General features: G+C 71.2%; 56 protein-coding genes (1 of these 56 running past the window's edge). 30 read left to right on the forward strand and 26 right to left on the reverse strand.

Annotation, left to right across the window (positions count from 1 at the left end; all coding sequences use genetic code 11):
* Nucleotides 1–370 precede the first annotated feature (370 nt).
* Genes ABFX51_RS01000 through ABFX51_RS01015 form a run of 4 tightly spaced genes read right to left on the reverse strand, consistent with a single transcriptional unit; the run spans nt 371 to nt 4,594 of the window.
* Complete coding sequence (locus ABFX51_RS01000) at nt 371–1,306, reverse strand: o-succinylbenzoate synthase (RefSeq protein ID WP_346051470.1); 936 nt, start codon at nt 1,304–1,306, stop codon at nt 371–373.
* Nucleotides 1,307–1,334: 28 nt separating this feature from the next.
* The gene (locus ABFX51_RS01005) at nt 1,335–2,483 is read right to left on the reverse strand and encodes a M20 family metallopeptidase (RefSeq protein WP_346051472.1); all 1,149 of its coding nucleotides are present in this window, start codon (nt 2,481–2,483) and stop codon (nt 1,335–1,337) included.
* Nucleotides 2,480–3,772: an MFS transporter gene (locus ABFX51_RS01010; protein WP_091514771.1), complete on the reverse strand. Its 1,293-nt coding sequence runs from the start codon at nt 3,770–3,772 to the stop codon at nt 2,480–2,482. Before ABFX51_RS01010 ends, ABFX51_RS01005 begins: the two co-directional genes overlap by 4 nt.
* A 9-nt stretch (nt 3,773–3,781) precedes the next feature.
* On the reverse strand, nt 3,782–4,594 hold the full coding sequence (locus ABFX51_RS01015) for a MurR/RpiR family transcriptional regulator (RefSeq protein WP_091514768.1): 813 nt from the start codon (nt 4,592–4,594) through the stop codon (nt 3,782–3,784).
* A 178-nt stretch (nt 4,595–4,772) separates the two neighbouring features.
* Here ABFX51_RS01015 and ABFX51_RS01020 point away from each other — a divergent pair, with 178 nt between their 5' ends.
* The gene (locus ABFX51_RS01020; RefSeq protein WP_091514767.1) at nt 4,773–5,345 is read left to right on the forward strand and encodes a type 1 glutamine amidotransferase domain-containing protein; all 573 of its coding nucleotides are present in this window, start codon (nt 4,773–4,775) and stop codon (nt 5,343–5,345) included.
* A 419-nt stretch (nt 5,346–5,764) separates the two neighbouring features.
* Here ABFX51_RS01020 and ABFX51_RS01025 read toward each other — a convergent pair whose 3' ends face one another.
* From ABFX51_RS01025 to ABFX51_RS01035, 3 genes are read right to left on the reverse strand one after another with little or no spacing between them, the layout of a single operon-like run.
* Nucleotides 5,765–6,586 carry a DUF72 domain-containing protein gene (locus tag ABFX51_RS01025; RefSeq protein ID WP_346051566.1) on the reverse strand — a complete coding sequence of 274 codons (822 nt, stop codon included), beginning with the start codon at nt 6,584–6,586 and terminating at the stop codon, nt 5,765–5,767.
* A 22-nt stretch (nt 6,587–6,608) separates the two neighbouring features.
* Nucleotides 6,609–7,364: a DUF4253 domain-containing protein gene (locus ABFX51_RS01030; protein ID WP_346051474.1), complete on the reverse strand. Its 756-nt coding sequence runs from the start codon at nt 7,362–7,364 to the stop codon at nt 6,609–6,611.
* 40 nt (nt 7,365–7,404) lie between these two features.
* Nucleotides 7,405–8,022 (reverse strand): hypothetical protein, encoded by a 618-nt coding sequence (locus ABFX51_RS01035; RefSeq protein WP_346051476.1) that lies wholly within the window; start codon nt 8,020–8,022, stop codon nt 7,405–7,407.
* A gap of 25 nt (nt 8,023–8,047) precedes the next feature.
* Here ABFX51_RS01035 and ABFX51_RS01040 point away from each other — a divergent pair, with 25 nt between their 5' ends.
* Complete coding sequence (locus tag ABFX51_RS01040; protein ID WP_346051478.1) at nt 8,048–8,764, forward strand: arginase family protein; 717 nt, start codon at nt 8,048–8,050, stop codon at nt 8,762–8,764.
* On the opposite strand, the gene ABFX51_RS01045 is transcribed toward ABFX51_RS01040, so the two are convergent.
* Nucleotides 8,747–9,325 carry a TetR/AcrR family transcriptional regulator gene (locus ABFX51_RS01045; protein WP_346051480.1) on the reverse strand — a complete coding sequence of 193 codons (579 nt, stop codon included), beginning with the start codon at nt 9,323–9,325 and terminating at the stop codon, nt 8,747–8,749. The two genes, ABFX51_RS01040 and ABFX51_RS01045, sit on opposite strands and share 18 nt — an antisense overlap.
* Nucleotides 9,326–9,423: 98 nt before the next feature.
* Here ABFX51_RS01045 and ABFX51_RS01050 point away from each other — a divergent pair, with 98 nt between their 5' ends.
* Together ABFX51_RS01050 and ABFX51_RS01055 are read left to right on the forward strand one after the other, a co-directional pair.
* Nucleotides 9,424–10,443, forward strand: a complete 1,020-nt coding sequence (locus ABFX51_RS01050) for an aldo/keto reductase (protein ID WP_091514754.1) — start codon at nt 9,424–9,426, stop codon at nt 10,441–10,443.
* Nucleotides 10,443–11,291, forward strand: a complete 849-nt coding sequence (locus tag ABFX51_RS01055; protein ID WP_346051482.1) for an LLM class flavin-dependent oxidoreductase — start codon at nt 10,443–10,445, stop codon at nt 11,289–11,291. The genes ABFX51_RS01050 and ABFX51_RS01055 overlap by 1 nt, the downstream gene beginning before the upstream one ends.
* A 7-nt stretch (nt 11,292–11,298) precedes the next feature.
* Here the strand turns inward: ABFX51_RS01055 and ABFX51_RS01060 are convergent, their stop codons facing one another.
* Together ABFX51_RS01060 and ABFX51_RS01065 are read right to left on the reverse strand one after the other, a co-directional pair.
* Entirely contained in the window at nt 11,299–12,951 is a 1,653-nt protein-coding gene (locus ABFX51_RS01060) for a DNA repair helicase XPB (RefSeq protein WP_091514749.1), read from the reverse strand.
* Between the two features lie 8 nt (nt 12,952–12,959).
* Nucleotides 12,960–14,339, reverse strand: a complete 1,380-nt coding sequence (locus tag ABFX51_RS01065; protein ID WP_346051484.1) for an FAD-dependent monooxygenase — start codon at nt 14,337–14,339, stop codon at nt 12,960–12,962.
* Between the two features lie 64 nt (nt 14,340–14,403).
* Here ABFX51_RS01065 and ABFX51_RS01070 point away from each other — a divergent pair, with 64 nt between their 5' ends.
* Nucleotides 14,404–15,024, forward strand: a complete 621-nt coding sequence (locus tag ABFX51_RS01070) for a TetR/AcrR family transcriptional regulator (protein WP_346051486.1) — start codon at nt 14,404–14,406, stop codon at nt 15,022–15,024.
* On the opposite strand, the gene ABFX51_RS01075 is transcribed toward ABFX51_RS01070, so the two are convergent.
* Nucleotides 15,021–15,953, reverse strand: a complete 933-nt coding sequence (locus tag ABFX51_RS01075; protein ID WP_346051488.1) for an alpha/beta hydrolase — start codon at nt 15,951–15,953, stop codon at nt 15,021–15,023. The genes ABFX51_RS01070 and ABFX51_RS01075 overlap by 4 nt on opposite strands.
* Nucleotides 15,954–16,047: 94 nt before the next feature.
* Between ABFX51_RS01075 and ABFX51_RS01080 the strand changes: the two genes are divergently transcribed.
* Nucleotides 16,048–16,695 (forward strand): TetR/AcrR family transcriptional regulator, encoded by a 648-nt coding sequence (locus ABFX51_RS01080; RefSeq protein WP_091514740.1) that lies wholly within the window; start codon nt 16,048–16,050, stop codon nt 16,693–16,695.
* On the opposite strand, the gene ABFX51_RS01085 is transcribed toward ABFX51_RS01080, so the two are convergent.
* Complete coding sequence (locus ABFX51_RS01085; protein ID WP_346051490.1) at nt 16,692–17,648, reverse strand: ABC transporter substrate-binding protein; 957 nt, start codon at nt 17,646–17,648, stop codon at nt 16,692–16,694. The genes ABFX51_RS01080 and ABFX51_RS01085 overlap by 4 nt on opposite strands.
* 196 nt (nt 17,649–17,844) lie before the next feature.
* Between ABFX51_RS01085 and ABFX51_RS01090 the strand changes: the two genes are divergently transcribed.
* From ABFX51_RS01090 to ABFX51_RS01105, 4 genes are all read left to right on the forward strand, one after another.
* The gene (locus ABFX51_RS01090) at nt 17,845–20,292 is read left to right on the forward strand and encodes a sensor histidine kinase (protein WP_091514735.1); all 2,448 of its coding nucleotides are present in this window, start codon (nt 17,845–17,847) and stop codon (nt 20,290–20,292) included.
* A gap of 426 nt (nt 20,293–20,718) precedes the next feature.
* Nucleotides 20,719–21,729, forward strand: a complete 1,011-nt coding sequence (locus tag ABFX51_RS01095) for an ABC transporter substrate-binding protein (RefSeq protein WP_177228941.1) — start codon at nt 20,719–20,721, stop codon at nt 21,727–21,729.
* A gap of 4 nt (nt 21,730–21,733) precedes the next feature.
* Nucleotides 21,734–22,498, forward strand: a complete 765-nt coding sequence (locus ABFX51_RS01100; protein WP_091514729.1) for an ABC transporter permease — start codon at nt 21,734–21,736, stop codon at nt 22,496–22,498.
* The gene (locus ABFX51_RS01105; protein WP_091514727.1) at nt 22,495–23,295 is read left to right on the forward strand and encodes an ABC transporter permease; all 801 of its coding nucleotides are present in this window, start codon (nt 22,495–22,497) and stop codon (nt 23,293–23,295) included. The genes ABFX51_RS01100 and ABFX51_RS01105 overlap by 4 nt, the downstream gene beginning before the upstream one ends.
* Nucleotides 23,296–23,336: 41 nt before the next feature.
* On the opposite strand, the gene mdlC is transcribed toward ABFX51_RS01105, so the two are convergent.
* Both mdlC and ABFX51_RS01115 read right to left on the reverse strand, forming a co-directional pair.
* A complete protein-coding gene (gene mdlC / locus ABFX51_RS01110; protein ID WP_091514725.1) occupies nt 23,337–24,905 on the reverse strand; it encodes a benzoylformate decarboxylase in 1,569 nt (522 codons plus the stop codon).
* Nucleotides 24,906–24,907: 2 nt separating this feature from the next.
* Complete coding sequence (locus ABFX51_RS01115; RefSeq protein WP_091514787.1) at nt 24,908–25,672, reverse strand: ABC transporter ATP-binding protein; 765 nt, start codon at nt 25,670–25,672, stop codon at nt 24,908–24,910.
* A gap of 387 nt (nt 25,673–26,059) precedes the next feature.
* Here ABFX51_RS01115 and ABFX51_RS01120 point away from each other — a divergent pair, with 387 nt between their 5' ends.
* The 6 genes from ABFX51_RS01120 to ABFX51_RS01145 all read left to right on the forward strand — a co-directional run bounded on the left by ABFX51_RS01120 (nt 26,060) and on the right by ABFX51_RS01145 (nt 32,044).
* The gene (locus ABFX51_RS01120; protein ID WP_428832427.1) at nt 26,060–28,801 is read left to right on the forward strand and encodes a sensor histidine kinase; all 2,742 of its coding nucleotides are present in this window, start codon (nt 26,060–26,062) and stop codon (nt 28,799–28,801) included.
* Between the two features lie 2 nt (nt 28,802–28,803).
* Nucleotides 28,804–29,256, forward strand: a complete 453-nt coding sequence (locus ABFX51_RS01125) for a roadblock/LC7 domain-containing protein (protein WP_091514719.1) — start codon at nt 28,804–28,806, stop codon at nt 29,254–29,256.
* Between the two features lie 63 nt (nt 29,257–29,319).
* Nucleotides 29,320–30,045, forward strand: coding sequence for a DUF742 domain-containing protein (locus ABFX51_RS01130; RefSeq protein ID WP_091514717.1), 726 nt, complete (start codon nt 29,320–29,322; stop codon nt 30,043–30,045).
* Entirely contained in the window at nt 30,026–30,634 is a 609-nt protein-coding gene (locus ABFX51_RS01135) for a GTP-binding protein (RefSeq protein ID WP_091514715.1), read from the forward strand. The genes ABFX51_RS01130 and ABFX51_RS01135 overlap by 20 nt, the downstream gene beginning before the upstream one ends.
* A 139-nt stretch (nt 30,635–30,773) precedes the next feature.
* Entirely contained in the window at nt 30,774–31,196 is a 423-nt protein-coding gene (locus tag ABFX51_RS01140) for a roadblock/LC7 domain-containing protein (protein WP_245783349.1), read from the forward strand.
* An 8-nt stretch (nt 31,197–31,204) separates the two neighbouring features.
* Nucleotides 31,205–32,044, forward strand: a complete 840-nt coding sequence (locus ABFX51_RS01145) for a DUF742 domain-containing protein (RefSeq protein ID WP_245783348.1) — start codon at nt 31,205–31,207, stop codon at nt 32,042–32,044.
* A 264-nt stretch (nt 32,045–32,308) separates the two neighbouring features.
* Here the strand turns inward: ABFX51_RS01145 and ABFX51_RS01150 are convergent, their stop codons facing one another.
* Nucleotides 32,309–34,540, reverse strand: a complete 2,232-nt coding sequence (locus tag ABFX51_RS01150) for a helicase-associated domain-containing protein (protein ID WP_091514711.1) — start codon at nt 34,538–34,540, stop codon at nt 32,309–32,311.
* Nucleotides 34,541–34,629: 89 nt separating this feature from the next.
* Here ABFX51_RS01150 and ABFX51_RS01155 point away from each other — a divergent pair, with 89 nt between their 5' ends.
* Genes ABFX51_RS01155 through ABFX51_RS01170 form a run of 4 tightly spaced genes read left to right on the forward strand, consistent with a single transcriptional unit; the run spans nt 34,630 to nt 37,836 of the window.
* Nucleotides 34,630–34,818 (forward strand): hypothetical protein, encoded by a 189-nt coding sequence (locus ABFX51_RS01155; protein WP_091514709.1) that lies wholly within the window; start codon nt 34,630–34,632, stop codon nt 34,816–34,818.
* A gap of 12 nt (nt 34,819–34,830) precedes the next feature.
* On the forward strand, nt 34,831–36,222 hold the full coding sequence (locus ABFX51_RS01160; protein WP_091514707.1) for an NAD-dependent malic enzyme: 1,392 nt from the start codon (nt 34,831–34,833) through the stop codon (nt 36,220–36,222).
* A 22-nt stretch (nt 36,223–36,244) separates the two neighbouring features.
* Entirely contained in the window at nt 36,245–36,715 is a 471-nt protein-coding gene (gene moaC, locus ABFX51_RS01165) for a cyclic pyranopterin monophosphate synthase MoaC (protein ID WP_091514704.1), read from the forward strand.
* Complete coding sequence (locus ABFX51_RS01170) at nt 36,712–37,836, forward strand: molybdenum cofactor biosynthesis protein MoaE (RefSeq protein ID WP_346051498.1); 1,125 nt, start codon at nt 36,712–36,714, stop codon at nt 37,834–37,836. Before moaC ends, ABFX51_RS01170 begins: the two co-directional genes overlap by 4 nt.
* A 990-nt stretch (nt 37,837–38,826) precedes the next feature.
* Here the strand turns inward: ABFX51_RS01170 and ABFX51_RS01175 are convergent.
* From ABFX51_RS01175 to moaA, 3 genes are all read right to left on the reverse strand, one after another.
* The gene (locus ABFX51_RS01175; RefSeq protein WP_091514700.1) at nt 38,827–39,477 is read right to left on the reverse strand and encodes a LysM peptidoglycan-binding domain-containing protein; all 651 of its coding nucleotides are present in this window, start codon (nt 39,475–39,477) and stop codon (nt 38,827–38,829) included.
* A gap of 480 nt (nt 39,478–39,957) precedes the next feature.
* Entirely contained in the window at nt 39,958–40,212 is a 255-nt protein-coding gene (locus ABFX51_RS01180) for a MoaD/ThiS family protein (protein ID WP_177228940.1), read from the reverse strand.
* A gap of 7 nt (nt 40,213–40,219) precedes the next feature.
* Complete coding sequence (gene moaA, locus ABFX51_RS01185; protein ID WP_346051500.1) at nt 40,220–41,281, reverse strand: GTP 3',8-cyclase MoaA; 1,062 nt, start codon at nt 41,279–41,281, stop codon at nt 40,220–40,222.
* Between the two features lie 160 nt (nt 41,282–41,441).
* Between moaA and ABFX51_RS01190 the strand changes: the two genes are divergently transcribed.
* Genes ABFX51_RS01190 through ABFX51_RS01215 form a run of 6 tightly spaced genes read left to right on the forward strand, consistent with a single transcriptional unit; the run spans nt 41,442 to nt 46,085 of the window.
* Nucleotides 41,442–41,846 carry a TOBE domain-containing protein gene (locus ABFX51_RS01190; protein WP_091514696.1) on the forward strand — a complete coding sequence of 135 codons (405 nt, stop codon included), beginning with the start codon at nt 41,442–41,444 and terminating at the stop codon, nt 41,844–41,846.
* Nucleotides 41,843–42,616, forward strand: coding sequence for a molybdate ABC transporter substrate-binding protein (gene modA, locus ABFX51_RS01195; RefSeq protein WP_346051503.1), 774 nt, complete (start codon nt 41,843–41,845; stop codon nt 42,614–42,616). Before ABFX51_RS01190 ends, modA begins: the two co-directional genes overlap by 4 nt.
* The gene (locus ABFX51_RS01200; RefSeq protein ID WP_245783347.1) at nt 42,597–43,403 is read left to right on the forward strand and encodes an ABC transporter permease; all 807 of its coding nucleotides are present in this window, start codon (nt 42,597–42,599) and stop codon (nt 43,401–43,403) included. Before modA ends, ABFX51_RS01200 begins: the two co-directional genes overlap by 20 nt.
* A complete protein-coding gene (locus ABFX51_RS01205; protein WP_346051505.1) occupies nt 43,403–44,461 on the forward strand; it encodes a sulfate/molybdate ABC transporter ATP-binding protein in 1,059 nt (352 codons plus the stop codon). The genes ABFX51_RS01200 and ABFX51_RS01205 overlap by 1 nt, the downstream gene beginning before the upstream one ends.
* Entirely contained in the window at nt 44,458–45,255 is a 798-nt protein-coding gene (locus ABFX51_RS01210; protein WP_091514685.1) for an HAD-IIA family hydrolase, read from the forward strand. The genes ABFX51_RS01205 and ABFX51_RS01210 overlap by 4 nt, the downstream gene beginning before the upstream one ends.
* A 29-nt stretch (nt 45,256–45,284) precedes the next feature.
* The gene (locus tag ABFX51_RS01215) at nt 45,285–46,085 is read left to right on the forward strand and encodes a metallophosphoesterase (protein ID WP_346051507.1); all 801 of its coding nucleotides are present in this window, start codon (nt 45,285–45,287) and stop codon (nt 46,083–46,085) included.
* A gap of 358 nt (nt 46,086–46,443) precedes the next feature.
* On the opposite strand, the gene ABFX51_RS01220 is transcribed toward ABFX51_RS01215, so the two are convergent.
* Together ABFX51_RS01220 and ABFX51_RS01225 are read right to left on the reverse strand one after the other, a co-directional pair.
* Nucleotides 46,444–46,812, reverse strand: a complete 369-nt coding sequence (locus ABFX51_RS01220) for a YccF domain-containing protein (protein WP_091514680.1) — start codon at nt 46,810–46,812, stop codon at nt 46,444–46,446.
* Nucleotides 46,812–47,573 carry a PhzF family phenazine biosynthesis protein gene (locus tag ABFX51_RS01225; protein WP_346051509.1) on the reverse strand — a complete coding sequence of 254 codons (762 nt, stop codon included), beginning with the start codon at nt 47,571–47,573 and terminating at the stop codon, nt 46,812–46,814. The genes ABFX51_RS01220 and ABFX51_RS01225 overlap by 1 nt, the downstream gene beginning before the upstream one ends.
* A gap of 110 nt (nt 47,574–47,683) precedes the next feature.
* Here ABFX51_RS01225 and ABFX51_RS01230 point away from each other — a divergent pair, with 110 nt between their 5' ends.
* Nucleotides 47,684–49,327, forward strand: a complete 1,644-nt coding sequence (locus ABFX51_RS01230; protein WP_346051511.1) for an AMP-binding protein — start codon at nt 47,684–47,686, stop codon at nt 49,325–49,327.
* Between the two features lie 26 nt (nt 49,328–49,353).
* Nucleotides 49,354–49,764, forward strand: coding sequence for a VOC family protein (locus ABFX51_RS01235; protein ID WP_091514673.1), 411 nt, complete (start codon nt 49,354–49,356; stop codon nt 49,762–49,764).
* A 48-nt stretch (nt 49,765–49,812) separates the two neighbouring features.
* Here the strand turns inward: ABFX51_RS01235 and ABFX51_RS01240 are convergent, their stop codons facing one another.
* Genes ABFX51_RS01240 through ABFX51_RS01250 form a run of 3 tightly spaced genes read right to left on the reverse strand, consistent with a single transcriptional unit; the run spans nt 49,813 to nt 51,726 of the window.
* On the reverse strand, nt 49,813–50,130 hold the full coding sequence (locus ABFX51_RS01240; protein ID WP_346051513.1) for a DUF4190 domain-containing protein: 318 nt from the start codon (nt 50,128–50,130) through the stop codon (nt 49,813–49,815).
* Nucleotides 50,131–50,155: 25 nt separating this feature from the next.
* Entirely contained in the window at nt 50,156–51,115 is a 960-nt protein-coding gene (locus ABFX51_RS01245; RefSeq protein WP_346051515.1) for a R2-like ligand-binding oxidase, read from the reverse strand.
* The gene (locus ABFX51_RS01250; RefSeq protein WP_091514669.1) at nt 51,112–51,726 is read right to left on the reverse strand and encodes a TetR/AcrR family transcriptional regulator; all 615 of its coding nucleotides are present in this window, start codon (nt 51,724–51,726) and stop codon (nt 51,112–51,114) included. Before ABFX51_RS01250 ends, ABFX51_RS01245 begins: the two co-directional genes overlap by 4 nt.
* Nucleotides 51,727–51,808: 82 nt before the next feature.
* Here ABFX51_RS01250 and ABFX51_RS01255 point away from each other — a divergent pair, with 82 nt between their 5' ends.
* Entirely contained in the window at nt 51,809–52,432 is a 624-nt protein-coding gene (locus ABFX51_RS01255) for an HAD family hydrolase (RefSeq protein ID WP_346051517.1), read from the forward strand.
* Here the strand turns inward: ABFX51_RS01255 and ABFX51_RS01260 are convergent.
* Nucleotides 52,398–52,619 (reverse strand): hypothetical protein, encoded by a 222-nt coding sequence (locus tag ABFX51_RS01260; RefSeq protein ID WP_091514664.1) that lies wholly within the window; start codon nt 52,617–52,619, stop codon nt 52,398–52,400. The genes ABFX51_RS01255 and ABFX51_RS01260 overlap by 35 nt on opposite strands.
* 148 nt (nt 52,620–52,767) lie before the next feature.
* On the opposite strand from ABFX51_RS01260, the gene ABFX51_RS01265 reads away from it, so the two are divergent.
* Nucleotides 52,768–53,154, forward strand: coding sequence for a cold-shock protein (locus tag ABFX51_RS01265; protein WP_346051568.1), 387 nt, complete (start codon nt 52,768–52,770; stop codon nt 53,152–53,154).
* Between the two features lie 294 nt (nt 53,155–53,448).
* Here ABFX51_RS01265 and ABFX51_RS01270 read toward each other — a convergent pair whose 3' ends face one another.
* Nucleotides 53,449–53,946, reverse strand: a complete 498-nt coding sequence (locus ABFX51_RS01270; protein ID WP_346051519.1) for a DUF2771 family protein — start codon at nt 53,944–53,946, stop codon at nt 53,449–53,451.
* A 14-nt stretch (nt 53,947–53,960) separates the two neighbouring features.
* Nucleotides 53,961–55,487: the 3' portion of an MFS transporter gene (locus ABFX51_RS01275; protein ID WP_425425878.1), read on the reverse strand. It continues 66 nt past the right edge of the window; the window shows 1,527 of its 1,593 coding nt (coding positions 67–1,593); the start codon falls outside the window, past its right edge — the gene reads right to left on this strand; it ends in the stop codon at nt 53,961–53,963.

Raw genomic sequence — 55,487 nt, forward strand, 5'->3', positions numbered from 1 at the left:
CCTCGGAGCCGCCATCACCTGCTACAAGAAACTCACCAAGTGAGACAAGCTCTTAGCGGTATTGCCCGCCGGCGAGGCATTCTTTTGATCTTTTGTTTTTCCCTGCCGCACCCAACAGCCCGGGCACCGGGGTTCACCGGGCGCTGCGCGCCCTGCTCGAGCGGCCCCTCCCCCGCCCCATCCCCTTGAGTGTTTAACGGTTGGCTCACCGCGTCAAGGGCGCCTGACGGCGTCGCTTCGCGATGGGCTCCGCCCACCCTTGACCCGGTGAGCCAACCGCTAAGGCAGCTGGGGATCGACGCGGGGGAGGAGCGGGGCGTGGGGCCGCTTCCGTTCCGTTGCTGGGTGCGGTGTGTGGGCGGTGTGGGTGTCAGAGTGTGCGGACTCTGGTTAGCCTTGCTTGCCAGTGATTCCGGGTTTCTTCTGGGGCGGCGAATTCGTCGAAGCGGTCTGGGGTTGGTGCGGTTCGCAGGACCGGTAGGTAACCGTCCACAGGGGACAGTTCCTCGCTGGTCACGTCGCCTGTGAGTAGGGATCTTGTGCCCAGGCCGCAGGCGAAGTCCAGTGTGGGCAGGGCGCCTGCCAGTGCCAGGCCTGCCGCGAGTCCGACGCTCGTCTCCACCGCCGACGAAACCACGCACGGCAGGCCGCACGCTTCCGCGACCTCCAGTGCTCGCCGCACACCGCCGAGTGGGGCTACCTTGATCACGGCCACGTCTGCGGCGTCGGCGACCGCTACCTTCAGTGGGTCCTCTGCTCGGCGGATCGACTCGTCCGCGGCGATTCGGACGTCTACGCGGCGGCGGACCGCCGCCAAGTCCTCAATGGACGGACAGGGCTGCTCGGCGTACTCCAGACCGCCCGCAGCCCGGTCAAGCTCCCTGATCGACTTTACCGCTGTGTCCACATCCCACGCCGTGTTCGCATCGATGCGGATCGCGCCGGGCGGGCCCAGTGCGTCACGCACCGCGGCGACCCGATCACAGTCGTCCGCCAGTGACGAGCGGGGATCGGCGACCTTCACCTTCGCCGTGCGGCAGCCCGACGCCGCGACCAGCTCGTACGCCCGCTCCGACGACACGACCGGCACCGTCGTGTTCACTTCGACGCGGTCCCGCACCGGCTCCGGCCAGCCCACCTCACTGGCCTCCACCGCCGCCGCGAGCCACGGGGCGCTTTCCGCGTCCGAGTAGTCGGCGAACGGGCAGAACTCGCCCCAGCCCGCCGGGCCGTGCAACAGTACGCCCTCCCGGACGGTGATGCCGCGGAACCGGTCGTGCAGGGGGATGGCGTAGACGGACTCCATCCCCCCATTGTCCCAGCCGGACCGCCGCCTAGCCCGCCAGTGCGGTGAGCGTCGCCGCCGCGAGGGCAGTGCGTTCGAGCATGCCCTGGACACTGATGTGCTCGTGCCGCGCGTGCGCACCGTCACCGACCGCGCCGAACCCGTCGAGCACCGGGACGCCCAGCGCGGACACGAAGTTCCCGTCGCTGGCACCGCCCACCGTGACCTCCTCCAGCTGGATCCCGAGCTCCCACGCGATGTCCCGCGCCCGCTCGTACAGCGCGACCGTGCTCGGCGTGCGCTCCATCACCGGGCGGTTCCACTCGCCCGACACCTCCAGCGTCGCGCGCGGGTCGTGCGGGCGCAGGTCGGCCAGCGCCCGGTCGATCCGCTCCGCCTCGTCCTGGCTCGCGACCCGCACGTCCAGCCGTGCGCTCGCCCGGCCCGCCGCGACGTTCGTGCCGGTCCCGCCCTCGATGATCCCGACGTTGACGCTCGTCCCGCGCGACAGGTCCGTCAGCCCGTGCAGGTACAGCACGGCGCGCGCGATCTCGTCGATCGCGCTGCAGCCCTTCTCCGGGTCCAGGCCCGCGTGCGCCTCGACGCCCGTCGCGTCGACGCGGAAGATGCCCACGCCCTTGCGGCCGGTCTTGATCGCACCCGCGGCACTCGCCTCGAACACCAGCGCGGCAGCGACCCCGCGCGCCTCCGACTCGATGACCGGACGTGACGCGAGGCTGCCGATCTCCTCGTCACCGTTGAGCAGCAACCGGATCGGGGGTCGCGGCAGGCCGAACGCGTCCAGCGCCCGCAGCGCCCACACGGCGTGGACGAGACCCGACTTCATGTCGAAGATGCCCGGCCCGGTGCCGCGATCACCGTCGATCCGGAACGGGATCTCGGCGAGAGTGCCCAGCGGCCACACCGTGTCGTAGTGGCACAGCAACAGGATCGGCTTCTCACCCGTGCCCGGGTAGTCACGCACCTCGATGTCGCCGTACGCACCGCCGTCGACCCGGTGGAGCCGCTCCGGCTCGCCGAGGCGTTCGTCGAGCCAGAAACCCAGCCACGCCAGTGTGGTGTTCAGGGACTCCTTGTCGCCACTGGGGGATTCCAGTTCCACGTACGTCCGCAGGTCGGCCAGCAGGTCGTCGCGGTGTCCGGAAACCCAGTCCAGCAACGCTTTCGGGTCGGTCACTTCAGTTCTCTCCCTTTCGTTTCCGGCATCGTGGCGTACACGAGCACGCCGATCAGCGCGGCGACCACGACGTAGACCCACACCAGGTCACGGTGGCCGGAGGTACTCATCCAGGTGGTGATGTAGGGCGCGGTGCCGCCGAAGATCGCGACGGCGAGCGCGTACGGCAGGGCAATGCCGGTGGTGCGGACCTCCGGCGGGAACTGCTCGGCCATCACCACGGCGCAGTTCGCGGAGTATCCGACGATGAGCACCAGCCCGACCAGCTCGACGACGAACACGTTCCAGAAACTGTTGTCCAGCAAGGACAACAGCGGCCACGCGAGCACGGCGAACCCGGCGGCGAACAGCAGCAGCGTCGGTTTGCGGCCCCACCGGTCCGACAGGAGCCCGCCGAACGGCAGCAGCACGAGGAAGAGGGCGAGCCCGATCGTGTTCGCCAGCAACGCGGTCTTGAGCGGGATACCGGTCGTCACGTGCGCGTAGGAGGGCAGGTAGCTCACCCACAGGTAGTAGGTGAGGGTGCCGGCGATGGTGATACCGGCGACCCGCAGCGCGGCACCCGGGTGCTCGAGCAGCATCGTCTTGAGCGGGTTGCGCCTGCGTTCCGGTGCGACCTGCTTGAACGACTCCGTCTCGGGCACGGAGACCCGCAACCACAACCCGACGAGACCCAGCAGACCGCCGACGGCGAAGGCCAAGCGCCAGCCCCAGCTCTGCAGCGCGGCACTGTCCAGTGTGGACGTAAGCACCGTGCCGAGCAACGACGCGATCAGCGTGCCCGCTCCGACCGAAACCTGCTGCCACGAACCGGCGAACGCCCGGCGTCCCGGCGCGGCCGACTCGACCAGGAACGCCGAGGACGTGCCGAATTCACCACCGGCCGAGAAACCCTGCACGAGCCGGGCGAGCAACAGCACCACCGGCGCGGCGAGGCCGATCTTCGAGTACCCCGGGCACACGGCGATGACCAGCGCGGCGCCCGCCATCAGCCCGATGGTGAGCGTCATCGCCTTCTTCCGGCCGTGGCGGTCGCCGTAACTGCCCAGCACGGCGGCACCGATCGGGCGCATGAAGAAGCCGACGGCGAACACCACCAGCGTCGACAACAGGGCGGCGGTTTCGTTGCCAGCGGGGAAGAACTGGCCGCTGAACACCGAGGCGAACGTCGAGTAGACGGCCCAGTCGACCCACTCCACGGCGTTGCCGATCGCCCCGGCGAACACCGCGCGCCGCTGTGCCGGGGTCATGCGGCGCGTGCTCGCGGGCGCCGCCTGGATCTCGGTCATGGTTCCCTTTCAGTCTTCGAAGGCGTGCAGCTCGCGGCTGAGCTGTTCACCGGCTTCGAGGCGGTCGCCGCCGCAGTAGCCGAGGACGCCGAGCGTGAGCGCGAGGGACAGGCTGGTCGCGGCCGTCATCGAGGGCAGGGCGCCGGGCGCCTTGCTCGACACGCGCAGCACGAGCTTCGCGAGGCCGGCCAGTGAGGGGTTGCCGTCGTCGGTGATCAGCAGGATCGGGACGTCCCGCTCGGCGAACAGGCGGCCGATGCGGGCGGTGCTGGAGCTGTAGCGGCGGAACGACAGCGCGACGAGGAGGTCGCCTGGTCCCAGGTCGAGGAGGGCTTCCGCCTCGTGCAGCGCCGAGGCGTGCAGCGGGCGAACGCGGTCGCGCACGCGGCCGAGGGAGTAGGCGAGCATCTCGGCAGGCGCCTGCGAGGCGCGCCCGCCGATGACCCAGACGTTGGCGGCGTCGGCGATCATGCGCGCGGCGCCGTCGAGGAGGTCCTCGGGCAGGCGGCGCAGGGCTTCGAGGTTCTGCAGCTCGCGCTCCCACAGGTGGGCGAAGCGGCCTTCGCCCTGCGTCGGCGGTGTCGGCGGGGCGAGGGCGGCGCGTAGTTCCAGGCGCACTTCGTCCTGCAGGCGGGGGTAGCCGTCGAGGCCGAGGCGCTGCGCGAAGCGGGTGATGCTGGCGGCGCTGACCCCGAGCCGTTCGGCGATCTCGGCGGCGCGCAGGAAGGGCAGCTCCTCCCGGTGTTCGAGGAGGTGCTCGGCGATGAGCCGGTCGGTCTTCGACAGGCTTCCCGCGTGGTCGCGGATCCGCTCGGCCAGCATGCCAGCTCCGTAAGATCGGTTGCAGTCACCTCGATGCTTGCAATCTAGATTCCAGTTGGCAAGGGGTCGGCGCGTTTCGGACTGGTAAACGCCGCGATGTTTCGTGCTTCGCGGCGGCGGGGTATGCGGTGCGGGAACGGATTTTTCAGAGGTCTTCGAGGACGGAAGGAGTGCGACCGTGGCGAACGAACTCGCCGGCAAGCGCGTCGCGTTCGTGGTGGCGCCGGAGGGCACCGAGCAGGTCGAGCTGACCGAGCCGTGGAAGGCGGTGCAGCAGGCAGGCGGGCAGCCGGAGCTGGTGTCCACCAAGAGCGGCGAGATCCAGGCCTTCAACCACCTCGACAAGGCGGACACCTTCCCGGTGGACAAGGTCGTGACCGACGTTTCGCCGGACGACTACGACGGGCTGGTGCTGCCCGGTGGGGTGGCGAACCCCGATTTCCTGCGCACGGACAAGAACGTGGTGCAGTTCGTGCACGGGTTCTTCGACCAGCAGAAGCCGGTGGCCGCGATCTGTCACGCGCCGTGGACGCTCATCGAGGCGGATGTGGTGCGCGGGCGGCGGATGACGTCGTGGCCGAGCCTGCAGACGGACCTGCGCAACGCCGGTGCTGAGTGGGTCGACGAGGAGGTCGTGGTCGACGGCGGTTTCGTGACCAGCCGGAAGCCCGACGACCTGCCGGCCTTCTGCGCGAAGATGGTCGAGGAGATCGCCGAGGGCAAGCACCGCGCCCAGGCGAAGAGCGCGTGATCGTTTCGAGGCCCGCGGCGATGGTTCCGCGATGACCAGTTGTGCGGTGATCGGTTGCGCGGTGACCGTTGTGCGGTCCGCTGGTTGACAGGGCGCCTCGGCGCAGTTTCGTTCGGGGTCTGTTCTCGGGTGCCCTGCCCCGGCGGTGGAGTGGCTGTCTCGCAGCCCGGCCCGCCTTGCGACTACGGGAGGTCGCGGGGGAGCCGGGCTGTCGGCTGTTCGGGGTCGGTTGCGCGGGGCGGCGCGGCGGTGGTTGGCGCGGCGCGGGAGGCCGCGGGTGGCGGGCGGCGGCGCGGACTGTGCGGTGCGCGAGCCTGGGGTGGCGGCGCGGCTGGTGCGGGATGCCTGGGTGCGGCGCGATAAGGCTTGGCTCGGGCCCGGTGCGGATGCCGTACACACCCCCGGTGTTCGGCCGCCAGCTACCGGCGCCGCTTCCCCGCGCTGCCGGTCATGAGCTCCGCCAGGGCGATCGCGTCCGTGGGGGCCTTCACCTTGGCGTCGTTGTCGAAATAGACGTATGCGTCGCGGGTGTCGCCTTGCCAGCGTCGGATCTTCTCCGCCCAGCGCTTGAGCGCCGCCTCGCTGTAGCCGCTCGTGTACAGCTCCTCGTCACCGTGGAGGCGGACGTAGACGAAGTCCGCCGTGACCTCCTCCAGCGTGATCCACGTGCCCGCGGAATCCGCCACCACGGACGCGATTCCGTTGGCGCGCAACAACTCCGGGAACTCCGGCGTCTGGAAGCTCGGATGCCGCACCTCCAGCGCGTACCGCAACGGACGATCCTCGCCCGGATCCGTGTGCGCTTCCCCCTTCAGCTTGTCGTCGTGCTTCTTCGCCAGCTCCGCCGCCTCGTGCGTGGTACGGGGCAGGAGCGCGAAGAACGCCGACAGCCTTTCCGCGTCGAACGCCAGCTGCGGCGGCAGCTGCCACAGGATCGGCCCCAGCTTGTGCCCCAGCGCCAGCACACCCGACGCGTAGAAGTTCGCCAACGGGACCTCGACGTCCAGCAGCCGCTTCATGTGCGTGAGGTACCGGCCGCCCTTCACGGCGAACACGAAGTCCTCCGGGGTCTGCTCGTACCACAGCCGGTGCCGCTCCGGCCGCTGCAACGAGTAGAACGACCCGTTGATCTCGGCCGAGTTCATCCGCCGCGAGAGGTACTCCAGCTCGCGTCGCTGCACGAGGCCCTTCGGGTAGAAGGTGCCGCGCCAGGGCGGGTACCGCCAGCCCGACGTGCCGATCCTCAGCTCGATCGCATCCTCCTCAGTCCCACGAGAACCGCCAGTGCCGCCGGTGCACCAGGCTCGCCGCGTACTCCCGCAGGTTCCCCGGCTGACCGGAAAAACTCCGCACCGAGAACGCCCTGTGCTCGGCCGCCACCACGACCGCGGGGCTCTGCAACCGGGGCGGCGCCGCCACCGCCAGCTCCAGCTCGTCGAACCCCAGCACGACCAGCGTCGCGCCGAAGCGGTCCTCCCAGCTGCGCAGCACCGCGGAGACCGCCGCCACCTGGTCGGTCGACTTGATCATGCCCGTCCAGCCCAGCGCCGCGGGGACGTCCGCGGGCCGCTCGACCGCCACCAGGCCCAGCCGGTACGTGCCGCGGCGCACGAGGATCGAGCCCGTGTTGCCCGCCTCGGCGTACGGATCCACCCGCAGCTGCGATTTCCGCGCCAGGCCGGGGAAACTCGCCCCGAACGGGCGCAGGCAGCCCGTGCCGCCCGCGCAGCAGAACGGATCCCACCAGCGCGACAACGTCTCCGCCACGTCCACCGCGTCGATCCGGTGCGTGGCCGGGGCGAGCCTGCCCCGATCGTCCACCCAGTCCTCCCCGTTCGCAGCGAACCGCTCGTCGTGCGGCACCAGCACCGGCCACAGGCCCGTGCGCTCGAACGCCGCGATGCAGTCGCGGAAGCGGCCGGGCTCGGTCAGCGGCTCGTCGGTCAGCCACAGCGGGCCGTGCCAGCGGCCGGCGGGCAGGTCCAGACCCGGCAGCGTGCCGGAGAAAGCGGTGGTCATCGGTACCCCTCGCGATAGGTTTCGCCAACGCGTCCGAACACTAGTTCGAGGGTACGACAGTTTTGGGCACCCGCCGACGGGCGTAGCCGAGCAACGCGAGCACCAGCAGCCAGCCCCCGGTGACGGCCGCCGAGATCGGCAGCAGGAGGAACAGCCGGTGCCACGACAGCAGCGCCGCGAGGCCGACGAGGAGGCAGAAACCCGTGGTCAGAGGCATGATCGACGGCTTGCGGGAGGCGGCTAGCAGCGGCAGCCCGCCGACCACGACGGCCGCCAGTCCGTACCACGCCTGCGCGTCCCCGCCGGAAAGCCACAGCGCGAACCACGCCAGCCCGGGCAGGGCGGCGAGCACGAACGTCACCCATAAGAGGTGTTTCGCCATCCGCTCGATCGTCTCGCGGTCCGAGTGCCGCGCGACGAGCCCCGCGCCGACCGCGAGCACCACGAGCCCGACGACGACCGCCACCAGCAACGCGGGCACGGCGCGCTGCAGGCCGTCCGAGCCGAAGAAGTGCGCACTGCCGAGCCCGCTGATCACCCCCGCCACGCACGCGGTGATCAACGCGGTCACGTACCGCGGCAGCAGTGCCGGCGTGGGGACGCGGTGCCGCAGTTGCTCGGTCACCTCGCCGGAGTTCCACGCGGGCCGGGAAATCATGCCTGTGCGCCGCTAGGTTGGACCCGTGCTCGTGCCCTACCACCAGGACCAGCGGCTGCCCGACGACGCGCTCCCGCTCGACGCGCCCCGGTTCGCGCCCGCGCTGCCCGACGGCGACCTGTGGGACCGCCTCGCCGCGCTGCACGACGGCGTGGCCGAGCAGGTGGCGGCCGCCATCCGGCGAGGCGAGCGGCCCACCATCGTTTCCGGCGACTGCCTCATCGCTCTGGGCGTGCTTGAAGGCGTGCGGCGGGCGGGGCTGGAGCCGTCCGTCGTGTGGTTCGACGCCCACGGTGACCTGCACACCCCCGCCAGCTCGACCTCCGGTTACGTGGGCGGGATGGCGCTCCGGTTCGCCATCGAGCCGCTGGCCGACGACCTCACGCCGCTCGTGGAGGAGCGGGTGACGCTCGTGGACGCGCGGGACCTCGACCCGGCCGAGGCCGAGTACCTCGCGACGTCGGCGGTCCGCCGGGTGCCGGTGGCCGACGTCGAAATCCCGGAGGGGCCCGTCCTCCTGCACGTGGACCTGGACGTCATCGACAGCGCAGAACTGCCGGGCCTGCTGTTCCCGGCGCCGGGCGGGCCGACTCGCAGCGCGGTGCTGACCGCGGTCCGGCGCCTGCTCGACAGCGGCCGGGTGGCCGCGCTGCACGTCGCCTGCCCGTGGGAACCCGGCCGTGACCAGGAGAACCGGCGGCGGTTGCTCTCGGAGCTGACGGGTCTACCGGGGCAGCCGTAGCCCCGCGATCAGCAGGTCCACCATGCGGCGGGCGTCGTAGCGCGGGTCTTCCCCGGCTCCGACGCACAGGTTGCCGACCGCTCGCAGCAGCCCGTAACCCTCGATCCCGGGCTGGATCTCGCCTGCCTCCACGGCGGCTTCGAGCAGCTGGGCGCACACGGGCACGAGGCGGTCGAGGAAGTACGCGTGCAGCGCCTCGAAGCGGGCGTTGTCGGACTGCAGTGCCGTCGCGAGCCCGTGCTTGGTGGTCAGGAAGTCGACGAACATCGCGATCCACCGGGTCAGCGCGGCGTGCGGGCTTTCGCTGCTCGCCAGCAGTTCCGGCCCGGCTTCGGCGCACGCGTCGACCTGGTGCCGGTACACGGCGATGACCAGGTCCGCCCTGGTCGGGAAGTGGCGGTAGATCGTGCCCATCCCGACGCCGGCCCTCGCGGCGATGTCCCGCACCGGCGCGTCCACCCCGGAGACGACGAACACGGCCGCGGCCGCCTCCAGCAGGGTCTGCTCGTTGCGGCGGGCGTCGGCCCGCTTCTTCGGGGACTTCGATCCAGTGCTCGCCACGGTCTTCCTCTCGTGCGTGGTTGCCAAGCGGAGCAATGTTCCGTATGTTAGACGGAGCAACGTTCCGCTTAACCCATTCTGCCAAAGGGGACCCTCCCATGCAGTACCGCACCCTGGGCCGCACCGGCGTCCAGGTCAGCACCCTCGTCCTCGGGGCGATGAACTTCGGCCCCATCGGGGGCACCACGCAGGACGAGGCCACCGCCATCGTCGACGCCGCGCTCGAAGCCGGCGTCAACCTCGTCGACACGGCCGACATGTACGGCACCGGCGTGTCCGAGGAGATGGTCGGCAGGGCCATCGCGGGCCGCCGTGACGACCTCGTGCTCGCCACGAAGGCGACCATGCCGATGGGCGACGAGCGCAACCACCGCGGCAGCTCCCGCCGCTGGCTGGTCACCGCGCTCGAAGACAGCCTCCGCAGGCTCGGCGTCGACCACGTCGACCTCTACCAGATGCACCGCTGGGACCCGCTCACCAGCGACGAGGAGACCCTGTCGGCACTGACCGACCTGCGGCGCGCGGGGAAGATCCGCTACTTCGGCTCCTCGACGTTCCCGGCGTACCGCATCGTCGAGGCCCAGTGGGCCGCGCGCGAGCACCACCTCGGCCGCTACGTCACCGAACAGCCGAGCTACTCCATCCTGCAGCGCGGCGTCGAAGCCCACGTCCTGCCCGTGACCGAGCAGTACGGCCTCGGTGTCCTCGTGTGGAGCCCGCTCGCTTCGGGCTGGCTGTCCGGCGCCGTGCGTGCGGGTCGCGAGATCACGACCAACCGCTCGAAGACGCTCCCGCGGCGCTTCGACACCAGCCTCCCCGCGAACCGCGCGCGGCTCGAAGCCGTCGAGCAGCTGGCGAAGGTCGCCGACGAGGCCGGCCTGACGATGATCCAGCTCGCGCTCGGTTTCGTGACCGCGCACCCGGCGGTGACGAGCGCGATCATCGGCCCGCGCACCGTGGAGCACGTGCGCTCCCAGCTCGCGGCCGCGGACACCGTGCTGCCCGCCGACGTGCTGGACGCGATCGACTCGATCGTCGCGCCCGGAGTCGACCTCGCGCCGGAGGAGAAGGTGGACACCCCGCCCGCGCTGCTCGACCCGGCGCTGCGGAGGCGGTGATGACCAGCTTCGGGCTCATGACCGCTCCGCAACAGGTGTCCTACGCCGACGTCGCCCGTGTCTGGCGGGAGGCGGACGGCATCCCGGAAATCGAGCACGCCTGGTTGTTCGACCACCTGATGCCCATCGGCGGCGACCCCGGCGGGCCGGTCCTCGAAGGCTGGACGCTGCTTTCCGCACTGGCGGCGCAGACCGAACGGCTGCGGCTCGGGCTGCTGGTGACCAGCAACCGGTTCCGGCCGCCGGCGATGCTGGCCAAGATCGCCGCGACCGTGGACGTCGTCTCCGGCGGGCGGCTCGACTTCGGCATCGGCGCGGGTTCGCGGCCCGACGTCCCGATGGCGCGCCGGGAGTACGAGGCACACGGCCTGCCGTTCCACGACTCCGCGCACGCCGTCGGCGCGCTCGCCGAGGCGTGCGCCGTCATCCGTCGCTTGTGGACGGACGACGAGCCGTTCGACTTCGACGGCGAGTACGTCCGGCTGAAGGGCGCGTACTGCAACCCCAAGCCCGTCGGCACACCACCGTTCGTCCTCGGTGGACGGTCGGCCGCGACGCTGCGGGTGGTCGCGCAGCATGCCGACGTGTGGAACTACCCGGGTGACGACCTGGAGGACGCGCTCGGCCGGAGCGCGCTGCTGGACCGCTTCTGCGCCGAAATCGGCCGCGACCCCGCGTCGATCGCGCGTTCCCTGGTGCTGCCGGTCTTCTACGACCGCCCGCAGGTGACCAGGGACGCGATCGCCGCGGCTGAGGACGCCGGGTTCCGGCACCTCGTCCTGGCCCTGCCCGCGCCGTATCCGGACGGCGTGGCGCGGTGGGTCGCGGACGAGATCCTCCCCGGGTGAGGTCGCGTCAGCTGTAGTCGCCGGAGAGGTAGGCGTCGGCGTCGCGGATCGTGTACGCGTAGCCCTGCTCGGCGAGGAAGCGCTGCCGGTGCGCGGCGTACTCCGCGTCGAGCGTGTCCCGCGCGACCACGGAGTAGAAGTGCGCCTGGCGGCCGTCGCCCTTGGGGCGCAACAACCTTCCGAGGCGCTGCGCCTCCTCCTGGCGTGAGCCGAACGTGCCCGACACCTGGATCGCGACCGAGGCCTCCGGCAGGTCGATCGAGAAGTTCGCGACCTTCGACACGACCAGCCGCTGGATCTCGCCGCGGCGGAACTTGTCGAACAGCTCCTCGCGCTCCTTGTTGCGTGTCGAGCCCTGGACGACCGGCGCGTCCAGCTCGGCGCCCAGCTCCTCCAGCTGCTCCAGGTACGCGCCGATCACCAGCGTCGGCTCGCCGGGGTGCTTGTCCAAAATGGACTTGATGACGGCGGTCTTGGTGTGCGCGGTGGAGGCGAGCTTGTACTTCTCGTCCGACTCCGCCGTCGCGTAGACCAGCCGCTCGTTGTCGGTGAGCGTCACGCGCACCTCGACGCACTCGGCGGGCGCGATCCAGCCCTGCGCCTCGATGTCCCGCCACGGGACGTCGTAGCGCTTCGGGCCGATCAGGGAGAACACGTCACCCTCACGGCCGTCCTCGCGCACCAGCGTCGCGGTGAGGCCGAGCCTGCGGCGGGACTGGAGGTCCGCCGTCATGCGGAACACCGGCGCGGGCAGCAGGTGCACCTCGTCGTAGATCACCAGGCCCCAGTCCCGCGTGTCGAACAGCTCCAGGTGCTTGTACTCGCCCTTCGTCTTGCGCGTGATCACCTGGTACGTCGCGATCGTGACCGGCCGGATCTCCTTCTTCTCCCCGGAGTACTCGCCGATTTCGTCCTCGGTCAGCGACGTGCGCGCGACCAGCTCGCGCTTCCACTGCCGCCCGGCGACCGTGTTGGTGACCAGGATCAGCGTCGTCGCCTGCGCCTGGGCCATCGCGGCCGCGCCGACCAGCGTCTTGCCCGCGCCACACGGCAGCACGACGACGCCGGAACCGCCCGCCCAGAACGCCTCGGCCGCGCCGCGCTGGTAGTCACGCAGCTGCCAGCCCTGCTCCTCCAGCGCGATGGGGTGCGCCTCACCGTCGACGTACCCTGCGAGGTCCTCGGCGGGCCAGCCGACCTTGAGCAGCGCCTGCTTGAGCCTGCCGCGCTCGGAGGGGTGCACGATGACGGTGTCGTCGTCGATGCGCGCGCCCAGCATCGGGCTGATCTTCTTGTTGCGCAGCACCTCCTCCAGCACCGCGCGGTCGGTGGTGACGAGCACGAGCCCGTGCACGGGGGAGTTGGTGATCTGCAGGCGCCCGAACCGGCCCATCGTGTCGACGATGTCGATCAGCAGCGGCTGCGGCACGGGGAAGCGCGAGTACGTGGTGAGCGCGTGCACCACCTGCTCCGCGTCGTGGCCCGCCGCGCGGGCGTTCCACAACGCGAGCGGCGTGATGCGGTACGTGTGCACGTGCTCGGGCGCCCGCTCCAGCTCCGCGAACGGCGCGATCGCTATCCGCGCGTCGTCCGCCTGCGCGTGGTCGACCTCGAGCAGCACGGTCTTGTCGGACTGGACGATCAGCGGGCCATCTGTCACGACATCCTTTATACGGCGTGCCCGAACCATCTGGTCAGCGCGGCGGTGACCGGCTCCTCACCGGCCCAGCACACGACACCGTCTGGGCGCAGCAGCACCGCGTCGTGGTCCCAGTCGGCCTTCGCGTGCACCACGTCGACACGGTCGGCCCAGCCCGCCGGCCAGTCCCGCTCGCCGAAGTCGAGCAGCAGCCCCCGGCCGGACCGCAGCAGTTCCGCGATCCGCGTCGGGCCCTGGTCGGTGACGAGGTCGAGGTCGGGGATGCGGCCCGGCGCGTCGAGGCCGGACATCATGCCCGCGAGGTAGCGGTTGGTGTCGGGCAGGCGGAGCAGGTCCGTGAAGATGTCCCGCAGCGCCACCACATCGGGTTCCGGTTTCGGGTTGGCGAACACGCGCTGTGCCGCCGTGTGGTGCAGCACGCGCGCGGCCGGTGGATGCCGTTCGTCCTGGTAGGTGTCGAGCAGGTCGACGCGGCCGGACAGCGTCGCGGCGAGCTTCCAGCCCAGGTTGATCGCATCCTGCACGCCCAGGTTGAGGCCCTGACCGCCCAGCGGCGGGTGGATGTGCGCGGCGTCCCCGGCGAACAGCACCCGCCCGTACCGGTACTGCTCCAACTGGCGCGTGGCGTCGCCGAAACGGGAGCTGGTGAGTACCTCGGCCAGCCGTGTTTCCTCGCCGTAGATGGCGGTCAGTGCCTCCTGCACCTCGCTCTCGGCCGTCTCGCCCTGGCGGCCGAAGGTGAACCGGTACTTCGAATCCCCGAGCGGCACGAGCATCCCCCAGTAACCGCCGCCTTCGCGGGTGAGCTTGCTGATGTGCCCGGCCTGCTCCGGCACCAGCGCGGACGCCGAGGACAGCCGGATGTCCGCGAGGACAGCCCGGTACGTGCCGGAGCGGCCGGGGAACGGCAGGTCGAGCAGGTGGCGAACGGTGCTGTGCGCGCCGTCGCAGGCCACGGCGTAGCGGGCGCGGAACGTCTCGCCGCCCGCGGTGACGGTGACCTCTTCGTCGTCCTGCTCGACGGCGGTGACCTCGCGTCCGCGCAGCACGGGCACGCCGGCGGCGCGCTCCAGTTCCTCCTCGACCACCCACTGGGGCACGGAGATCGGGGTCGGGTAGCGCGTCCGCCACGGGCTCGCGTCGAGCGGCACGGGGAGCAGCCCGAAGTGCCCGCCCTCGGTGTTGCGCGGCAGGGCGCGCGCCAGCAGCGGGCCGAGCAGCCCGCGGTGGTCGAGCAGCTCCGCCGTGCGGGCCTGGAGGGTGCCGCCCTTCATCTGCTCCAGGCGCTCGGGCAGCCGTTCGACCACCACCGTCTCGACGCCGGCCAGCCGCAGTTCGTACGCCAGCGCCAGCCCGGTCGGCCCGGCGCCCACGATCAGTACATCCATTTCACTCTCCTCAGTGCAAAAGTAGACTAAGTGCAAGATAGCACCGAGTGCTAGCCTGAGGGGCGTGAATTTGCGGGAGCGGAAGAAGGAACGGACGCGGAAGGCGATTTCGGACGCCGCGATCACCCTGTTCCTGCGGTCCGGGTTCGACCAGGTGTCGATCACGCAGGTCGCCGAGGCCGCGGAGGTCTCTCGCCGGACGTTGTTCGCCTACTTCCCGACCAAGGAGGACCTGGTCGTGCACCGGCTCGCCGACCACGAGTTCGAGAACGCCCGGGTCGTCCGCGCCCGGCGGGAGCCACCGGTGGCCGCGCTGCGGGCGCACTTCCTGGAAGGGCTCCGCGAGCGCGACCCGATCACCGGGCTGTCGGACAAACCCGAGGTGCTCGCCCTGTACCGGCTGATCAAGGAGACGCCGGCGTTGATGAACCGCATGGTCACGTTCCACGCCTCGGGCACGCGGGCGCTGGCGGATGCGCTGCGCGAGGTGGCGGACGTGCCGCCGCTGGTCGCGGACCTGGCGGCGGACCAGCTCAGCGGCGTGCGGTGGCGGCTCGCGCTGGACAACAACGCGCGGATCACGGCGGGCGCCAGCGCCGACGAGGCGTACCCGGAGGCCGTCGAAGCGGCGGAGCTGAGCTTCTCGCTCCTGCTGAACGGCCTCGGCAGCGCCGGACTGGGTTAGTCCGCGAAGGCCGCGCCGATGGCGTCGCCGATCTCGTTCAGCACGTCGCGCGAGACCTGGACGTCACGGGTGAAGGACAGGAAAGCGTGGGGCACGCCCTCGACCGGCCGGTGCGTTACCGGCACCCCGGACTCCCGGAGCGCGTCCGCGTACCGGATGCCCTGGTCGCGCAGCGGGTCCAGCTCGGCAGTGACGATGAACGCGGCCGGGAGCCCGGTGAGGTCCGGCGCGCGCAGCGGAGAGACGCGCGGGTCGGCGCCCTCGTCGGGGGTGTTGAGGTAGGCGCCCCAGAACCATTCGAGCCAGGGGCGCGTCAGCAGGGGGCCGTCGGCGTGGTCGTACATCGACGCGCTGTCGTCGAAACGGTCGGTCGCGGGATAGGCGAGGGCCTGGAAGGTGACGGCCGGTCCGCCGCGTCGCTTCGCTTCCTGCGCGGTGATGGCGGCGAGGTTGCCGCCCGCGCTCTCCCCGAACAGGGCGATCCGCTCGGGATCGGCGCCGAAGGTGCCCGCGTTCTCCCCGACCCACCGCAGCGCCGCGTAGGCGTCCTCGACGGCGGCCGGGAACCGGTGCTCCGGCGCCAGCCGGTAGCCGACGGAGACGACGACGGTTTTCGACCTTGTCGCGACGACCCTGGCGTAGTGGTCCTGGCTGTCGAGGTCGCCGAACACCCAGCCGCCGCCGTGGAAGAACACCGTCACCGGCGCGGCCGGGCCCGCGACCGTCTCGGGGGTGTAGATGCGGACCGGGACGTCGTGGTCGCCGTTGCGGAAGGTCGTGTCGCGCACCTCGCGGACCGGGACGACGTCTCCGGCGAACGAGGTGAACGCGAGCCCGGCGGCCCGGTTCTCCGCCACGGTGAGGGTGTTGGCCGCGGGGGTCGCGGGCAGGTCGTCGAGCACGGTCTGGATCTGGGGGTCGAGAGCCACGGGCTTCGCCTTTCCGGGTCGCTTGGAATGATCTCTCCAACCGTAGGAAGCGCGAGATTGGAAAGTCAATTCCAATCTTTGCTAGGCTGGCGGCATGGCGACGCGCAGTGTCGAGACCAGGGCCAAGGCGGCGAGCACCGAGGGTGGCCGTCGCACGCGAGACCGCATCCTGCGTGCCGCCGCCGAGCTGATGTTCAAGCAGGGCGTGGCCGGCACGAGCATCCCCGACGTGCAGCGCCGTGCCCAGGTGAGCGCCTCGCAGATCTACCACTACTTCGGGGACAAGAAGGGCCTCACGGCGGCGGTGATCGAGTACCAGAGCACCGTGAAGCTCGAACAGCAGCGGCCCCTGCTCGACCACCTCGACAGCGTCGAGGCGCTGCGTGAATGGTGCGAGCGCGCCGCCGTCCGCCTGGACGCGGTGCACTGCGAAGGGGGCTGCGAGATCGGTTCGCTCGCGAGCGAGCTGTCGGACATCGACCCCTCGGCCCGCCTCGGCCTGGCCACGGGGTTCGCCGCGTGGCAGGCGGCGATCGAAGCCGGGCTCGCCCGCATGCGCGAGCGCGGCGACCTCCCGGCGGACGAGGACGTCTCGGCGCTCGCGGTCGCGCTGCTGGCCGCGATCCAGGGCGGCATGCTGCTGTCCCAGGTGAACCGGGACGCCACCCCCTACCGCCGCGCGGTCAACGTGGTCATCGACCACATCGCGGACCGCGTCGCGGCAGCCCGGGCAGCGGGCTAGGGGTTTCCGTCCTTCGGCAGGAGGGACTGGACGTCGAGGCGGGCGTTGAGCAGCCCCATGCTGTGCATGAGGTCGGCGACGCGCTGGAGCCGGACACCGCTCAGCGACGTCGGGTACTGGCCGAGCGCGATCAGGGCCGCCGTCGTGTCGTCGATCCCCGCGAGGCGGGGCAGCGCCTGCCGCACGACGGACTGGTCGGCCGCCCGCTGCTGCGCGTCCGCGAGCACCTGCCGGAACACCGCGAGCGTGTGCACGTTGGCCTGCGCGAACAACCCGCTCGCCGCGTAGGCCGAGACGGGGAAGTCCTTCGTCGCGCCGCGTGACGAGTCGGCCAGCGTCCTGGCGCCGAGCTCCTGCTGCGCCTTGGTGATGTACGGCTCGGTCATCAGCGCCGCGTCCGCGGAGCCGTCCCGCAGTGCCGCCGGCATGTCCGGATAGGACCGTGGCACGAACTTGATCTTCGTCGGATCCCCGCCCGCGGTCGCGAACATCGAGCGGGCCGCCAGTGCCCCGAGGTCGTTCTCCTGGTCCACCGCGATCTTCGGGGTCTTCCGGCTCGACAGCTCGGTGTACGTCGAGCCCGGAAGTGTCACCAGGGCCATCGTGAACGGCGCCGACGTGTACGCCTCGCCCTGGAGCTGGATGGGGGTGCCGCGGGCCGCCGCCGCGAAGAGCGCGACGTCCGTGGCGAACGCCACATCCACCTTCCCCGCGGTCAGGTCACCCAGCGGATCCGCCGTCTCGACGAGCTCGACGTGCAGGCCGGCGCGGGTGAACGAACCGTCAGCGACCGCGATCCGCAGCGGGGCCGTGTCGATCGGGTTGCCCACGCCGACCCGCAGGTCCGCCCGTTCCAGCCGGCCCTGACCCCCCTGCGGCCCGGTCCCCGCCGAGGTGTCACACGCGGTGAGCAGGCCGAGGACGGCGACCAGCAAGATCGCTACTGTCCGCATGCGACCCCCCTGCCGGGCGAAGGAAAACATCGGTCGGAGGTGGAGCTTAGGATGCAGGCCCAATACCATCGCCGACGGATCGCACCGAGAGTAGAGAGCGACTCGGACGTGCACGAGCCCGGTTCCTCTCTAGTAGGTTAACGGCTTCGTGCCGGTAACGGTGCGTATTCAACCGAGCAGCGAACGAAGGAAGTCGATGGCCCGTCCGCGCAAGCGTCCCGACGGTGGCGCACCGGAGCGGCGGCCGGAGATCAGGGCCGGCAGCCGGTGGCGGCTGCGCAACTGGCGGCTGCGCACGAAGCTGATCGCGGTGCTGGCGATCCCCGCGGTCACCGTGCTCGGCCTCGTCGGCCTGCAGGTCCGGCAGGACCTGGCACACGCGGACGAACTCGCGGAGCTGTCCGCGAACGGGCGCGTCCGCGCGGGCGTCAACGACCTCGTCCAGCAGCTGCAGCGCGAACGGGACCTGAGCGTGCGGTTCGTCGCGGGCGGACGGCAGGGCGACCTCGGCGAGCTGCGGGACCAGCGCGCCAAGGTGGACGCGGCGATCGGCACCGTGGACCGGCAGTTCGGGGCCGAGCGGCCGAAGCTGTCCGAAACCGGGGTGACCGAGCTGCAGTCCACGCTGGCCCGGCTGACCGTGCTGACGGGCCTGCGGTTCGCGACCGAGCACTCCAGCCTCCCCGCCGACGCCACGCTCCGCTCCTACCGCGAGCTGATCGGCGGGGTGCTCGACCTGTCCGACCAGTCCGTCGCCGACGTCAGCGACCCGGAGCTGTCCCGGCTGCGGCTCGCCGCGAGCGCGCTCGCGCGCGTGAAGGACCAGATGTCGGTCAAACGCGCGCTGCTCGCGGAGGCGCTGCAGGAGAACCGGCTGTCCACCGACCAGCTGCGGGCGCTGCTCGGTGCGGACGCCGAGCTCAACGCCGCGCGCAACGACTTCCGGAAGTTCGCCACGCCCGCCGAGCAGCGGATGTACGACGACACGGTGATCGGGCTGATCGTCGACACCGGCAACAACCTCGTCGAGTCGGCGATCACCCGTGCCGAGATGGGGCAGAACCTCAGCGGGCTCGACCCGCAACAGTGGGACACCGCCGCCACCTACACGATCAACCTCGCCTACCAGGTCCAGCAGGCGCTCCAGGCGGAGACCCAGACGAAGATCGACGCGCTGGCGACCGGCGCGCGCCGGTCCGCGATCGCCAACGCGGGGGTTGTGCTGGGCGTGCTCGTGCTGTGCGCGGTGCTGGCGGTGATCATCGCGCGCTCGCTGCTGCGGCCGCTGCGGGCGTTGCGGCGCACCGCGCTCGACGTCGCCGAGCACCGGCTGCCCGAGGCGGTCGAGAACATCCTCGCCGACCCGCAGCCGGAGGGTGCCGCGCGGCGGCGCGGGATCGAGCCGGTGCCGGTGTTCAGCCGCGAGGAGCTGGGCCAGGTGGCGCGTGCGTTCGACGCGGTGCACGGCGAGGCCGTGCGGCTCGCGGGCGAACAGGCGCTGCTGCGCGAGAACGTGAACGCGATGTTCGTCAACCTGTCGCGCCGCACGCAGGCCCTCGTCGAGCGGCAGCTCGCCGTGCTCGACCGGATGGAGGCCCACGAGCAGGACCCGGAAACGCTGGGCGGACTGTTCGAACTGGACCACCTCGCGACCCGGATGCGCCGCAACAGCGAGAACCTGCTCGTGCTGTCCGGGCAGGACCTCGGGGACGACCGCACGGAACCGGTGCCCGCCGAGGAGATCATCGGTGCGGCACTGTCCGAAGTGGAGCACTACCAGCGGATCGAGCTGACGGCGGCGCCGGACCTGGCGATCCGCGGCGAGGCGTGCAGCGACCTCGTGCACGTGATCTCCGAGCTGCTGGAGAACGCGACGCTGTACTCCCCGGCGGACTCGACGGTCACCGTCGTGAGCGCGGTCGGGGACGACGGCGCGTGGCAGGTGCACATCACCGACTCCGGCGCCGGGATGCCCGAGCCGGAGATCCAGCGCGCGAACGCCCGGCTGGCCAACCCGCCGGAGGTGGATGTCGAGGTGTCCCGCCGGATGGGCCTGTTCGTGGTCGCGTCGCTCGCCGCGCGGCACGACATCGGGGTCCGGCTGCGCTCGGCGGACGGCGGCGGCCTGGTGGCGACGGTCGTCGTGCCCGCGGACCTCGTGGTGGCGCAGCCGCCGCGGCCGGAGCCCGAGCCCGTCGTCGTCGAGGAGGAACCCGAGCCCGAGGTGGCGGAGGGGCCGCTGGCGCTGCCCGCGATCCCGGAGCCCGCGCCCCGCGTGCCCGTCGTGGACGAGCAGACCCCGGACTGGCCGTCGGAGGACGACGACGAGCGGGAGCGGTACTACCTGGAGGACGACGAGCCGACCGAGCGCATGCCGGCGTACCAGGCGGTGCTGTCGCAGTGGTTCTACACGGGGGAGCACGCGCCCGTGCCCCCGCCGGAGGAGACCCCGGAGGAGGGCGGGCCCATCGCGGCGCGCCTGAACGGGGCGCGGCACGCCCGGCCGGAGCCGGCCGACCCACCCACGCTCCAGCTCGACCCCGAGGCGGTGCGCGGCCGGATGGCGCGGCTGCAGGACGGCTTCAACCGCGCGCGTGAGGCGCGCAGCGCCACCCGGCACGGCGAGGACGCGCCCGCGCAGTGACCGCCCCGGCGCGGGTGTGACCGGCAATCCCAGGGCTCCCGGAATGGGGGCCCTGCTTCGACTTGCCCTCGGCAAATGTCGCCTTGCTTCTTTCCCGACTCGGTGTGATCACCGCATTCGGCTGAACGTCCTATTGGGAACACCCGTTTCCGCGCAGTTTTCGTGCGCCATTCGGCGGGGCGGGCGAAAACGGGCGCTACGCGGCCTACCGGCAGGTCAGGTCCCTCGCGGGGACATTGCCGGACGGGGCGTGACCGATACCGGATCATGATCAAATCGGGGTGTTGCGGGAAGCGGCGTTTGCGGTAGGTTGCGCCCGGCCAGGTCTCGGTGGGGATGGTCGATCACTCACCGAATCACATGGAGTAGTCAGATATTCGTCCTTCGATACGCCGCGTCAGGAGCGTCGTAAAAATGTCAGCTAACGTGAGCAATACCACCCGTCGGAGCGTGCTCCGGCTCGCCCTTGGCGCCACCCTCGCCGCACCGCTCGTGGCCACCGGCTGCAGCGTGCTGAACGGCTCGGACTCGAAGTCGTCCTCGGGTGGGAACGGCTCCGGCCCGGTGGAGAAGAGCAAGATCACCGTCGGGATCCTCAGCAGCCAGGGCAGCGTGGGCAGCAAGCTCGCGGAGAAGTACGGGTACTACAAGAACGAGGGCCTCGAGGTCACGCTGAAGCCCTTCGCGCAGGGCCCGCAGGCGATCCCGGCGCTGATCAACGGCGAGCTGGACTTCGCGGTGATCAACTACGTGTCGTTCTTCACCGCGATCGCCAACAGGTCGCTCGACGCGAAGATCGTGGTGGACGGCGACACGGCCAACGAGACCTCGCAGCTCGTCATCGCCAAGCCCGACTCCGGTATCCGCGGCCCGAAGGACCTGGTCGGCAAGAAGGTCGGCATCCAGGCGTCGAAGTCGGCGGCCGAGCTGCTGGTGCGCGCCACGCTGAAGGACAACGACGTCGACCCGAACTCGGTGTCCTACCAGCCGGTCACGTTCCCGAACATCCCGGCCGCGATCGCGAGCGGCCAGCTGGACGCCGGGGTCGAGGTCGAGCCCTACCTGACCACGGCGCAGCAGAAGCAGGGGCTGGTCCCGGTCATGAAGATCGTCACCGGTTCGACGGCGAACATCCCGAACACCGGCTACATCGCGACGACCAAGTTCATCGAAGCGAACCCGAAGACGGTCGCGGCGTTCCAGCGCGCCATGATCCCCGCGCAGCGCGACGCGGCGGACCGCTCGAAGGTCGCGCAGGTGCTGCCCGATCTGTCCGGTGTGGACGCCGCGACGGCGACGCTGCTCAACATCGACACGTTCCCGACGTCCACCAACCCCACGCAGCTCCAGCGCGTGATCACCCTGCTGCAGAACTACGGTGGCATGACCGCGCAGCTGGACGCCGCGAACCTGATCGTGCCGACGCCCCAAGTCTGATCCCATGCGCACCGTTCTCCGCCGGCTCGCCGGGCTGGCCGTCTTCCTGCTGCTGTGGGAGGCGGTCAGCCGCTCGGGTGTGGTCAAGGCCGGGGTGCTGCCCCCGCCGTCCACCGTGATCACGCGCTTCTTCGCGCTGTTCGGTGACGCCGAGTTCCAGCGGGCCGTCGCGGCGACCCTGCTGGCCTGGCTCATCACGCTCCTGCTCGCCTCGGTCATCGCCATCCCGCTCGGCCTGCTGCTCGGCAGCATCCGGCCGCTGCGGCTGGTCACCGGCCCGCTCATCGAGTTCCTGAGACCGCTGCCGACCGTGGCGCTGATCCCGCTGGCGACGCTGGTGCTCGGCAGCGGGGCGCAGATGAAGATCGCGCTCGCCACATTCGCGTCGGTGTGGCCGATCCTGTTCAACACGGTGTACGCGATCTCGGAGATCGACCGCCAGGTGCTGGACACCGCACGGGCCTTCCGCACGCCGCGGCCGCGCCTGGTGTACGCGGTGGTGCTGCCGAGCATCGCGCCGTTCGTGCTGACGGGGATCCGCCTGTCCGCGGCGATCGGCCTGATCGTGCTGGTCAGCACCGAGTTCCTGACGGGGACGAGCGTGGGTGTCGGGCAGTTCGTCTACCACTGGGGCAGCGGTTCGCTGCGGATGGACATCGTGCTCGCCGGGACGATCTTCACCGGGCTCGCCGGCTACCTCGTCAACACGGCACTGCTCAGCGCCCAGCGGCGCTGGCTGGGCTGGGCGGCGACAGGAGGTGCGGTGTGAGCACGCGGTGGCGTGACTTCGCCCGGCGCTGGGCGGTGTTCGCCGGGTTCCTGCTGCTGTGGCAGCTGCTGACGGTGCTGGCGGACAACCCGTACTTCCCGTCGCCGACGCGGATCGCGGAGGCGGCGGGGCGGGTGTGGTTCTCCGGCCCGGCCGCGCACCTGTGGGTCACCGACGCGGTGACGCACGACCTGCTGCCGAGCCTGGGCAAACTGCTGGCGGGGTGGCTGATCGCGATCGCGGTCGGGGTGCCGCTCGGGCTGGCGCTCGGCCGCTCGCCCGTGCTCACCGACTACGTCTCGACGATGTTCTTCTTCGCCCGCTCGGTGCCCGCGACGCTGCTGGTGCCGGTGTTCCTGGTGATGTTCCACATCGGGACGCGGATGGAGCTGGTGACGATCCTGTGGGGCACGATCTGGCCGATCCTGCTCAACACGATCGACGGGGCCAGGTCGGTGGACGACGTGAAGATCGAGACCGCGCGGGCCTTCCGGATCGGCGGCAGGCGGTGGATCTTCGGGGTCGTGCTGCCCGCGGCGCTGCCGAAGGTGTTCGCGGGGCTGCGGCTGGCGCTGGCGATCGCGATCATCCTGATGATCGTGTCGGAGCTGACGGGCAGCGACAGCGGCATCGGCTACCGCCTGATCAACGCCCAGTTCGGCTTCGAGCTCGACGTGATGTGGGCGTGGATCGTGCTGGTCAGCGTGCTCGGGTACGTGTCCAACCTGCTGTTGACCGTCGCGGAGCGGCGGGCGCTCGCCTGGCACCCCGGCTTCCGCTCGGAGGTGCTGGACTGAAAGCGGCTCCGCCGTCCGAAAACGGCGGAGCCGCACCGAAATCACCCCAGCCGGACGTGCACCACCGTCGGGACCGGGGCGGCCAGCGCGTTCCGCAGTGCGGAGCGCAGCTCGTCCGCCGTCCCGGCCTCCGCGGCCGCGCAGCCGAGGCCCTTCGCGAGGTCGCCGAAGCCGAGGCCGCCCAGTTCGATCCCCGGGACCTTCCCGGACTCGCTGCGGACGGCGTGGCGGCGCACGGCCGCGTACTCGCCGTTGTCGAGCACCACGAACGTCACCGGCGTCTGCTGCCGCGCCGCGGTCCACAGCGCCTGGATGCTGTACATGCTGCTGCCGTCCCCGAGCACCGCGACCACCTGCCGCCCCGGCTCGGCCAGCGCGGCGCCCACCGCGGCGGGCAGGCCGTACCCCAGCACGCCGCTGGACATCGTCAGGAAGCCGCGTCCCCGCGAGCGGATCGGCAGGTGCTGCTGCATGTCCTGCCGGTGCGTGGGCGCCTCCTCCACGACGAGCGCGTCTTCGGGGAGCAGGTCCGCGAGGGTCTGGTAGACGAACGCGCCGGTCAGCGGCTCACCGGCGGCGGGTTCGGGCAGCCGGGCCGGGCGCGGCCGCGGTGCCGGTGCCGCACGTCCCGTGTCGGACACCAGTTCGGCCAGCCGCGCGATGCCCGCACGCGGCGTCGTCAGCACCCCCGCCGTCATCGGCGCCCGCGCGAGCACCTGCGGGTCGTCGCTGAGCACGTACAGCGGCGGCATGGCGGGTCCGGGACCGGTGACGACGTGGTAGGTGAAGGCGGGCGCGCCCAGCACGACCACGACGTCGTACTCCGCGAGCGCGGTCGCGACGGCGGCCCGGTTCGGGGCGAGGAACCCGGCGAACAGGTCGTGGTCCTCCGGGAAGGAGCTGCGGGCCGAGAACGGCGCGGCCCACACCGCGGCCCGGGTTTTCTCCGCCAGCGCAACGGTTTCCGGCACCGCGTCGTCACCGTCCACAGTGGCCCCGACGACCAGTGCGGGCTTGCGCGCCGCGTTCAGCGCGGCGGCCACCTCGGCCAGCGCGGTCTCGTCCGGGGCGAAGCTCGCGAGCCGCGGCGGCGCCGGGACCGGCTCGGCGGGCTCGTCCCAGTCGTCGGCGGGAACGGACAGGAAGGCCGGCCCCGCCGGGGCCTGCGTGGCGAGCAGGTAGGCGCGCGCGAACGCGGCGGGCACGTCCTCGGCCCGCGCCGGCTGGCACGCCCACTTCACGTACGGCCGCGGGAACTCCGTGGGTTCGAGCGCGCCGAGGAACGGGTCGGCGGGCAGCAGCGACCGCGACTGCTGGCCGGCGACCACGATCAGGGGCGCGCGGTTGTGGAACGCCGTCACGAGGTTGCCCAGCCCGTGCCCCACGCCTCCTGCGGAATGCAGGTTGACGACGGCAGCGTTGCGGGTCAGCTGGGCGTAGGCGTCGGCCATCGCGACGACGCTCGCCTCCTGCAGGCCCAGCACGTACCGGAAGTCGTCGGGCCAGTCGGCGAGGAACCGCAGTTCCGTGCTGCCGGGGTTGCCGAAGACCGTGGTCAGCTTCCACTCGCGCATGAGCGCGCGCACGGCGTCGCGAACGGTGACCGGCATCGTCACGCCGCTCGTTTCTGCAGCAGCCGGGCCACCTCGCCCCGCAGCGCGACGAACTCCGCGGACTCGCGCGTGGTGATCTGGTCGCGTTCCGCGGGCAGGTCCACCGGCAGGTCGGCGACGATCGTGGCGGGGGACGACGACAGCACGAGCACCCGGTCGGCGAGGTAGACGCTCTCGTCGATGTCGTGCGTGACCAGCAGGACCGTGCTGCCCTGCTCGCGCTGGACCGTGCGCAGCAGGTCCTCCAGCTCGAACCGGGTCTGGGCGTCGACCGACGCGAACGGCTCGTCCATCAGCAGCAGCGCGGGACGGCTCGCGAGCGCCCGCGCGATCGACACGCGCTGCTGCATGCCGCCGGACAGCTGCCACGGGAACTTCCGCTGGGAACCGGCGAGGCCCACCCAGCCCAGCGCCTCCTCGACGCGGCGGCGCCGTTCCTCCTTGCCGATCCCCAGTGACCGCAACGGGAATTCGACGTTTCCGGCGACCGTGAGCCAGGGAAAAAGGGAACGGCTGTAGTCCTGGAAAACCACGGCGAGGTCCGCGGGCACACCTTGCACTTCGTCACCGTGCAACCGCACCTTGCCGCCGGTCGGCTTGATGAGCCCGGCGATGCACCGCAGCAGCGTCGACTTGCCGCAGCCGGACGGCCCCACGATGCAGGCGAGCTGCCCCGCCGAGACGGTGAAGGTCAGGTCGCGCACCGCCGCGTGGGCGTCCGGACCACTGCCGAAGCGGTGGTTCAGTCCTTCGACTTCGAGCATGGCCACCGGCGTCTCGCCGGGCGCGGGGTCGTTCTTGCTCAGCCCAGTGATGTTGATCACCTGATCAGGTCCATTCGGATGAGGAGCACTACGCACAGTGGTCTAATGTGACCGCGCAGCACCTATTGTCTCAGGTCGGAAATTCTTTCTGGAGCACCGTTTCTTGCGGTTGCCCAGGAAGGGTTACATCTTCACCCGCTCTTCGCTACCCTCTGCACCTGCAATCCGAGCTTCGGGTCCACTTCTGGTGGGATTGATGGTGGTACAGCGGTGCCGAAAGAAGACACCCCAGACATAGCGGGGCAGCCTGCGCGGCAGAGTTCGGCGCCCTCCTCCGGGTCATCGCTGAGTCTGAAGAACTGGAAGCTGCGCTCCAAGCTGGCGCTGGTGCTGGCGATCCCGACCGTGACGGCGCTGGTCCTCGGCGGCCTGCGGGCGGTCGACGAGCTGCACACGGCGGGCCAGCTCAACCAGACCACGGCGCAGGTCGACCTCGCGCTCAAGGTGACCAACGTGGTGCACCAGCTCCAGGGCGAGCGGATGCTGGCGGTCGCCAAGATCGTCACCCCCGGGGACGTCGACCTGCAGAGCGCGCTCAACAGCCAGATCCAGCAGTCCGACGTCGCGGTGGCGGACCTCCGCCGGTCGACCGCCGAGCTGAAGGTGGACGACGCGGCGAGCAAGGAGCGGTACGACCGCGGCCTGGAGCGCCTCGACGCGCTCGGCCCGCTGCGCTCGTCCGTGAACACGCCGCCGTTCTCCGAGCAGGCCGCGTTCAACGCCTACTCCTCGGTGCTGGACTCGCTGATCCAGCTGGGCCGCGAGATGACGTCGTCTGTGACGGACCAGAACCTGCTGCGCGAGGGCGCGAGCGTGCAGGCGCTGAGCCAGCTCAAGGAGTTCACGGTCCGCGAGGACGCCGCGATCGAGATCGCGCTGCTGCGCGGCCAGTTCTCCGGTCTGCTGCTGGAGGGGGCGCAGGCCGCGCAGTTCAGCGCCGCCGCCGCGCTCGCCCAGTTCCAGGCGAACGCCACCCCGGAACAGGTGCAGCAGTTCACCGACACCGTGAGCGGCCCGGACGTCGACGGCAGGGCGCGCATCGCCGCGACCGTGCTGGCGCGGGCCGACAGCGGCGGCCCGCTCGGCGTGGACCGCAACGAGCTGGTCACCAACAGCGGCGCCAACCTGAACAAGCTGCGCACGATCGAGAGCGCGCTGCTGAACGACGTGCGGGCCCGCTCGGCGTCGCTGGCGAGCGAGGCCACGATGGCCGCCTGGCGCGACATCCTCATCGTGCTCGTCGCGCTCGCCGCCGCGCTGCTGCTGACGTTCCTCGTCGCGCGGGTCATGCTGAAGCCGATCCGGGTCCTGCGCACGAGCGCGCTGGAGATCGCCTACACGCGGCTGCCGCAGACGGTCACGAAGATCCTCGACGACCCGGAACCGATGGAGGCGGCCGCGAAGTCCGTCGAACCGGTGCCGATCAACACGCGTGAGGAGATCGGCGAGCTCGCCCGCTCGTTCGACGAGGTGCACGAGCAGGCCGTCAAGATGGCTGCGGAGCAGGCACTGCTGCGCGAGAACGTCAACGGCATCTTCGTCAACCTCTCGCGGCGCTCGCAGCGGCTGGTGGAGCGCCAGCTCGGCGTCATCGACCGGCTCGAGGCCGACGAGCAGGACCCCGACCACCTCGCGAGCCTGTTCGAGCTCGACCACCTCGCGACCCGGCTGCGGCGCAACGGTGAAAGCCTGCTGGTGCTCTCGGGTGCCGGGCTGGCGAAGTCGGTGCCCAAGCCGGTGGCCGCCGCGGACGTCATCGGCGCCGCGGTGTCGGAGATCGAGCAGTACGCGCGGGTCGAGGTCGGCGTCATCCCCGAGGTCGCGGTGCGCGGGCTGACCGTGCACGACCTCGTGCACCTGCTCGCCGAGCTGCTCGACAACGCCACCTACTTCTCCGAGCCGGAGACGAAGGTGAGCGTGCGCGCCGTGGTGACGCGGCGCAAGGCGCTGGCCATCCAGATCACCGACCGCGGTGTCGGCATGTCGGAGGAGCAGGTCGCCGAGGCCAACCAGCGGCTGGCCGACCCGCCGGACCTCGACGTGTCGGTGACCCGGCGGATGGGCCTGTACGTGGTCGCGCGGCTCGCGCAGCGGCACGGCATCGAGGTGCGGCTGCGGGAGAACGAGGACATCGAGGGCGGCGTCATCGCCCGCGTCGTGGTGCCGGCCGAGCTGCTCGGGCCGGTCGTCCCCGAGGCGCCGATGCCCCCGCCGTCGCAGCTGGAGACCTCGCTGCCGGACATCCCGTCGGTGCCCGCGCAGCGGCCGAGGCCCGAGTCGGTCGGCTCCGAGCAGACCTCGGCCGGGCTGACCCCGCTCGCGCAGCCGATCAGCCTCGACGACCTCGTCGCGGGTTCGTCGAGCGCCGCGTTCCTCAGCCGGGGTGGTTCGGCGGGCCCGGCGCCCGCGAACCGCCCGCAGCTCAACGGGAACCGGTTCACCCCGCTCGAACTGCCGAAGCGGGAGCCGCAGTACGTGCCGGTGGTCCAACCGGAGCCGGTGCCCGAGGAGCAGCCCGTGCAGCAGAGCGGGGTGCTGGAGGACGACGTGCCGACCAAGCGGCTCCCGATCTACCAGTCGGTCGTGTCGCGCTGGTTCACCCAGGAAGGCGAAGAGGAGCAGGACACCCGCGGGGAGGAGGCGTCCGAGCGCCCGATGACGGGAGATCTCGAGGAAACGGCCGCGCACCGGGCGGTCGAAACGGTGCCCGAGGACGCCTGGAGCAGCGTCGCCGACGAGGGCTGGCAGAAGGCCCAGTCGCTCCTGGAGCCCAAGAGCGAGGAAGTGACCGAGGCCGGCCTGCCCAAGCGGGTGCCCAACGCGTACCTGATGCCGGGTTCGGTGACGGCCACGAGCAGCACACCGAGCGGTGCCTCCTTCACCGACACGACGTCGGGCAGGCCGGGGGCGAGCGCGATCACGCGGTCCGCCACCGCCGCCCGCGAACGTATGGTGAGCTTCCAGCAGGGCTACCGCTCAGGCCGGCACGCCCTCCGCGAGCGGTCCGGGGAGAGCGTTTCGGTGACCGGCGGGGACGCGACCCCGCCCCAGTTCGGCAGTGAGGAGTGACAGTGACACGCGCGGGTTCCCTGCAACCGGGAGGCGCCAAGCCGCAGAGCGGGCCGAACGGTTTCGCCTGGCTCATCACGGACTTCGTGCACCGCGTGCCCGGTGCGGCGCACGCCGTGGTCGTGTCCGCGGACGGGCTCATGCTGGCCGCCTCGCGCGGCCTGCCCAAGGACAGGGCCGACCAGCTGGCGGCGGTCGCCTCCGGGCTGACCAGCCTCGCCCGCGGTGCGGCGAAGGTGTTCGAAGGCGGCCCGGTCGCGCAGACCGTGGTCGAGATGGCGAACGGCTTCCTGTTCCTGATGTCGGTTTCGGACGGCTCGTGCCTCGCGGTGCTGGGGTCGCCCGACAGCGACATCGGGCTGGTGGTGTACGAAATGACCCTCCTGGTCGACCGCGTCGGGCAGCAGTTGACGCCCGAGCTGCGGGCGCAGCTCCAGGGAGCCGCTCGCGCGTGACGCGCGGCGCACGGAGGGACTGCGGTGAATGCGGGTCGATCGACGGACTTGGACGGGAACCGGATGGGCAGAAGCGCCGACGATTCCGGCTCGGCAGCCGGCGAGCCTTGGCACAACGTGCCGCCCGACGACGACTGGACGCGCTTCCGCGCCAGGGTGGACCGCGCCTGGCAGCAGCGGCGTGCGGGTGAGGCCGAGGACCTCGGCGGCCCGCCGTCCTACCCCGGGGTCGGTGAGCACAGGGTGAACGACTTCGGCGACCGGCTGCTGTCCGGTCCGGGGGCGGAGCTGTTCGGCGGCCGCGCCGACGGCGGGCCGCCGAGCGGGGAGTTCCCCGCCTACCGGCCGGTCGCTCCCGGCCCCGGTCCGGTCAGCAACCCCGGCGTCGGTGGTCATCCCAGCCTGCCCTCGATCCCGGCGGTGCCCACGGCGATGCCGCCGTCGCCGGCCGAGACGTCCGGCCTGGTCCGGCCGTACTTCCGGACCAAGGGCCGCACCAAGCCGACCTACGACCTGAAGATCGAGTCGCTCGTGTCCACCAGCGAGCGCGGGCGTGCGCTCGACCGGGTGCAGGTGCCCGAGCACCGCTCGATCTGCGGGCTGTGCCTGGACACGCGTTCGGTGGCCGAGGTGGCCGCCTACCTGCGATTGCCGCTCGGTGTCGTCCGGGTGCTCATCGGTGACGTCGCCGGGCTCGGCCTCGTCCTCGTCCACAACGCGGCCACGGTCGGCGATCGTCCCAGTATCGAATTCATGGAGAGGGTGCTCAGTGGGCTTCGGAGAATTTGACTCCGACGCGAACACGTCGGCGGCCAACGGGCCGACGCAGTCGGCCAAGATCGTGGTCGCCGGCGGCTTCGGCGCGGGCAAGACCACCCTGGTCGGTGCGGTGTCGGAGATCGACCCGCTCACGACGGAAGCGCAGATGACGGAGGCGAGCCTGTCCGTCGACGACATCTCCGCGACCCCCAACAAGGTCACCACGACCGTCGCGATGGACTTCGGCAGGCTTTCGCTGGACTCGGACCTCGTCCTGTACGTGTTCGGGACGCCGGGGCAGCACCGGTTCTGGTTCATGTGGGACGACCTGGCGCTCGGCGCGATCGGTGCCGTCGTGCTGGTCGACACCCGGCGGCTGGCCGACGCGTTCCCGTCGATCGACTTCTTCGAGAACCGGAAACTGCCCTACATCGTGGCGATCAACTGCTTCGACCGGTTGTTGCACCACCAGATCGAGGACGTGCGGCACGCGCTGACCATCGGCGACCACGTACCGATCATCGCGTGTGACGCACGGGAGCGTGAATCCGCGAAGCAGGTGCTCATCTCGGTCGTGGAGCACGCGATCGCGCGGGATTCGGCGTTGCAGCCAGGCTGAGTGTTTGCCCGATCACCTTCCGGGTACGGCCGTTGGGGTGAAGATGGGAACCACCCGTCTTCGCGGGTCGACAAGAACGCCAGGGGGAATACCCTGGCAGGGAATAATCGCGACCTTGAGCGACGGCGAGGAGGTAGGAGTGAGCGCCCCGGCATTCCAGACCGGCAGCTTCGGCTGGCTGATCACCGACTTCGTGCGCAGGGTCCCCGGCGCCGCACACGCCGTCGTCGTCTCCGCCGACGGGCTGCTGTTGTCCGCTTCGGACGGTCTGCCCAAGGACAGGGCGGACCAGCTGTCCGCCGTCGCGTCCGGCCTCGTCAGCCTCACCTTCGGCGCCGCACGGTGCTTCGAGGCGGGCAACGTGAACCAGACCGTCGTCGAGATGGAGCGGGGCTACCTGTTCCTGATGTCCATCAGCGACGGGTCGAGCCTGGCCGTGCTGGCCGCACCGAACTGCGACATCGGCACGGTGGCCTACGAGATGACCCTCCTCGTGGACCGCGTCGGGCAGCAGATGACTCCCGAGCTGCGGATGCAGCTCCAGGGTGGGATGCACGGGTAGTGACAGGGATGCCGATCCGCCCCGAGAACCCCGGCCCCGATGCGTGGGAAGCGCTGCACCAGGGAGCCGACCGCGAACAACTCGACTCGCCCGCCCGCTTCAAGCTCGACCGCGCCGCGGTGCTGATGCGGGTGCGCTCGCTGCACGCCCGGCAGCGCCCGTCGGCAGGCGGGCGCCACACGCGTGCCGACGAACGCCCGCCCCTGCCGCGCACCGAGCCGCCCCTGCTGCCGGAACCGGTGGAGAGCGGCGGCCGTCGCCGTCGCCGTGCCCTGCCCGGTGACCAGAGCTGGCCCGCCCAGCCCGCGCCGCGGTGGCCGGACGAATCCGACGTGAGCCGCGACTGGCCGGGCGACGCGCCCGTGGCCGACTGGCCGCCCGCCCGCGAGTGGCCGGACGCGCAGCGCGACTGGCCGCGCCAGCCCTCCGCGCGGGAGTGGGAAACCGCCACGATCCCGGCCGCCACGGAATGGCCTGGCGCTTCCGCCCCGGCGCCGACGGCCGTCCGCCAGCGGACGATGATGCGCCCGTACGCGCACACCCGCGGCCGCACGCGGCCCGACTACGAGCTGGCGCTCGAAACGCTGGTGTCGACGAGCGAGCGCGGTCGCCGGTACCAGGGCGCGGCGTCCGTGCAGCACCGCCGGATCTGCGACCTGTGCGTCGAACCGCGGTCCATCGCGGAGATCGCCGCGTTCCTGCACCTGCCGCTGAACGTGGTGAAGGTGCTGGTGAGCGACATGGACAACCTCGAACTCGTGGTGCTGCACCAGCCGGGCCTGTCCTTCGGCGACCGCTCGTCCCGCGAGTTCATGGCACGGGTCCTGGAAGGACTGCGGGCGCTTTAGGTTGTGTTTCGAAGTGGTGGAGCCGCCGCTTTCAGTCTTTTGCACCACCCGAGCAACCGGCACCGCCGCGGGTTTGAAGGGGGTTGGCCGCGCGGAGCGCGTCCGTTGAGGGTGGCGGCGGGCGACGGGTGGGCGGTTCCTCGCGAGGACAGCGCCTGCGTGGTGGGAGGCACAGCCGCGGAGCGTTCGTGAGGGGTGGTGGTGGGAGACGAGAGGGGCCGCTACCCGCACCGCCACGCAAACCACTCCGATACAGGCTTTAGCTCAGTCCTCGACGAGGGCGGCGGACGTGATGCGGTGCAGCGGATAGCGCTCGTCGTCCGTGCTGTGCAGGACCCCGCCGCCGACGTGCGCGGGCGTGACGATGCGCTGGCTCGCCGTGCCGTGCGAGTCGACGAACCCGATCCACACCTCACGCCGCTCGCGGGTCGCGCGCGCCAGCAGCGCCATCGTCGCCGCCGTGTCCGAGCCGCCGCCACCGCCGGGTAGCCGCACCTCCGCGCCACGCCGGCGGCTCGCCGCCCGGTCCCCGGCTCGCAGGTGCGCGACGACCTGGGCGAGCTGCTCAGGGTTGGCCCCGTTGGGCTCGGGCAGCACGCGCCGCGCCTGCCGGTTCCTCGGCGGGATGCGCCGTCCGCTCGGCCGCAGGTCCAGCACGCGCCCGTCCGGGCCTTCCGCGGCCGGGGCGAAACCGGCCGCCCGCAGCCCGTCCATCACCTCGGCGAGCGGGACCGGGCTGACCAGGACCGTCGGCGCGATGCGGCGCAGCTCGTACTCCTCCGCCACCGGGTGGCCGAGGACCTCGGCGAGCAGCACCTCGTCGTCACAGCGCAGGAACGACGCCGCCGCCCCGCCCCGCAACCGCCCGTGCCGCCGGGCCACGTCGTCGATCAGGTAGGTCAGCGACTGCGGCACCGGCGTCGCGGAGCGCTCGCGGAACAGTTCGTGCAGCTCGTCGGCGGTGCGCCCGGCGTCGAGCGCCCGGCGCACCGTCTGCTCGGTGATCCGGTACACCGTCGCGTGCCCGGCCGACTCCACGTCGGCGACCGTCTTGATCTCCGCCGCCAGTTCGGGCTCCAGCGGCCCCGGCGCGACGACGGTGAGGTCGGCCTGCACCAGCACGTGGGCGATGGGGTCGGGCATCGCGTCGGTCATCGCCGTCAGCGCGCCCTGCCGGTCCTCGGCGAGCAGGGCCGCGGTCGCGGTGGTGAGCCCGCCGAGCGCGATGACGCCCAGGGTGGCGGCTTCGGCCATCGTCCACCGGACCGTCTCGTCACGCAGGCGCCCACCGCGCCGCGGGGCGCGCCACGCCAGCACCGTGACCAGCTCGTCGACGCTCTGCACACCCGCGCCGGAGGGCAGGTCGGCGAGCGCCTGCAGCACCCGGCGGCGCGTGATCGGCGCGAGCGGACGGCGCAGGTCGTCCGACAGCGGTGCCATCGGCTTGTCCTTGGCGTCGCGCTGACCGGCCAGCCCGGGCAGGCGCGGCAGGTCCAGCCAGGCCTGGGCGAGAACGAGCCACCGCTGAGCCGGAGCGGACGCGAGCCACGAATCGGTGAGCGTCGTCGGGACCCACTCAGGGGTGGTGCTGCCGCTGTCACCGACGAGCCCGGCACCGACGGCCAGCTCGGCGAGCAGCGTCGCACGCGCGTCGTCGATCTCCAGGTCACGCGCCACGCGCCGCAGCTCCCGCACGCCGAGCCCACCGGACTTGAGCACCGGCGGCGGTTGCTCCGACCACGCGGTGAGCAGGGATTCCATGTGCCGCAAGAACTCCGCGGCCTCCCCGGCGGCGGCTTCGTCCACTGTGGACTGCTGGTGCGGGTGGGTCGGCAGCTCCGGTTCGTGCAGCGCGTTCGGCGAGCACGAGCGCCCGCCCCGCAGCACCAGCGCGACTTCACGGGGCAGCTCGACGGTCTCGGCGTCACGCCGCAGCAGCAGACCGCGGGCGAGCAGGCGCTGCACCGGCGTCTTCGCTTCGTCGAGCGGAACCTCCGCCTGTGCGTCCCGGCTGCGCCCGATGGGCGGGCCCGCGGCGAGCGTGGCGAGCACGTTCCGTTCGTCCTCGGGCAGGTCGTCGAGGTTCACACCGGCCAGTTCGGGCACCGAAGCGCCGAGCCCGGCGGGGAACGGGCCGACGATCTCACGCGCCACGGGCACGACGCGCAGCGCGTCGTCGTCGCCCCACGCGACCGCGCGCCCGCGCAGCCGGTCGAGCGCTGGCGTGGGGTCGGCCCCGATCAGCTCGCGCACCTTCCCGATGGGGACCGCCTCGGTGTCGGCGTCCGCGACGAGCAACGCGTCGAGCACCGTCAGGGTGAAGGTGTCGAGGTCCTCGATCGCCCGTGCGGTGGAACCCGCCGTGCCCGCACGGGTGGCGAGCACGGTGCTGTCGGAGGGCGGAGGGGTGGCCAGATCGCGTCTGGCCTGCAGGAGTGCGGCCAGCTCGTCGTCGGACGCGGATCGCAGCCAGTCCGCCAGAGAGGTCGCGGGCATCACAGGCCAGGATACCGCCCTGGCCTCCGGGTACCGCTCGTGTTGAGGCAAACTGAAGGCCTCACAGGCGAGGCGAACGGGAGGATGACGTGGCCAAGGGTGACAACGGGAAGAAGGCCGGGCGGATCGACCCGAGCTGGCCGAAGGTGCCGGACGGCGAACACCCCGTGACCGAACTCGCGGCGGACCGCCAGGGCGCGCTCTCGCCGTACGGCGACGTGACGTTCCCGCTGGACACGGTGCCGTACGTGCACCCGGAGACCGAGATCAACAAGTAAGGGGTAACGACAGTGCCGGTTCCCGGCCCCGGTTATTCGATCACCGTCCGCGTCGAGGCTCCCCCGTCGGCGAGCGCCGCGGGCGACCTCACCACCGCCGTCGGCCGGGTGGGCGGGGTGCTCACCGCGTTCGACGTCGTGGAGTCCCGCTCCGACGCGATCGTGGTCGACATCACCGCCAACGTCTCCAACGCCGACCACGTCGAGGACGTCACGAAGGAGCTCGACTCCCTCGACGGCGTGCGGGTGCGCAAGGTCTCCGACCGCACCTTCCTCATGCACCTGGGCGGCAAGCTCTCGGTCGCCCCCAAGGTGCAGCTCCGCAACCGTGACGACCTGTCCCGCGCGTACACGCCGGGCGTCGCGCGTGTGTGCCAGGCGATCGCCGCGAACCCCGCGGACGCGCGCCGCCTGACCATCAAGCGCAACACGGTCGCCGTGGTCACCGACGGCTCGGCCGTGCTCGGCCTCGGCAACATCGGCCCCGCGGCGGCGCTGCCGGTGATGGAGGGCAAGGCGGCGCTGTTCAAGAAGTTCGCCGACGTCGACGCGTGGCCGGTGTGCCTGGACACCCAGGACACCGAGGAGATCATCAAGATCGTCAAGGCGCTGGCGCCGGTGTACGCGGGCATCAACCTCGAGGACATCGCCGCGCCGCGCTGCTTCGAGATCGAGAAGCGGTTGCGTGAGCAGCTCGACATCCCGGTGTTCCACGACGACCAGCACGGCACCGCGATCGTGGTGCTGGCCGCGCTGCGCAACGCGCTGCGGGTGGTCGGGAAGAACATCGAGGACTGCAAGATCGTGGTCAGCGGTGCGGGTGCCGCGGGCTCGGCGATCATCCGCCTGCTGCAGCACAAGAAGCCTGCCGACATCATCGCCGCGGACATCGACGGCATCGTCCACTCCGGCCGCGCCAACCTGGACGACAACCTGCGGCACCTCGCGGAGACGACGAACAAGGACAACGTGTCGGGCAGCCTGCACGACGCGCTGGTCGGGGCGGACGTGTTCATCGGGGTGTCGGCGCCGAACCTGTTCGGGGCCGAGCAGGTCGCGACGATGGCGGAGAACCCGGTGGTGTTCGCGCTGGCGAACCCGGACCCGGAGATCGACCCGCTGGAGGCGCAGAAGCACGCCGCGGTCGTGGCGACGGGCCGCAGCGACTACCCGAACCAGATCAACAACGTCCTCGCGTTCCCCGGTGTGTTCCGCGGTCTGCTGGACGCGCAGGCGCACGACATCGACGACGAGATGCTGATCGCCGCGGCGAACGCGATCGCCGACGTGGTGGACGACCGGCTGAACGCGTCGTTCATCGTGCCGAGCGTGTTCGACTCGGCGGTGGCCCCGGCGGTGGCCGAGGCCGTGAAGGCGGCGGCCCGCCGGAGCGCGGCCGTCTAGTTCTCCGCTGGAGGGGCGGGCTGTGACTGAATTGAGCCATGTCGACCAGACCGGCGCCGCGCGGATGGTGGACGTCTCGGGCAAGGAGGCCACGGCCCGCACCGCGGTCGCGACGGGGGTCGTGCGGACGACCACCGAGGTGATCGGCCTGCTGTCGGCGAACGGCCTGCCCAAGGGTGACGCGCTCGCGACCGCCCGGATCGCCGGGATCATGGGCGCGAAGAAGGTGCCCGAGTTGATCCCGCTGTGCCACCAGATAGCGCTTTCCGGCGTCAAGGTGGAGTTCACGCTGGGCGAGTCGGAGGTGGCGATCCAGGCGACGGCGAAGACCACCGACCGGACGGGCGTCGAGATGGAGGCGCTCACCGCGGTCGCCGTCGCCGGGCTCACCCTGCACGACATGATCAAGGCGGTCGACCCCGCGGCGGTGCTGGACGCGGTGCGGCTGGAACGCAAGGACGGCGGCAAGACCGGAACGTGGGAGCGGCCATGAAGCGCACGGCACGGGTGATCGTCGCGTCGAACCGGGCGGCGTCGGGGGTGTACGAGGACAACACCGGCCCGGTGATCGTGGAGTGGCTGGCGGGGCGGGAGTTCGACGTGCCGGCGCCGATCGTGGTGCCGGACGGTGAGCCCGTGGGCAAGGCGCTGCGGAGCTGCCTGCAGGACGGGGTGGACGTCGTGATCACCACGGGTGGCACGGGCATCTCGCCGACGGACCGCACGCCGGACGAGACGGCCGCCCTGCTGGACGCCGAGCTGCCGGGGCTCGCGGACGCCATCCGGAACGCGGGCCTGCCTAAGGTGCCGACGGCGGTGCTGTCGCGCGGGGTGGCGGGCGTCGCGGGGCGGACGCTGGTCGTGAACCTGCCCGGTTCCCGCGGTGGTGTGAAGGACGGCCTCGGCGTGCTGGACGGCGTGCTGGCGCACGCCGTGGACCAGCTGGCTGGCGGTGATCATCCCCGGGCGGGGGCTGACGTTCCTGCCGCCGCTGCTCCGGGCGCCTCGGCTGCGTCGGGCGCCTCAGCCACCACGGGCGCTGAGCCCACCTCGGCTGCTGTCCCGGCGTCAGCGGCTGAGCGCACGCCGGCGGCTGTCCCGGCGTCAGCGGCTGAGCGCGCGTCGGCTGCTGTCCCCGCGTCGGCCGCCGGGCCAGCGTCGGCGGAGGTCGGGGCCGAAACGGTGGCGCCACCCCGGATCGCGCTGGCGCAGGTCACCGAGCAGCCGTTGTCGGTGGAAGCGCACGCCGAGCTGGTGGACGATCCGGCCGCGGGCGCCGTGGTGACCTTCGGTGGTGTGGTCCGCAACCACGACGGCGGCAAGTCGGTGGAGACGCTGTTCTACGAGGGCCACCCCAGCGCGGGAGATGTGCTGGCTCGGGTGGTCGCGGAGGTGTCGGCCCGCCGCGCTGGTGTGCGGGCGGTCGCTGTCAGTCACCGCCTGGGCGCTCTCGCGATCGGCGATGTGGCTCTGGCGTGCGCCGTGGCGGCCGATCACAGGGCCGAAGCCTTCGCGACGTGCGCCGAGCTGGTCGACGAGGTGAAGGCCCAGCTGCCGGTCTGGAAGCACCAGCACTTCGCCGACGGCACGGACGAATGGGTCAACTCGCCCTAGTGTGCCGCTGACGCGCTGGAGAGGCCGTCGCGGCCCCGAATGTCACCGCACCCCCGATTCGGCCGCGAGAGGCTCTCTGAGGGCGGTTTTGTCCGGGCCGGGGCGGTGTCTGCCATCGATGCGCCCTCGGATCGCCACGACCGGCGGTGTGGAGGCGCCCTTCACCGGCCTGAGCTACTCCGCCCGGGGGCCATGGCGTGTCCGGGTCCCGGGTCACACTTCCGTGTGGGGCGTTCGCCTCGGAGAAGCCAGGCTCAGCTGCACGCTGAACGCCGAGCCCGGCCGCGGGCCTGGCACGACCGATCGGGTGGCATGGCCGCTGGCACCGCGCGGACGGGCACTCGCCGCCGAGCCTGTTCGGGGCAGCCCATCCCGCTCGGCGGGAAGGCGCCACAGGCACAATCCGGCCTCGCCTGGGGCTCGGCCAGATCGAGGTTGGGCGTTGGGCAGCTTGGCGTGGCCAGCCGTGGCCCAGCTCAGCCTGGCTGGACGCAGCCTGGCTCCAACCGGCAGCCGCGCCCCGGCCCGGCCCAGCCTGGCCCGCCTCGGCCCGGGCAACTCCGGCCCGGCTCCGGGCCCGTAAACGCGTCGGCCCAGCTCCGCCCGGCCCAGCCCGCTCAGCTCCGCTCAGCCCGGCCCGGCTCAACCCAGCCCGACTCCCGCCGCCGGGCACGTCAGCTCAGCTCGGCCCGGCCCGACTCGGCCCGGCTCAGCTCCGCCCGCCCAGGCCCAGTCCGCCCAGGCCCAGCTCCGCTCGGCTCAGCCCAGCCCAGCCCGACCAGGCCAGCACAACCCGGCTCCGGCCTCCGGCCGCGCCGATCCAACCGGACCTGCCCGGACCCGGCCCTGGCACCGCAACGCCCGGGAAATGCCCGAGGGCCCCACCGCACGGGGGATAGCGGTGGGGCCCTCGGTTGCACAACGGGACTTCACAGACGTGGCTGTGTCAGTCCGCCGGCCGATCGCGTTGGTGCTGTGACCTTCAGCAGGTCACTTGGTGGCGATCTTCTGGCCGACCAGGATCAGGTTGGCGTTCGGGATGTACTGGGCGTTCAGCTGCTGGAGCTTCTGGTAGCCGCCCTCGACGTTGAACTGCTGCGCGATCTTCGACAGCGTGTCCCCGGCCACGACGGTGTAGTCACCGTTCGGGTTCGAGCTCGGCACCGCGGTCGCGGGCTGGGCCGCCACCTTCTTCGGCGCCGGAGCGGCGGCCTTCTTGGGGGTCGAGGTGCTCTTCTTCTGCTGGGTCTTCGCAGTGCTCTTGCTCTTCGAAGACGAGCTCGAAGCCGCGCCGGCCTTCTTGCTGCACACCGGCCAGGCGCCGGGGCCCTGGCCCTGCAGCACGCGCTCCGCGACCGCGATCTGCTGCTCACGCGACGCGTTCTGCGGCGAGCCGGTGCCGCCGTAGGCCTTCCACGTGCTCTGCGTGAACTGCAGACCACCGTAGTAGCCGTTACCGGTGTTCGTGCTCCAGTTGCCACCGCTCTCGCACTGCGCGATGGCGTCCCAGTTCACGCTGGAGGCCTGCGCGGGGGTCGCAGCGATCGCCAGCGGGGTGCCGACCGCGAGGCCCGCGACAGCGACGCGGGCGATGTTGCGAGCGGCGGGGGACATCTTGCGGTGCTTGCCTCGGTAGGACATTCGATCTATCTCGGGCTTCCGCGCCGTCGAGCCGACCCTCACGGGCCGTCTTGCGGGCGGACCCTCGCGGGCCCGTGGCTTCCCGGCGGGATCCGGGTTGCCGGCCCGGCCCACGCACGTGGCGCGGTCCAGGCTCCCTCCGCCCCTGTCCGGAAGCTTCTTTCGCTCGGGGTTTGTTTTCCGGGATTCCGCCGGACAGGGTTTGGCGCTTCGAAATCCCGGTCTTGCCTTGGCCGGTCGGGGCCAGCCGAAAAGCGACGGTACGTAACGGCGAGCGTGATCGGAAATTATTCGGTACGTGACCTACATCACAGTAACGGCACGCAACCTCTGCCGATTTGGGTGTTCTTCCTGCTCAGAGGCCCGTTATCGTCCCGTTTCCTGGCCGAGATATTTCACTGATCGTGAGGTCTGCATCACGTCGTAGGCGCACGACTGGGCCGTTCGTGAGCCCCCCGCAAACGGGAGGAAAACCTCCGCTTAACCCCCGGCAAAGGGCGGCAGGACGTCCAGCTCCGCCCCATCGGGCAGGGTCCGGGAGCGGTCCCTGACGGCGATCCCGTCCAGCAGGAAGCTGGCCGCCTCGAGCACCCGCGGCAGCTTCTCCGGGTGCCGCTCCCGCAGCACGCCCAGCGCCTCGGCCACGGACGCCCCCGCGGGCAGCTGGAGCGTCTCCTGCTCCACCCCCGAGGCCGCCCGCGCGGACGCGAAGTACCGCACCAGCACCTTCGTCACGGAAGTTTCAGCCCCCGATCGCGCTCATCGGCCGGATCGGCTGCGCGAACCCGGCGTCGTTGATCTCGTGGCCCGCCAGCTTGCCCCACATGGTCATCCGCCACGCATCGGCCACCGCTTCGTCGTCGGCGCCGCCCCGCAGCAGGCCTCGCAGGTCGGTCTCAGCGTTGCTGAACAGGCAGGACCGGACCGCGCCGTCCGCCGTGAGCCGCGTGCGCTCGCAAGCGGCGCAGAACGGCCTGGTCACGGACGCGATGACGCCCACCTCCGCGGGCCCGCCGTCGACGAGCCAGCGCTCCGCCGGGGCGCCACCGCGCTCCGACGGGCTGGGCGTCAGCTCGAACTCGGCCCGCAGCAGGCCCAGGATCTCCTCCGCGGTCACCATGTCCCCGCGGTTCCAGCCGTGCTGCGCGTCCAGCGGCATCTGCTCGATGAACCGGAGGTGGTAGCCGTGTTCGAGGCAGAACCGCAGCAGCGGCGCGGCTTCGTGTTCGTTCACCCCGCGCAGCAGCACGGCGTTGACCTTGACCGGGTCCAGCCCGGCGGCACGCGCCGCTTCGAGCCCGGCCAGCACGTGGGAGAGCCGGTCGCGGCGGGTGATCGCGCGGAACGTCTCCGGATCCACGGTGTCGAGCGAGACGTTGATCCGGTCCAGCCCGGCCGCGGCGAGCTTCGCCGCCCGCTTCGCCAGGCCGATTCCGTTGGTGGTCATCGAAAGCCGGGGCCGCGGGCGCAGCGCCGTGATCTCCGCGACGAGGTCCTCCAGCCCGGGGCGCAGCATCGGCTCGCCGCCGGTGAGCCGGATGTCGGTGACGCCGAGGCGTTCGACCGCGATCCGCAGCAGCCGCAACAGTTCTTCGTCCGTCAGCACGTCCTCGCCCGGCAGCCACGGCAGGCCCTCGGCGGGCATGCAGTAGGTGCAGCGGAGGTTGCACCGGTCGGTCAGCGAGACCCGCAGATCGGTGGCCACCCGCCCGAAGGTGTCGATGAGGGCAGGGTTGTCCGGCCGGGGCTGGGACGCGTTGGAGGCTCCCCGCAACCGGGGCAGACCGAGGTTCACCGCACTCACCGGACCCAGCCTAGCCCGATTCACGGTGCTGGAACGGTCACGGAAATGTCGAAAAATCCCAGCGTGGCCGCGTGATCGGCGCCCGGCGCGCGGCCGGTTCTCCGTAGCCGAAGACAGGACCGCATGGCTTTTCCGCATGCGCGGAGATAATGTCGCGGCCATGCCGCATTTTCGGTTCTCTGAAGCCGCCGCGCTGCTGGGTGTGAGCGACGACACCATTCGCCGCTGGGTCCGGGCCGGACAGCTGAGTTCCAGTGTGGACGCCTCGGGGCGCAAGGTCGTCGACGGCGCGGAGCTCGCCGCGTTCGCGCGGGAGCAGGCGGCGGGGCCGGACGACCCGTCCGGCGTCGGCCGGTCCGCCCGCAACCGGTTCGTCGGGCTCGTCACCGAGGTCGTCGTCGACAAGGTCATGGCGCAGGTGGAGCTCCAGTGCGGACCACACCGGGTGGTCTCGCTGATGAGCGCCGAGGCGGTGCGCGAGCTGGGGCTGCGGCCCGGGGTGCTCGCGGTGGCGGTGGTGAAGGCGACGACGGTCGTCGTCGAGACTCCTGGAGGAGAACGGTGAAGAAGCTTCTGGCCGCGCTGGCCGGTGTCGCGCTGTTGGTCACGGGCTGCGGCGGCAGCGGTAGTAACAGTAATAACAGTGGCGCCGGGCCGAGGACGCTGACGGTGTTCGCCGCGGCTTCGCTGACCGAGTCCTTCAACGCGCTCAAGACGGAGTTCGAGGCGTCGCACCCCGGCGTGACGGTGAAGTACAGCTTCGGCGGTTCTTCCAGCCTCGTCCAGCAGCTGACCAACGGCGCGAAGGCCGACGTGTTCGCCTCCGCCGACCAGACCAACATGGACAAAGCGGTCCAGGGCGGGGTGATCGACGGGGCGCCGACGGTCTTCGCCACCAACAAGCTGACGATCGCCGTCGCCCCGGGCAACCCGAAGGGGCTCAAGGCCTTCGCGGACCTGGCGGGTGCCGGGCTCAAGGTCGTCGTGTGCGCGCCGCAGGTGCCGTGCGGGTCGGCGGCGCAGAAGGTGGAGAAGGCCACGGGTGTCACGCTCAAGCCCGTGAGCGAGGAGCAGGACGTCAAGCAGGTGCTGACCAAGGTGGAGTCCGGGGACGCCGACGCCGGCCTCGTCTACGTCACCGACGCCGCCACGGCGCAGGGCAAGGTCGCGCAGGTCGACTTCCCCGAGGCCGCCCAGGCGGTCAACAACTACCCGATCGCGGTGGTCAAGGGGGCGCCGCAGAGCGACCTCGCCAAGGAGTTCGAGCAGTTCGTGCTCGGTGCGCAGGGCAGGCAGCAGCTGGCCAAGGTGGGTTTTGGCACGCCAGGCCAGTAGCGCGAAGGCGGCGGTCCCGCGGGTGCTGTGGGTGCCCGCGGGGCTGGCGCTCGCGCTGGTCGTGCTGCCGGTGGTGGGGCTGCTGGTGCGCACGGACCTGCGGCGGCTGCCGTCGCTGATCGTCTCGGACTCGTCGCTCGCGGCGCTCCGGCTGTCCGTGGAGACGGCCGCGATGTCGACCGTGGGCTGCGTGCTGCTGGGGGTGCCGCTCGCGGTGGTGCTCGCGCGGACGGAGGTGCGGGGCATCCGGCTGCTGCGGGCGGTCGTGCTGCTGCCGCTGGTGCTGCCGCCGGTGGTCGGCGGGCTCGCACTGCTGTACCTGCTCGGCCGGAAGGGGTTCCTCGGCTACCTGCTCGACGTCACGGCCGGGATCACGGTGCCGTTCACGACGACGGCGGTGGTGATCGCGCAGATCTTCGTGGCGATGCCGTTCCTCGTGGTGAGCCTGGAGGGCGCGCTGCGCAACGCCGGTGACTCCTACGAGCAGATCGGCGCGACGCTCGGCGCGAAGCCGTGGACGGTGTTCCGGCGCGTGACCCTGCCGCTGCTGCTGCCCGCGCTCGGTTCGGGCGCGGTGCTGAGCTTCGCGCGCTCGCTCGGGGAGTTCGGCGCGACCATCACGTTCGCGGGCAGTCTGGAGGGCGTGACGCGGACCCTGCCGCTGGAGGTCTACACGCAGGCGGAGTCCGATGTGGACAGTGCGGTCGCGGTGGCGCTGCTGCTGGTCGTGGTGGCGCTCGTGGTGATCGTCGTGGCGCGGCCGAAGGCGCTGGAAGGGCGGGCGTAGTGCTGCGCGCCGAGATCGAACTGGTCAGGGGGAGCTTCCGGCTCGCGGTCGGCTTCGAGGTGCCGGACGGCACGGTGCTGGCGATCCTCGGGCCGAACGGGTCGGGCAAGTCGAGCCTGCTCGGCAGCCTGTCGGGGCTGCTGCGGCCCGACCGCGCGACGATCCGGCTCGGCGAGCGCGAGCTGCACGGCCTGCCGCCGCACGAGCGGTCGGTCGGGCTGCTGGCCCAGGACGCGTTGCTGTTCCCGCACCTTTCGGTACTGGACAACGTCGCGTTCTCGCCGCGGTCGAAGGGGGCCCGGCGGGCGGAGTCGCGGGAGATCGCGCGGCGCTGGCTGGCCGAGGTGGACGCGACCGAGTTCGCCGACCGCAAACCGGCGCAGCTGTCCGGCGGGCAGGCCCAGCGGGTGGCGGTGGCGCGGGCGCTCGCGGGCGATCCGGACCTGCTGCTGCTCGACGAGCCGCTCGCCGCGCTGGACGTCGACGCCGCGCCCGCGATCCGCGGACTGCTGCGGCGGGTGCTCAGCACGCACCGCATCGGCGCGACGGTGCTCGTCACGCACGACCCGCTGGACGCGCTCGCGCTGGCCGATCACGTGCTGGTGCTGAGCGAAGGAAGCGCGGTCGAGCGCGGGCCGACGCGTGAGGTGCTCGCCGCGCCGCGTACGGCGTTCACTGCGCGCATCGCCGGGTTGAACCTCATTCCCGGCGTCGCGACCGAAGGCGGGTTGCGGGCCGAGGACGGCCGGTTCGTGGCGGGGATGCTCGCCGAGGACACCGCATTGGGTGAGGCCGCGGTGGCGGTGTTCGAGCCGAGCGCCGTGGCGGTCTACCCGGCGGAGGACGGGCATCCGGGCAGCCCGCGCAACACGGTGAAAGCGCTGGTGACGGCGCTCGAACCACATGGTCCGGTGATCCGGCTGCGGACGGACGCGAACCTCGCCGCGGACCTGACCCCGGCCGCCGTGGCGGACCTCGCGCTGGAACCGGGAACGCCCGTGCGGTTGTCGATCAAAGCCACGACGGTGACCGTGTACCCGGCTAGTCTTCCCCTATGACCCAGTGGACGTATCTGACGGACATGGACGGGGTCCTGGTGCACGAGGAGCACCTGGTCCCCGGCGCCGACGAGTTCCTCGCCGAGCTGCGCGCCCACGACACGCCGTTCCTGGTGCTCACGAACAACTCCATCTACACCCCGCGTGACCTGCGGGCGCGGCTGCTGAACACGGGCCTCGACGTGCCGGAGGAGCGCATCTGGACGTCCGCGCTCGCGACGGCGAAGTTCCTCGACAGCCAGCGGCCGAACGGCTCCGCGTTCGTGATCGGCGAGGCGGGCCTGACGACCGCGCTGCACGAAGCCGGGTACGTGCTCACCGACCGCGATCCGGACTACGTGGTGCTGGGGGAGACCCGCACGTACAGCTTCACGGCGATCACCAGGGCGATTCGCCTGATCGAGGGTGGCGCCAAGTTCATCGCGACGAACCCGGACGCGACCGGGCCGAGCCTGGAGGGCCTGCTGCCCGCGACCGGGTCCATCGCGGCGCTGATCGAGAAGGCCACCGGGCGTTCGCCGTACTACGTCGGCAAACCGAACCCGCTGATGATGCGCTCGGCCCTGCGGTCGCTGGGAGCGCACTCGGAGAGCACGATCATGATCGGTGACCGGATGGACACCGACGTGCACTCCGGGATCGAGGCCGGGCTGCAGACGGTCCTCGTGCTGACGGGCATCTCGACGAAGGAGTCGGCGGAGCGCTACCCGTACCGGCCGACGATGGTCGTGGATTCCATCGCCGACCTGGTGGGGCGCACGCAGGACCCGTTCACCGGTGGGCTGGGCGGGTAGCGGGACTGAGCAGGGCTTATCGTCGAGGGGTGGATGTCCCGACGTATGTCGTAGGTGACGTGCACGGGCACCGGGACGAACTGGCCGACGCCCTGCGCGAGAGCAAACTGGTCGACGAGCACGACGACTGGTGCGGTGAGGACGCGCACCTGTGGTTCCTCGGGGACTTCGTCGACCGGGGGCCGGACGGTGTCGGCGCCATCGACCTCGTCATGCGGTTGCAGGAGCAGGCGGCCGAGGCCGGTGGTGCCGTGCAGGCGCTGCTGGGGAACCACGAGATCCTGCTGCTGGGGATGTACCACTTTGGCGACACCGAGGTCCCGTCCGATTTCGGGCCGAGGAGCTTCGCGCGGAGCTGGGAGATCAACGGCGGGCTGCTGGCGGACCAGGACGCGCTCACGGACGACCACATCGAATGGCTGTCGACGCGCCCCCTCGTCGCCCACGCCGCCAACCACCTGCTGATGCACTCGGACACCCTCGAGTACCTCGAATGGGGGGACTCGGCGGAGGAGATCAACGAGACCGCGCAGGAGATACTGGCAGGCAACGACCTCGCCGCGTGGTGGGACGTGTGGCGCCGCATGACGACGCGCTACGCCTTCCGCGGCCCGAACGGCGCGGAGGTCGCGGCAGGCCTGCTGGACCGGCTCGGCGGCGAGCGGATCGTGCACGGCCACAGCGTGATCGCCGATCAGCTGGGCATCCACCCCACCCAGATCGAGGCCCCGTATCTCTACGCAGGCGGCAAAGCCCTGGGCATCGACGGCGGTCTGTTCGCAGGCGGCCCCTGCCTAGTGGTGCAGCTGCCCTGGGAACCAGAAGACTAGGGCCCGGCAACCGCCTCCCCGCACCCGGCAACGGAACGGAAGCGGCCACACCGCCCACACCCACCCCCGCCCCGATCCCCAGCCGCACTTACGGCCGATCCGGCGGGTCAAGAGTGGGCGAAGCCCATCCCGAAGGGACGCCGAAGGCGCTCTTGACGCGGTGGAGCGGCCGTGAACACTCAAAGATCGGGGCGGGGGTGGGGCCGCTCAGCAGGCGCGCCAGCGCCGGGAGACCCCGTGCCCGACTCGACCAGCAAGGAAGCCAGCGCGAGTCTCGAAAAAGGTTGCGGCCCTGGCCCAAAGTGATCCACCGGTATCAGGCGACGGGATGATCACCCAACTCTCGGGGTGGGTGCCCTCACGGCGCCGGCACGATCTCCTTCCCCAGCGGCACCAGTGACACGGGGATCAGCTTGAAGTTCGCCAGCCCCAACGGGATCCCGACGATCGTCACGCACAGGGCGATTCCGGTGATCACGTGGCCGAGCGCGAGCCACCAGCCCGCGAAGATGATCCACACGACGTTCCCCAGCACCGACGCGACGCCCGAGCGGTCGACGATGGTGCGGCCGAAGGGCCACAGCGCGTAGTTCGCGATGCGGAACGACGCGATGCCGAACGGGATGGTCACGATCAGCAGGCAGCAGACGATCCCCGCCGCGAGGTAGCCGAGTGCCATCCAGAAACCGGCGAAGACCAGCCAGATGATGTTCAGCAGCAAGCGCATCAGACCACCAGCTCCCCCCGCACCGTGGTGACGGCCTGGCCCGCCAGCAGGACCCGGTCACCCCGCAACGCCGTCCGGACCACGCCGCCCCGCGCCGAGGCCTGCTCGCCCACCAGTTTGTCCCGGCCCAGCTGAGCCGACCAGTACGGCGACAGCGTGCAGTGCGCCGAGCCCGTCACCGGGTCCTCCGGCACGCCGACGGCGGGACCGAACACACGGCTCACGAAGTCGATCTCCGGCTTGTCGCCCGGCGCGGTCACCACCACGCACCGCGCGTCCCAGCCCGCGATGACGTCCAGGTCCGGCTCCAGCGCCCGCACCTCGGCGGCGTCGTCGGTGCGCACGAGGATGTCCCACTTGCCCCGCAACACCTCGCGGACCGTCACGCCCGGCAGCGCGGGCACCACCTCGTCGGCCGTCGCGTGGGGCGGGTCCGCCGGGAAGTCCATGCTGACCCAGCCGTCCTCGGCCGTCGTGCGCAGCTCACCGCTGCGCGTCGTGAACACCTGCGAACCGCCGAGCACGTGACCGGTCGCGAGAGTGGCGTGCCCGCACAGGTCGACCTCGACCGTCGGGGTGAACCAGCGCAGCGGCTTCGGACCCTCGGCCGCCACCTCCACGAACGCCGTCTCGGCGTGCTTCAGCTCCGCGGCGACCGACTGCATCCAGGCCGGATCCGCGGGTTCGTCCAGCAGCACGACCCCGGCGGGGTTGCCGGCGAAAGCCCGATCGGTGAACGCGTCGACGATGTACAGGCGCATATCGCCACCCTAGGCCCACCCGTCGCCCGACCACCGCCCCTCATGGAAATGCTGCGCATTGCAGCTAAAATTCCAAAGTCAGCGTTGACCTTTTGCCAGGAGGCCGAACCATGCCTGCCGTGCCGAGCTACTCCTCCGGTACCTCCGACGTCCCGCTGCTGGGCGACACGATCGGCGACAACTTCGACCGGACAGTGCAGGCATTCGGTGACCGGGACGCGCTGGTCGACCGCGCGAGCGGCCGCCGCTGGACCTACGCCGAACTCGCCGCCGAGGTGGACGCGCTCGCGCTCGGCCTGCTCGACCTGGGCATCGGCAAGGGCGACCGGGTCGGCATCTGGGCGCCGAACTGTGCGGAGTGGACGTTCACGCAGTACGCGACCGCGAAGATCGGTGCCATCCTCGTCAACATCAACCCGGCGTACCGCTCGCACGAGCTGGAGTTCGTGCTCAACCAGGCAGGCATCCGGCTGCTGATCGCCGCCGAGAAGTTCAAGACCTCCGACTACGCGGGCATGATCGAGGAGGTCCGGCCGCGCTGCGAACGGCTGGAGCACGTCGCGCTCATCGGTGGCGAGCTGTGGAACTCCTTGCTGGACAACGGAAAGCGCGCCGACCGGGCCGCATTGGAGTACATCCCGCTGGCCGCGGACGACCCGATCAACATCCAGTACACGTCGGGTACCACGGGCTTCCCGAAGGGTGCGACGCTGTCGCACCACAACATCCTCAACAACGGCTTCTTCGTCGGCGAGCTGTGCAACTACACCGAGTCCGACCGCATCTGCATCCCCGTGCCCTTCTACCACTGCTTCGGCATGGTGATGGGCAACCTCGCGGCCACCAGCCACGGCGCGTGCATGGTGATCCCCGCCCCGGCGTTCGACCCGAAGGCCACCCTCGAAGCGGTGCAGGCCGAGCGCTGCACCTCGCTCTACGGCGTGCCGACGATGTTCATCGCCGAGCTCGCCCAGCCGGGCTTCGAGTCCTACGACCTGTCCAGCCTGCGCACCGGCATCATGGCCGGTTCGCCCTGCCCGGTCGAGGTGATGAAGCAGGTCATCGAGCGGATGGGCATGGGTGAGGTCTCCATCTGCTACGGCATGACCGAGACCTCGCCGGTGTCCACGCAGACGCGTGCCGACGACTCCATCGAACGGCGGGTCTCCACGGTCGGCCGGGTCGGCCCGCACCTGGAGGTCAAGGTCGTCGACCCGGAGACCGGCCTGACCGTGCCGCGCGGCGAGCCCGGCGAGCTGTGCACGCGCGGGTACTCGGTGATGCTCGGCTACTGGGAGCAGCCCGACAAGACCGCCGAGGCGATCGACTCCGCCCGCTGGATGCACACCGGCGACCTTGCGGTGATGGACGAGGAGGGCTACCTCAACATCACCGGCCGCATCAAGGACATGGTCATCCGGGGCGGCGAGAACATCTACCCGCGTGAGATCGAGGAGTTCCTGTACACGCACCCGGACGTCCTCGACGCGCAGGTGATCGGCGTGCCGGACGAGCGCTACGGCGAGGAACTCATGGCGTGGATCCGGATGCGCGAGGGCGCCGAGCCGCTGACGGCGGAGGCGCTGCGCGAGTTCTGCACCGGCAAGCTCGCGCACTACAAGATCCCCCGTTACGTGCACGTCGTCGACGAGTTCCCGATGACGGTCACCGGCAAGATCCGCAAGGTCGAGATGCGGCAGCAGGCGGTCAGCCTGCTGGGCCTGGAGCGGGCGGCGGCCACCCGGCACGCGTGAGAGCGAGCGACCCAGGAGGTAAGGCGATGACAGTCCGGCTCAATCCGTACCTGCACTTCAAGGGCAACGCCAGGGAGGCGATGGAGCACTACCACCGGGTGTTCGGGGGCACGCTGAACCTGAGCACCTTCGGCGAGTTCGGCGCGCCCGACGAGCAGCTGGCCGACAAGATCATGCACGGCCAGCTCGAGACCGACGGCGGCCTGACGCTGATGGGCTCGGACCTGCCGCCGAACATGGAACACAGCCAGGGCAACACGGTCAGCGTGTCCCTCAGCGGCGACGACGCGGAGACGCTGCGCGGGTACTGGGAGAAGCTCTCCGACGGCGCCACGGTGGAGACGCCGCTGGAGAAGCAGATGTGGGGTGACGAGTTCGGCTCGTGCGTCGACCGGTTCGGCGTGCACTGGCTGGTGGACATCGCCCAGCAGGCCTGAACCCGGGCGGGTGCGGCAGCCGCCGCACCCGCCTTCCGGTTTCGGGCTTCAGTGGACGCCGGCGCTGGAGGCGGCCGCCCCGATGACCAGGATCCAGAACAGGCCGAACAGCAGCGCCAGGATCCCGCACACGAGGCCCGCGACCGCCATCCCGCGTCCGGAAGCGTTCTTGGTGTTGGCGTTGTGGATACCCACGCCGGACAGGACGACGGCGACCGCGCCCAGGATGAACCCGAGGACCGGGAACCAGCCGAACACGAGGCCGACGATGCCGGTGACCATCCCGCCGATGGCGACCCCGTTGCCCGGTTGCTGCTGCGGGGCGGCGTACGGCGGCTGAGCATTCAGGACGAAAAGCCGCCGCACCCGGCCCGCCGATTTCAGCCGCGCCTCAGCCGACCGACTCGGCGAACGCCTTCGCGTCCTCCTCGCCGAAGGTCTCCTCCAGCTGCTCCGGCGAGTAGTCCAGGTCGATCTGCTCGACCGGCACACCCCGCGCGGACTCGATCGCCCCGAGGCGGCGCTGCGCGCGGTCCGCGGCGTAGGTGACGAACTCCTGCGGGTCGTTCTCGAACGGCGGCTCTTCGAACTGCTCGTTGACCCACTGGATCATGCCCAGCGCGTGCGGCAGCAGCTCACCCATGCGCTGCTGCACCGCCTCCCACAGCGAGTCGTCGGCGGCGATGTGCCTGCGGCAGGTGAACGTGCCCCATGCCATGTGCCTGCGCTCGTCGTCCCCGATGTGCTTCACCAGCTGCTGCATCCCCGGCAGGATGCCGCGCTTCGTGCACACCTTCTGCCAGGCGTAGTACCCGGTGAGCGCGAGGCTGCCCTCGATGACGTGGTTGTACGTGACGCTCGCGCGGATCTGGTTGAGCGGGCTGGGATCCGAGGCGAGCAGGTTCAGCGACTCGGGCAGCTCCTCGTAGAACAGCTTGCGGTAGTGCGGGTTCTCCGACACGTACGACGTCAGGTCCTCGGTCAGGCCCACCGCGTCCATCCAGCGCCGGAAGACCTCGGTGTGCTTGGCCTCCTCGAAGCAGAACTGGCTGAGGTACATCTCGTCGCCGAAGCGGCCCTCGGCCGCCATCGCCTTCATGAAGGGCTGGATGTCCTCGGTCACCGCCTCCTCACCGGCGATGAACTGGGCGCACAGGTACGTCGCCGACCGGCGTTCCTCGTCGTTGAGCGACTCCCAGTCGGCCCGGTCGGCGGAGAAGTCGATGTCGGCGGGGTTCCAGAACCTCCGGTTGCCCTTGACGAACAGCCGGAGCGGGAAGGAGTCCCAGTTGAGCCCGCCGCGGCGCAGCGAGGCGAAGCCGGTCCGGTGGGGGACGAGGGTTCCGGTCATTTCTCACACTCCAATGTGGACGAATGTGCGGCGATGGCGGGGCCGAGCGCGGCGCACACCATATCCGCCGCCTCCGCGGCGGGGTGGGTGGGCAGCACGAGGTGGCTCAGGGCCAGCCGGCTGGCGGTCTCGGCGAGCAGGCGCGCGGTCGGCTCGTCGAGCGCGGGCAGGAACTCGAGGTAGCGGGCGGCGGCCAGTTCCGTGGCGGCGGACAGCACGGGCTCGCCCTTCGTGGTGAGCAGGGGCAGCAGGTCCTCCCCGGCGGTGGTCCCCAGCGCGGCGGCGACCAGTTTGTTCTCGCGGGCGTGCTCGATGGTGAAGACGACCGCGCGGTGCATGCCGGTGAGCAGGTCCGGCGCGTCCTCGAACAGGGTGCGGATGCCTTCGAGGAACTCCGCGGTGGTGCGCAGCGCGACGGCTTCGACCAGCGCGGTCTTGTTGCCGAACTCGTTGTACACGGTCTGCCGGCTCACCCCCGCCGCCGCGGCGACGTCCGCCATCCGCAGCCCGGCGTGCCCGTGCTCGGCGAGCAGTGCTGTCGCGGCCTCGAGGAGGGTCTCCCGCAGCGAGGCCTTGGTGCGCTCGGTGAACGACGAGGTGATGTCCGACACAGCAGCAGCTTGACACAAGGAGAAGAGATGTCAAACAACTTGACCCGATCGGACGCGATGTAAAGACCGTACGGTGGGGGACGTGGGGATGACGGTGGGCTTCGACCTGGACATGACTCTGATCGACCCGAGACCGGGCATGGCCTCGGTGATGAACGCGCTCGGCGAGGAGGCGGGGCTGCCCCTCGACGGCGAGCACTTCGCGAGCAACCTCGGCCCGCCGCTGGACATGGTGCTGCGGGACTTCGGCGCCCCCGAGGACCGCATCCCCGAGCTGGTCGCGCGCTTCCGCGAGCTCTACCCCGAGATCGTCGTGCCCGGCACGGTCGCACTGCCGGGCGCGCACGAGGCGCTCGAAGCGGTGCGCCGCGCGGGCGGGCGGACTGTCGTCGTCACGGGCAAGTACCGGCCGAACGCCGTGCGGCACATCAAGGCGCTGGGCTTCGAGGTGGACGTCGTGGTCGGCGAGCTGTGGGCCGCGGGCAAGGCCGTGGCGCTGCGCGAACACGGGGCGCGGGCCTACGCGGGCGACCACCTCGGCGACGTGCGGGGCGCGCTCGCCGCGGGCGCGGTGCCCGTCGCGGTCGCGACCGGCCCGTGCACGCGGGAGGAACTCGTCGCCGCCGGCGCGGAGGTCGTGTTCGACAGCCTGGCGGAGTTCCCGGACTGGTTCAGCGCTTTCGGTGCTCCCGAACCAGCGCGATGAACCCGAGGACGATCCCCAGCGGGGTCGCGACGCCGGCGACGAGGCTCAGCCACAGCGGCAGGTCCCGCAGACCCGCGGCGAACAGGATGAACACCACCAGCACGGCCAGTACGCCGAAAGCGAACACACCGATGCCCAGCCGCATGAGCCAAGGTTTGTTCTGCCGGGTGTTCGCGACGTCGTTCATGGGCACAAGGTTAGAACGGTTGGCTACTTCTCCCCGAGGTGGATAGCGGGATAGGCTGGCCGGTACGCGTCCTGGGTACGCCCCGGGGCGCGTTCGTCGTGCAGGGCAGGCGAACTGACGAAGCAGAGCGAAGGAACGGGTGAGGGCAGTGCCGACCGGCAAGGTCAAGTGGTACGACGCGGAGAAGGGATTCGGTTTCGTCACCCAGGACGGTGGCGAGGACGTCTACATCCGCAAGACCGCGCTACCTCCGGGGGTAGAGGCACTCAAGGCGGGCCAGCGGCTCGAGTTCGGGGTCGCCGAAGGCCGCCGCGGCCCGCAGGCGCTTTCCGTCCGGCTGATCGACTCGCCGCCTTCGGTCGCCGAGGCGCGGCGTCGTCCCGCCGAGGAGCTGCACGGGCTCGTCGAGGACATGATCAAGCTGCTCGAGATGAAGGTCCAGCCGGACCTGCGGCGCGGCCGCTACCCGGACCGGAAGAACACCAAGCGCATCGCCGAGGTCATGCGCGCGGTGGCCAGGGACCTCGACCCGTAAGCCGTGGTGGGAAGCGGCGGAGCCGCTTGCTGTGGGCCGTCAGCTTGCACCGCTGCGGGTTTGCAGGGGGTCAGCCGCGCGCAGCACCTCCGTTGAGGGTGGCGGTGGGCGGTTCCTCGCGAAGACAGCGCGACAGTGTTGATCAAAGACTGCGACCTGGCGCACCTCTATGAGTCGGCGATCCCGAAGCCGGAGGCATTGCGGCGCGCAGCGCCTCCGCCGGGGGTGGTGGTCGGGCTGGCGGGCGGGGCTCAGGTTCCGCCACGCAAACCACTTCGATACGGGCTCTAGCCCTCAGGGCTGGATCTGCAGGGACCAGTAGGCGCGGGCGACCAGCTGCGGGTTGCCGTTCTCGTCGAGGATCGGGTTGCCCGACTGGTCGGCGGCGTAGGCCGCACCGATCTGCTGGACCTCGACCACCACGAGCTGGTTGTCCGCGCCCCCGGGCGTCGCCGTGTACGCGAGGCGGCTGCCCGGGGCGAAGAACTCCTGCTTGACCTGCAGGTTCCCGCTCGCGTCCGCGTACTGCACGTTGACCAGCCACGGGGTGTCGCTGATCTCCGACGGCACGGAGATCTGCACCGGCCTGCCCTTGCGCACCTTGAGCGTGGCGATGTCCTCGGGGTGCCGGTCGCAGTCGCGCACGAGCGCGTCGCAGTGGACGGCGGGGCCGGTGTCGACCGTGTGCCCGTCTCCGTAGAACGTGACCTCGGGCGGGCCGACGGTCGCCGAGCATCCCGTGAGTGCCAGTGCACCAGCCGCCAAGATTCCGAAGACCCGACTACGCCGCATGGGCGAAACACTAATTAAGCAGCGGTGCGCGCCGGGCGCTGGGGGCGCTTCCGGCCGAGGAACGGCAGCAGCGTCGCGCCGCGCGAGAGCAGCACGGTCTGCGTGAGCCCGAGGCCCAGCAGCACCGAAACCACCAGGAAGCCGATCCAGTACGTCGGCGGCAGCAGCAGGCCCACCGCCCCGCCGAAGCACCACGCCAGCTGCAGCACGGTCTCCGACCGGCCGAACGCCGACGCCCGTGACTCCTCCGGCAGGTCGGACTGGATCACCGCGTCGAGGCTGATCTTCGCGAGCGCACTCGCCGTCGCGCCGACCAGGCCGACGATCGCGGCCGTGGCGATACCCGCGAACACGGCGGCGAGCACCGTGGACAGCAGCGCGGCGCCGAGGCTGCCGAGCACCACCTGCGTGGGATGCCCGAACTGCAGCCGCGAACCGAGCGCGTTGCCGACGAACCCGCCCGCACCCGCCGCGGCGCCGATGATGCCGAGCAGCAGCAGCTGCGTGAACGGGCTCTGCCCGTTGGCCTCGGCGTGCGCCTTCACCGCGAACGCCGCGAACATCATCAGAAACCCGGTCAGCACCCGCACCGAGCCGTTGCCCCACAGCGCCAGCACGACCTCGTGGCCGAGGGGCTGCCGCTTCTTCTTGCCCGGCCGCGCCTTGAGAGACGCGGGCACCTCGCCCTCGGTCGCCTCGACCCACGACGGGATCCGCATCGACTGCACCGCCGCCGCGACGCAGATCAGGCCGGTGAACCACAGGGCGCCAGCGGAGCCGAGCAGCGAGTTGACGCCGCTGGCGACCGCGCCGAACGCACCACCGGCGGCGAGCCCGAACACCGTCAGCCTCGCGTTGGTCTTCGACAGCGTCACCCCGCGTGGCACGACCCGCGGCGTGACCGCGGACTTCAGCACGGTGAACGACTTCGACAGCACCATCATCCCGAGCGCCGCCGGGTACAGCCCCCAGTCGTCGAAGTGCAGCGCCATGATCGCCGCCATCAGGCCCTGGCCCAGCGAGGACACGCACATGGCGAGCCTGCGGCCGCGCTGGATGCGGTCGAGCGCGGGCCCGATCACGGGCGCGACCACCGCGAACGGGGCGATCGTGATCAGCAGGTACAGCGCGACGCGGCTCTTGCTCTCCCCGCTCGTGGCCGCGAAGAACAACGTGTTCGCCAGCGCCACGGCCATCGCCGCGTCACTGGCGTAGTTCAGCATCACCGCGTACATCAGCGACGTCAGGCCGGACTTGTCCGCGCCGTCGGCCTTCGCCGCGCGCTGGAACGCGCCGACCGCCTTGCCGCCCAGCTCACGGCTGCGCAGCGCGGCGACCCTGGTGACCGTGAGCTTCTTGGGCATGCGCGGCAGCGGCCCCGCGGTGGCCTCGGTGCGGTGCTCGTGCCGCTCCTGCCGCGGCTCCTCCGGCCTGGCACCACCGGGCGGGTAGCCGTCGGTGCCGTAGTGCTCGTACAGCGGTTCGGTGCGGCGGGGCGGCGGCTCGCGACGGGGCGGCTCGCTCGGGCGCGGCGGGTACGG

The sequence above is a fragment of the Amycolatopsis dongchuanensis genome (assembly GCF_039542405.1).
Classification (GTDB): Bacteria; Actinomycetota; Actinomycetes; order Mycobacteriales; family Pseudonocardiaceae; genus Amycolatopsis_E; species Amycolatopsis_E sacchari.

Excerpts from the sequence above, each read along its gene's own strand:
- ABFX51_RS01170 (WP_346051498.1), top strand. The coding sequence starts at position 36,712 with ATGAAGCGCACGGCACGGGTGATCGTCGCGTCGAACCGGGCGGCGTCG.
- ABFX51_RS01230 (WP_346051511.1), top strand. The coding sequence starts at position 47,684 with ATGCCTGCCGTGCCGAGCTACTCCTCCGGTACCTCCGACGTCCCGCTG.
- ABFX51_RS01245 (WP_346051515.1), bottom strand. The coding sequence starts at position 51,115 with ATGACCGGAACCCTCGTCCCCCACCGGACCGGCTTCGCCTCGCTGCGC.
- ABFX51_RS01115 (WP_091514787.1), bottom strand. The coding sequence starts at position 25,672 with ATGCTCGAAGTCGAAGGACTGAACCACCGCTTCGGCAGTGGTCCGGAC.
- ABFX51_RS01035 (WP_346051476.1), bottom strand. The coding sequence starts at position 8,022 with ATGATTTCCCGGCCCGCGTGGAACTCCGGCGAGGTGACCGAGCAACTG.
- ABFX51_RS01055 (WP_346051482.1), top strand. The coding sequence starts at position 10,443 with ATGACCAGCTTCGGGCTCATGACCGCTCCGCAACAGGTGTCCTACGCC.
- ABFX51_RS01000 (WP_346051470.1), bottom strand. The coding sequence starts at position 1,306 with ATGGAGTCCGTCTACGCCATCCCCCTGCACGACCGGTTCCGCGGCATC.
- ABFX51_RS01015 (WP_091514768.1), bottom strand. The coding sequence starts at position 4,594 with ATGCTGGCCGAGCGGATCCGCGACCACGCGGGAAGCCTGTCGAAGACC.
- ABFX51_RS01235 (WP_091514673.1), top strand. The coding sequence starts at position 49,354 with ATGACAGTCCGGCTCAATCCGTACCTGCACTTCAAGGGCAACGCCAGG.
- ABFX51_RS01090 (WP_091514735.1), top strand. The coding sequence starts at position 17,845 with ATGGCCCGTCCGCGCAAGCGTCCCGACGGTGGCGCACCGGAGCGGCGG.
- mdlC (WP_091514725.1), bottom strand. The coding sequence starts at position 24,905 with ATGCCGGTCACCGTTCGCGACGCCGTGCGCGCGCTCATGCGCGAGTGG.
- ABFX51_RS01050 (WP_091514754.1), top strand. The coding sequence starts at position 9,424 with ATGCAGTACCGCACCCTGGGCCGCACCGGCGTCCAGGTCAGCACCCTC.
- ABFX51_RS01085 (WP_346051490.1), bottom strand. The coding sequence starts at position 17,648 with ATGCGGACAGTAGCGATCTTGCTGGTCGCCGTCCTCGGCCTGCTCACC.
- ABFX51_RS01080 (WP_091514740.1), top strand. The coding sequence starts at position 16,048 with ATGGCGACGCGCAGTGTCGAGACCAGGGCCAAGGCGGCGAGCACCGAG.
- ABFX51_RS01030 (WP_346051474.1), bottom strand. The coding sequence starts at position 7,364 with ATGACCACCGCTTTCTCCGGCACGCTGCCGGGTCTGGACCTGCCCGCC.
- ABFX51_RS01150 (WP_091514711.1), bottom strand. The coding sequence starts at position 34,540 with ATGCCCGCGACCTCTCTGGCGGACTGGCTGCGATCCGCGTCCGACGAC.
- ABFX51_RS01100 (WP_091514729.1), top strand. The coding sequence starts at position 21,734 with ATGCGCACCGTTCTCCGCCGGCTCGCCGGGCTGGCCGTCTTCCTGCTG.
- ABFX51_RS01270 (WP_346051519.1), bottom strand. The coding sequence starts at position 53,946 with ATGCGGCGTAGTCGGGTCTTCGGAATCTTGGCGGCTGGTGCACTGGCA.
- ABFX51_RS01260 (WP_091514664.1), bottom strand. The coding sequence starts at position 52,619 with ATGAACGACGTCGCGAACACCCGGCAGAACAAACCTTGGCTCATGCGG.
- ABFX51_RS01130 (WP_091514717.1), top strand. The coding sequence starts at position 29,320 with ATGGGCAGAAGCGCCGACGATTCCGGCTCGGCAGCCGGCGAGCCTTGG.
- ABFX51_RS01225 (WP_346051509.1), bottom strand. The coding sequence starts at position 47,573 with ATGCGCCTGTACATCGTCGACGCGTTCACCGATCGGGCTTTCGCCGGC.
- ABFX51_RS01175 (WP_091514700.1), bottom strand. The coding sequence starts at position 39,477 with ATGTCCTACCGAGGCAAGCACCGCAAGATGTCCCCCGCCGCTCGCAAC.
- ABFX51_RS01220 (WP_091514680.1), bottom strand. The coding sequence starts at position 46,812 with ATGCGCTTGCTGCTGAACATCATCTGGCTGGTCTTCGCCGGTTTCTGG.
- ABFX51_RS01210 (WP_091514685.1), top strand. The coding sequence starts at position 44,458 with ATGACCCAGTGGACGTATCTGACGGACATGGACGGGGTCCTGGTGCAC.
- ABFX51_RS01065 (WP_346051484.1), bottom strand. The coding sequence starts at position 14,339 with ATGGATGTACTGATCGTGGGCGCCGGGCCGACCGGGCTGGCGCTGGCG.
- ABFX51_RS01010 (WP_091514771.1), bottom strand. The coding sequence starts at position 3,772 with ATGACCGAGATCCAGGCGGCGCCCGCGAGCACGCGCCGCATGACCCCG.
- ABFX51_RS01145 (WP_245783348.1), top strand. The coding sequence starts at position 31,205 with ATGCCGATCCGCCCCGAGAACCCCGGCCCCGATGCGTGGGAAGCGCTG.
- ABFX51_RS01190 (WP_091514696.1), top strand. The coding sequence starts at position 41,442 with ATGCCGCATTTTCGGTTCTCTGAAGCCGCCGCGCTGCTGGGTGTGAGC.